Genomic DNA, 54,461 nt, shown 5'->3' with positions numbered 1-54,461 from the left:
GGCGGACGTGATCGAACAGGCGCGCCTGGCGCTGGGTGACAAGGTCGCGCAATTCGTTCCCGGTCATCCCATTGCCGGCTCGCATGCGACAGGCCCGCAGGCAGCAGACGCCGATCTGTACCGCGGCCGGAATGTCATCCTCACGCCTTTGCCCGAGAACGATCCGCAGGCCGTGGCCCATGTGGCCAGCCTGTGGCGGGCTTGTGGTGCGCGCACGCGGCTGATGACACCGGATCGCCATGACGGCGTGTTCGCGGCTGTCAGCCATTTGCCGCACTGGCTGGCCGCGGCCTACGTGCACTATCTTGAAACCGGCGAAGACGCCGATCTGCGTTTCGAACTCGCGGGTAGCGGCTTCCGGGATTTCACCCGCATCGCGGCCGGTTCGCCGGAAATGTGGCGGGACGTATTCATTTCGAACAAAACAGCCATGCAGGCCGAGCTGCGGGCGTTGCGCCGGACGCTGGATCGCCTTGAGGCGGCACTGGACCGGACGGATGGCGACGCCCTGCAGCAGTGGCTGGATGAGGCCGCGCAGGCGCGGCGGGCATGGCAGCCGGGGGGCAAGCGCAGTGACTGAACATTTTCTCGATTTGCCTGCGGTGACGCAGGCGCGCGGCAGCCTGGCGCTGCCGGGTTCCAAGAGCATTTCCAACCGGGCGCTGCTGCTGGCGGCCTTGTCACCTGGGCGTACCGAGTTGCGCGGCGTGCTGGCATCCGACGACACACGTGTCATGCTCGATGCCCTGGCAGGGCTGGGTGTCGGGGTGCAGGAGCGCGGGGCAGGTGAAGTGACTGTCGATGGCGTGGCCGAGTTCGCCACCCGCCAGGCTGAGTTCTTCCTGGGCAACGCGGGGACTGCATTCCGGTCGCTGACGGCGGCGTTGGCGCTGCATGGCGGTGATTACCGCCTGGATGGCGTGCCGCGCATGCGCGAGCGTCCCATCGGCGACCTGGTCGATGCCTTGCGCGTCCTGGGCGCCAGGGTTGATTACCTGGGGGCCGGGGGGTATCCGCCCCTGAAAATCGGTCAGGGTGTGGCGGGCCAGGGCGGCGATCGCGTCAGCGTGCAGGGCAATGTTTCCAGCCAGTTCCTGACGGCGTTGCTGCTGTCTGCGCCGTTGCATGTCCAGCGTACCGGCAAGGCATTGCGCATCGACGTCGCGGGCGAGCTGATTTCCAAGCCTTATATTGGCATCACGCTGGCGATGATGGCCGATTTCGGCGTCCAGGTGGAGCAGGACGGATGGTCCAGCTTCCTGGTGCCTGCGGCCAGCCGCTATGTGTCGCCTGGCCGTTATCTGGTCGAGGGCGATGCGTCCAGCGCATCCTATTTCCTGGCGCTGGGCGCCATCGGTGGCGGTCCGGTCCGGGTCGAGGGCGTGGGCGCGCGCAGCGTGCAGGGCGATATCGGGTTTGCCGATACGCTGGCGCAGATAGGCGCCACCATCCGGCGTGGCGATGACTGGATGGAAGCCGAGGGTGTCAATGTGGCGCGGGGCGAGCGCCTGCGTGCCTTCGACATGGATTTCAATCTGATCCCCGATGCCGCGATGACGACGGCTGTTCTGGCGCTGTTTGCGGACGGACCGTGTCGTTTGCGCAACATTGGCAGCTGGCGCGTCAAGGAAACCGATCGCATCCATGCGATGGAAACCGAATTGAGGAAACTGGGGGCAGAGGTGACGTCCGGGCCTGACTGGCTGCGTGTCGTACCGCCTGGGCCGGAGCAATGGAAGCCGGCCGCCATCGGTACCTGGGATGACCACCGCATGGCCATGTGCTTTTCGCTGGCTGCCTTCGGGCCGGTGCCGGTGCGCATTCTGGAACCAGGCTGCGTCAGCAAGACCTTCCCTGATTATTTCGATGTCTATGCCCGTCTGGTGGCATAGCTGGAGCTTGTTTCATGAAGAATTTCCCAAGCACGGACAGTACGCCGGCGCCTGTGATCACGATTGATGGCCCGACTGCGTCCGGCAAGGGCACGGTGGCGCAGGCAGTGGCCAGCGCGCTGGGCTGGCAGGTGCTCGATAGCGGCGCCCTGTATCGACTGACAGCGCTGGCGGCGAGCCAGGCCGGGATCGCCGATGAGGATCTGGATGGGCTGGCCCAGGCGGCACGCAGCCTGGACGTGCGTTTCGATGGCGGGGCGATCTGGCTGGCCGGACAGCGTGTCGAGGAAACCATACGCCAGGAGGCCGTGGGCAACCGGGCATCGCGTATCGCAGCGCTGCTGCCCGTGCGCGAGGCGCTGCTGGCCCGCCAGCGGGCATTCCGGCAGGTGCCGGGCCTGGTGGCAGACGGCCGGGATATGGGCACTATCGTGTTTCCCGATGCCCCTTTGAAGATATTTCTGGTCGCGGATGCCGAGGCACGCGCACGACGCAGGGCTAAGCAGTTGAGTGACAAAGGGATTTCTGCTAATCTAGAGGATATTTTGCGCGACATGCGCGAGCGCGATGCACGCGATACCCATCGCAGCGTGGCGCCGCTAGTGGCTGCGCAGGATGCAATAACCCTCGATTCGTCCAACTGGACGGCCGAGGAAACCACCCGGGCCATATTGCAGCTTTGGTCCGAAATCGTTGCCTAGGGGCCGCAAGGGTCGCCTGGGCTTTTCGTGAACTCCGCCTGGCCGGCTGATCCCCTGCCGGGCGTGTAACAAACGGCCCTCGGGCCGCTGTGGATTCTCAATGTCTGCCAATTCTTCCATTATTCAAGCCGGCGGTAGCTTCGCCGATCTGTTTGCCGAAAGCGTCCAGAACCAGGACATGCGTTCCGGCGAGGTCATCAGCGCTGAAGTCGTGCGCATCGACCACAATTTCGTCGTTGTCAACGCCGGTCTGAAGTCCGAAGCGCTGATCCCCCTGGAAGAGTTCCTGAACGATCAGGGCGAAGTCGAAGTCCAACCGGGCGACTTCGTTTCCGTCGCGATCGACTCCCTCGAAAACGGCTACGGCGACACCATCCTGTCGCGTGACCGCGCCAAGCGCCTGTCGGCCTGGCTGCAACTGGAGCAGGCGCTCGAAAACAATGAACTGGTCACCGGCACCATCACCGGCAAGGTGAAGGGCGGCCTGACGGTCATGACCAACGGCATCCGCGCCTTCCTGCCGGGTTCGCTGGTTGACCTGCGTCCCGTCAAGGACACGACGCCGTACGAAGGCAAGACCATGGAGTTCAAGGTCATCAAGCTCGACCGCAAGCGCAACAACGTCGTGTTGTCGCGTCGCGCCGTGCTGGAAGCCACCATGGGCGAAGACCGTCAGAAGCTGCTCGAAACCCTGCACGAAGGTGCTGTGGTCAAGGGCATCGTCAAGAACATCACCGACTACGGTGCGTTCGTTGACCTGGGCGGTATCGACGGCCTGCTGCACATCACCGACATGGCATGGCGCCGTGTCCGTCACCCCTCCGAAGTCCTGCAAGTGGGTCAGGAAGTCGAAGCCAAGGTGCTCAAGTTCGACCAGGAAAAGAGCCGCGTCTCCCTGGGCGTCAAGCAACTGGGCGAAGATCCCTGGATCGGCCTGGCCCGCCGCTACCCGCAAGGCACCCGCCTGTTCGGCAAGGTCACGAACCTGACCGACTACGGTGCGTTCGTGGAAGTGGAAGCCGGCATCGAAGGTCTGGTGCACGTTTCCGAAATGGACTGGACCAACAAGAACGTCGATCCGCGCAAGGTTGTCACCCTGGGCGAAGAAGTCGAAGTCATGGTCCTGGAAATCGACGAAGACCGTCGCCGTATCTCGCTGGGCATGAAGCAGTGCCGTGCCAACCCGTGGGAAGAGTTCTCCTCGAACTTCAAGCGTGGTGACAAGGTCCGCGGCGCCATCAAGTCGATCACCGACTTCGGCGTGTTCGTCGGCCTGCAAGGCGGCATCGACGGCCTGGTGCACCTGTCCGACCTGTCCTGGACGGAATCGGGCGAAGAAGCCGTGCGCAACTACAAGAAGGGCGACGAAGTCGACGCCGTGGTTCTGGGCATCGACGTCGAGAAGGAACGCATCTCGCTGGGTATCAAGCAGCTGGAAGGCGATCCGTTCAACAACTACGTTGCCACCTATGAAAAGGGTGCCGTGGTTCAAGGTACCGTCAAGTCGGTTGAAGCCAAGGGCGCAGTCGTGACCCTGTCGGTGGATGTCGAAGGCTACCTGCGCGCTTCCGAAATCTCGCAAGGCCGTGTCGAAGATGCAACCACCGCCCTGAAGGCCGGTGACAACATCGACGCCATGATCATCAACATCGACCGCAAGACGCGTTCGATCCAGCTGTCGATCAAGGCTCGCGACAACGCTGAAACCGCTGAAACCATCCAGCGCATGTCCGAAGCCAGCGCTTCGTCGGGTACGACGAACCTGGGCGCGCTGCTGAAGGCCAAGCTGGATCTCCAGCGCGACAACGGTTAAGAAGCGGTGACGAAGTCGGAATTGATCGCCATCCTGGCGGCACGCTATCCTCAGCTTGCCGCCAGGGATGCAGATTATGCGGTCAAGACCGTCCTTGATGCCATGACCCAGGCCTTGTCCTCGGGTCAGCGCATCGAGATACGGGGCTTCGGGAGCTTTTCCCTGTCCCTGCGTGCGGCCCGTGTGGGCCGCAACCCCAAGTCCGGCGAACCCGTGATGGTTCCTGGCAAGAAGGTTCCGCATTTCAAGGCGGGCAAGGAACTTCGGGAAAAAGTCGATGAATCCGAGCCCGGCGAGAGTGCTGCGCAAGCAGTTGGAGAAGTCCCCTTCGAATAAGGTGGCCTGGCCACCGAACTGAGATGACGGCGTTTCTGGCCATGCGCCGGAGTGAACTGATGTCATCGGTCAAAAAGCCGGTTCCTGCTACAGCGGGAACCGGCTTTTCCGTTTCACTGCCTGTGACAGGCAGTATCGTTCGGTGATGGCTGATCTGTCCGGGAAGAGAAAAATTGGTCAAATTGCACATGTTCTATGTCGGCGGCAATGCCGGCCGGTCCAACATCGAGGTTCATGATATCCAGTTTGCTGCCGTGGATCGGCCCGAAGCAGCCTGGCCGCTGTTGCGCCAGGCCTGGTTTGGCGACCCCGACAAAATCCATGTCGATGGATACAGCGTGATCGAATGGGCGGATGGACATGATGTCCGCTTGCTGCCTGCGCCGCCCGCTGCAGCACAGGTACGCCTGTTCTTCGTGAATGTGGGTGGCTATCGCGCCGACACCCTGGCAGAGCAGCATGAATATGGCTTGTTCGTTGCCCCTGACGCTGCGACGGCAAAACGCCGGGCGCTGGAGCGCCTGCTGCCAGGTATTGGCCACCAGCACCGCGACAACCTCAAGGACGTGGATGATTGCCTGATGCTGAACGAGCTGGGGGGCTGGCATATCCATCTGAACGTGAACCCCGATGGCAGGGAGGCGGAGCCGGCCTGGCAGGGCTACCAGCCGATAGGTGTACCGGCACGGACGGCTGGATGAAGCGGGTGCCGGATTGCCCTGGCCCGCTGCTTAGTGCGCCAGGCTTTTGGAAAAGACATTGATGACCAGCACTCCGGCAATGATCAAGGCCAGGCCGAGTATTGCCGGCCAGTCCAGTGATTGCCGGAAGAACAGCCAGCTCACCAGCGAGATGAGGACGATACCCAGCCCGGACCAGATCGCATAGGCAATGCCGGTAGGCATGGTGCGCAGGCTGAGGGACAGGCAGTAGAAGGCAATGCCGTAGCCCAGGATGGTGATCAGGCTGGGCCAGGGGCGGGTAAAGCTGTTCGAGAGTTTCAACGTGGATGTCGCGATGACTTCCGCGACGATGGCGATCAGCAGATAACAGTAGCTGGCGGCGGTGGGTGACATGCTGCGGGTGTTCCAGGTGAAGGGCCGCCAGATGGCAGCCGGCGCTCGTGCGCGGTAGTTGAAATCGTAGCGCAGCGTAGGGGCATCATGGCTTTTTTAATGTTTGCACGATACCGTGCAGGGGAGTCCGGCCCGGGTGTGACAGCGTGAAAACAGCGTTTACGCCTGGCCGGAAGACTCCGTATCATGACGCAAAGGCGCCGGCCGGCAGGCTGGCGCTTGTCGTTTCAATCAGGAAAGAATAGATGGCTGAGCCAATAAACAGGCAAAAACGGGCAGTTTCTTCAGGCGGCATTATTGTCATTCTGGCCATGCTGACGGCATTCGCGCCGTTGGCGACGGATATGTATCTGCCTGCCTTCCACTTGCTGGAAAAGTATTTCAATGTACCGGAAGGCGGCGTGGAAGGCTCGCTGTCGGTGTTTTTCCTGGGGCTGGCCTGCGGCCAGGCCGTCTATGGCCCGATGATAGACCGCTATGGCCGCTTGCGGCCTTTGATGGTGGGCGTCAGCCTGTATGTCGTGGCTACGGTATTGTGCCTGGTGGTGACGGATATCCGCCTGTTCATGCTGCTGCGCTTCCTGCAGGCCGCCGGGGGTGCCGCCGGCATGGTCATCGGCAGGGCCATCATCCGCGACTTGTACGATGACCGGGAAAGCGCGCGCGCCCTGTCACTCATGATGGCGATCGTCACGCTGGCGCCGATTCTCGGCCCGATTGTCGGCGGTTTTGTCGTTACCCACATGGGTTGGCGCGCCGTTTTCGTGATCATGCTGCTGTTCGGCCTGAGCTGCTGGGTGCTGGCATGGCGCTATCTGCCCGAAACGCTGCCGCCGGAAGCGCGCAGGCGTACCAGCCTGGGCGGTGTGTTTCGCACCTGGGGCACTTTGTTGGGCACGCGTGCCTTTGTGGTGCCCGCTATCCTGGGCGGCATGGCGCAGGCCTGCATGTTTGCGTTCATTACCGGTTCGCCGTTCGTATTCATGCAGTTGCATCATGCCGATGAACAGACTTACGGCTTGCTGTTTGCCGCTATCGCCTGCGCGCTGATTGTCGGCGCTTCCATCAATCGGCGGCTGTTGCGGCGTTTTCCGCCGGCCCGCCTGCTGGCTTGGGCATTGCGCGTCAACGCGGCTGCCGGTATTTGTACGGTGCTGTCGGTCAGTCTGCATAGCCTGCCTTTGCTGTTCGTGCCGCTGTGGTTGACGATCAGCACGCTGGGTTTTATCGGTGCGAATGCGGCAGCCGTTGCATTGAGCGCCAGCATGCAACATGTGGGCAGCGGTTCGGCCTTGATAGGCGTGCTGCAGTTCAGCCTGGCTTTCGTGGTCAGCAGTGTGGTGGCGGCGACACAGAATGGCACGGCCTACCCGATGACGTTCGCCATGGCGATCTGCGGCACGACAGCGGCCGTGCTGTGGAAGTGTTTCTACCGCGCCAAGGCGTGAGGCCCGCCCGGGCCTGAGCGGCTTTCCTGACTGTGGTCGGCCTCCTGCGGGAGGCCGTTTTTTTCCTGTCAGCGGTTCGTGAATCAAGATGGTGGTTTCAATTTCGTTATCAATACCTGCCGGAGATATTGTTATTTCCACTGGTTATGATTGATGGGAGTCTTTGTTCCATTATCGCGCGTCGGTATATCGACATAATTCGAAAGTCGTTTTGTCGATAAATATCGGCTGCTATTGTTAATCCCGGTTTCATTCCATTTTTAATTAAGGTGGGGTGAATTTAATTCTAATGGTTATGAGTTACCGGGTGTATGGCAGATTTATTGGAGCTTTACCGGACCATGGTCCGGATACGCGCCTTCGAGGATGCGGCGGAAATCGCCAGCCAGGGCGGGGTGCAGGCATGGGGTTTGTCAGAATCCAGCAAGCCGGCGCTGGTACGCGGGCCGCTGCATCTGTCTACGGGGCAGGAAGCCGTAGCGGCCGGGGTTTGCGCCCATCTGGGGCCGCAGGATCTATTGACTTCCACGCACCGGGGGCACGGCCATACGCTGGCCAAGGGCGCGGACAGCAAGCGCATGATGGCAGAGTTGTTCGGCCGGGCGACTGGCTATAACAAGGGTAAAGGCGGTTCCATGCATATCGCGGATTTTTCCGTGGGCATGCTGGGTGCCAATGGGGTGGTGGCAGCGGGATTGCCGATTGCCGTCGGTGCAGCCCAGGCATTGAAATTGCGTGGTGTTGATGCCATTGCCGTTTCTTTCTTTGGCGACGGCGCGATCAATCGCGGCCCATTCCTGGAATCCCTGAATTGGGCGGTGGTTTATCAATTGCCGGTGCTTTTCGTTTGCGAAGATAACCGCATTTCGGCAACGACCGCCAGCGCGCCGATGACGGGTGGTGAAGGTGCCAGCGCCAGAGCGAACTCGCTGGGTGTGCCGGCGCTCAAGGTCGATGGCAATGATGTCGAAGCCGTTGCTGATGCGGCGGCCGGCCTGATTGCCGACATACGTGCAGGGCAGGGCCCCAGGTTGCTGCATGCGCTGACGGACAGACACAAGGGGCACGTATCGGTAGACCCCGGTACTTATCGCGATCCCGCCGAGGTGGCGGCCGCGCTGGCGCGGGACCCGCTGCTGCGGGCACGCCAGCGCCTGGTGCAGCTGGGCCTGCAGCAGGAGGCCGCGCAGATCGAGGCGCAAGCACAGGCGGAAATAGACGCGGCGCTGGCCGCCGCGCAGGCGGACCCGTTCCCGGAAGTGGCGGACGCCTATACGGATATCACGACCACCGGTGAAGGAGCCTGGCGATGAGCACGCTGAACCTGAGCTATGCGCAAGCAGCGGCGCTGGCGCTGACCGAGGCCATGGAGGCCGATCCGTCCGTCGTGGCGCTGGGCGAGGATCTGGGGCGCGGCGGCGTCTTCGGGCAGTATCGCGATCTCGAGAACCAGCCGCTGGTGCAGCGCTTCGGCGAGCAGCGCATCGTGGATACGCCGATTTCCGAGGCCGCCATTGTCGGGGCGTCGGTGGGCATGGCCCTGGCCGGGCTCAAACCGGTAGTGGAGTTGCGGGTGGTGGATTTCGCGCTTTGTGCCATCGACGAAATCGTCAATCAGGCAGCCAAGAATCGCTTCATGTTTGGTGGGCAGGGACGCGTTGGCATGGTGGCGCGCTTGCCCATAGGCTTGTGGAGCGCCTCGGCGGCGCAGCATTCGCAATCCCTGGAAGCCTGGTTTGCGCATATTCCCGGGCTGACCGTCGTGACGCCGGCGACGCCGGCAGACAACTATGGCCTGCTGCATGCTGCGCTCGCATCCGGTGATCCGGTGATTTACATGGAGCACAAGGAACTCTGGGGTTCCAAGGGCACGGTGCATACCGGCGAGCCCGTGCCCTTGGGCAAGGCCCGGGTTGCCCGCGCTGGCAGCGATGTCACGGTGGTGTCGTGGTCGCGCCAGGTGCATGCCTGCACCGATGCGGCGGAACAACTGGCCGCTGAAGGCATCAGCGTGGAAGTGCTGGATTTGCGCACGATCTGGCCCTGGGACCGCGAGGCCGTGCTGGCGTCGGCGGCGCGTACCGGCCATGTGCTGGTGGCGCACGAGGCGGTGCAGGTGGCCGGGTTCGGCGCCGAGGTGGCGGCGACTGTCGCCGAACATACGGGCGCAAGGGTGCGGCGCCTGGGCGCGCCGCGCATTCCGGTGGGCTATGCCCAGATACTTGAAAACGAATCGCGTATCGACGCCGGCAAGGTCCGCGCGGCGATCGTTGCCTTGCTCAATCATTCTCCCTTGGAGATCGCATCATGAAGTCGTTGTTCAGCCTTGCGGCCATACCTGCCGTGGTCCTGCCTTTGCTCGCCGGCGTGGCCGGAAGCGCCGAGGCAGCGGATTACAAACAGGAATATCGCCTGTCCACCAATGTCAACGAAGCATTCCCACTGGGGCGCGGCGCGCAGGAATGGGCGCGCCTGGTCACCGAACGCACGGATGGCCGCATCAATGTGAAGTGGTATCCCGGCTCTTCATTGGTCGGCGGGGAAACCACGCGTGAATTTACGGCGTTGCGCCAAGGCGGCATTGATTTCAACGTGTCGTCGGTGATCAATTGGTCGCCCCACGTCAAGGAACTGAACCTGTTCCTGCTGCCGTTCCTGGTTCCGGATGACAAGGCCTTCGATGCGTTGACCAGCGGTGAAGTGGCAGACGAGCTGTTTGAAATCGTGAAAAAGCGGGGGGTGGTGCCCTTGGCCTGGGGTGAAAACGGCGCGCGGGAAATCAGCAATTCCAAGCACGAGATCCGCACTCCGGATGACCTCAAGGGGTTGAAGTTCCGCGTGGTCGGTTCGCCTATTTTCAACGACATCTATACGGCCCTGGGCGCCAATCCGACGCAAATGACCTTTGCTGACGCCCAGCCGGCGCTGCAAAGCGGCGTGGTCGATGGCCAGGAAAATCCGATTTCCCTGTTTGTTGGCGCCAAGATGCATACCCTGGGGCAGAAGTATCTGACCAAGTGGAATTACGTCAACGATCCGCTGGTATTTGCGGTGTCGGCCAAAGCCTGGGAAAGCTGGTCGCCGGAAGACCAGGAAATCGTACGCCAGGCGGCGCAGGAAGCGGCGCGCAATGAAATTGCCGCGACTCGCAAGGGCGTGAGCCCGGGAGACGACGCCTTGATCCAGCAGGCAATCGGGCAAGGCGTACAGGTGACGATTCTCAGTGATGCCGAGAAGGCGGCATTTGCCGAGGCGACACGTCCGGTGGTCGAAAAATGGTCCCGGACCATCGGCGAGGATCTGGTTCGCAAGGCGCAACAAGAGGTCGCGGCGACACGCTGATACGCCGTACCGGCCGCCGCCACCGCAAGCATGGATTGCGCCTGGCGGCGGGCCGGTTTTTGCCGCATGGGTTAGCTGCGTCGCCGGGTTCGCCGGGGCGCGGTGTAGAGGCCGTGGCCCGGCGCTTGCGTCCTGGCAGGATGCCGGGCGCCGCACGATGTGCGCAGAGGCGGGCACGGCGGAATTTTCTGGAATTGGATTTATGTCTGTTGAGCCATCCAAGGATGAGCCATCGTCGGGCGTCCCGGTGCGCGGCTTCCATGTAGAGGAAGCACTGGCCGCGGGCATCATGGCGGTGCTTTGCGTCATTACGTTGCTGAATGTCGCTACGCGCTATCTGACGAATGTTTCCTTTGCATTCACCGAGGAAATCTCGGTTTTCCTGGTCGTGCTGATGACTTTCATCGGTACCGCGACGGCGTTTTCGCGCGGCCTGCACCTGGCAATGCTGGCGCTGGTCGAGCGCCTGCCCTGGCGTGTGCAGTATTGGCAGCGGGTCTATGCGCTGGCCTGCGGCATCCTGATGTTCGGCATCCTGGCGTGGTACGGCGCCCTGGCCTGGCTGGATGACTACGACAGCGGGCTGGTGTCGCCGGGGTTGGGCGTGCCGCAGTGGTGGTATACCGCCGTGGTGCCGGTATTTTCCTGCCTGATTGTCCTGCGCCAGCTTCAGGCCCTGGCCATTGCATTGAGGCGCAAGCAGCCATGAGCTATGACATGCTGGGGGTGATGCTGTTCGCCCTGTTTCTGCTGTTCCTGGCCACCGGAGTGCCGCTGGCGGTGGCGCTGGGTCTGTCCGGTACGGCGGTCGTCGCTTTTGCGGATCTGGGCATGCTGTCCGTGCCGATGAACGTCTACAACAGTATTTCCAAGTATCCGCTGCTGGCGATTCCGATGTTCATCCTGGCCGGGGTGCTGTTCGAACGCGCCGGTATTGCAGCTTCCATGGTGCGTTTTGCGGCATCCATCGTGGGGCCCAGGCGCGGCGGCCTGGCTGCCACCGCGATCATTGTAGCGATGATCCTGGGCGGGATATCCGGTTCGGGCCCGGCGGCGTCTTCCGCCGTCGGTGCGGTGATGATTCCGCAGATGGTACGCGCTGCCTATCCGCGCGGTTTTGCCGCAGCCGTCGTCGGGGCCGGGGCATCCACGGATATCCTCATTCCGCCCTCCATCGCGCTGGTGATCTACAGCATGCTGGTGCCCGAGGCCAGTGTGCCGGCCCTGTTTGCCGCAGGCATGGTGCCGGGCGTGCTGGCCGGCCTGTGCCTCATCGGCGGTTCGGTGTGGCTGGCGCGCCACCATGAAATCGGCACGGAACGCGAAGATGTCAGGCCACCATTCTGGGCCAGCCTGCGCGAGGCCATCTGGGCACTGATGGCGCCGGTGGTGATTCTGGGCAGTATGCGCACCGGGCTGGTGACCCCGACCGAGGCCGCGGTGCTGGCGGTGTTCTATGGCCTGGTCGTGGGTGTGCTGGTCTACCGCACGCTGACGCCACGGGTGCTTTACCGCGTACTGGTGGAGGCCTGCGAATTGTCGGCCATCATCCTCATCATCCTGGCGCTGGCATCGGTCTTTTCGCTGGCCAGCAATGCCCTGGGCACCTTCGATCACATGGCTCGCGCCCTGGTTGCGTCGGTCAGTTCCGAAGTCGGCCTGTTGCTGATGATCAACCTGGTGCTGCTGATTGCCGGCATGTTCATCGACGGGATCTCGATTTTCTTCATTTTCCTGCCGCTGTTCATCCCCATCATGAATTACTTTCAGTGGGATCCGGTGTGGTTCGGCATTCTCATCACGATCAATATCGCGATCGGGCAGTTCACCCCGCCGGTAGGTCTGAACCTGGTCGTCACGGCGCGCATCGCCAGGACATCACTGGAGTCCACCACCTATTGGGCCGTGATGCTGAGCCTGTTCATGGTGCTGTTGCTGCTGCTGTGCACCTTCGTGCCGCAGGTCGTGCTGTGGCTGCCCCGCGCACTCGGTTATTGAGGATGCCGCTGCGTCTGGCAGGCGTGCCTGCCAGACGTCCCGGGTCAGCCGGGCAGGGGGTCAGGGAGCCTTGCTGGCCGCCATATATTCCATGACAGTACCCATGTCCTTGTCGCCGCGGCCGGAGAGGTTGACCAGCACCGCCTGGTCCGGGCGCATGTCGCGCGCCAGCTTGAGTGCATAGGCGACAGCGTGGCTGGATTCCAGCGCGGGGATGATGCCTTCCGCACGGCACAGGTAATGGAAGGCGTGCAGGGCCTCCTCGTCGGTAATGCCGACATATTCCACGCGGCCGATATCATGCAGCAGGGCGTGTTCTGGCCCGACGCCAGGGTAGTCCAGGCCGGCGCTGATGCTATGGGTTTCCATGACCTGTCCATCCTCGTTCTGGATGATGTAGGTGCGGTTGCCGTGCAGCACGCCGGGCCGGCCCCGTTGCAGCGAGGCGGCATGCTTGCCGCTGTCCAGCCCCAGGCCGGCGGCTTCCACACCAATGAGACGTACGCTTTCCTCGCTGATATAGGGATGGAAAATGCCGATGGCATTGCTGCCGCCGCCGACGCAGGCGACCACGGCATCGGGCTGGCGCCGTCCCAGGCCGAGGCTGCCCAGCATATCGGGCATCTGCACCCGGCATTCTTTGCCGATCACGCTCTGGAAGTCGCGCACCATCATGGGGTAGGGATGCATGCCTGCCACCGTGCCGATCAGATAAAAGGTGCGGTCCACGTTGGCGACCCAGTCACGGATGGCCTCGTTCATGGCGTCCTTGAGCGTCCGGCTGCCTGAATCGACGCTGGTGACGGTGGCACCCAGCAATTGCATGCGCTGCACATTGGGCATTTGCCGGCGGATGTCTTCACTGCCCATGTAAACCACGCATTCCAGGCCATAGCGGGCGCAGATGGTGGCGGTGGCGACACCATGCTGCCCGGCGCCGGTCTCGGCGATGATGCGCGGCTTGCCCATGCGGCGTGCCAGCAGCGCCTGGCCGATGACGTTGTTGATCTTGTGCGCGCCGGTATGGTTGAGGTCCTCGCGCTTGAGGAAAATCTGTGCGCCGCCGGTTTCGTCGCTCAGGCGCTTGGCGTGATAGACCGGTGAAGGGCGGCCGACGTAATGGGCCAGCTCATTGCGGAATTCGGCAATGAAAGCCGGGTCGCGCCGGTAGTGCCGATAGGCTTCGCCCAGTTCCGTGACGGCCTGTGCCAGGGTTTCGCTGATGAAACTGCCGCCATAGGGGCCGAAATGGCCGCTGGCGTCGGGTTGCTGGTAGTTGGCGTAATCCGTCGTGGCGGTGCTTGCCGGGGCGGTCTGGGCTTGGGGAGCAGCCGTTGCGGTTGCTTGCAGGGGACGATTGAAACTCATGGTCAGACTCCATTGCTCCGCCCACGCCGGCGCCGTACGAGGCGCCGAAAACAGGGGACGGATATTTCCAGGGATCATTCCGCCCGGCCCGTTCGCGTGGCAGCACGGCACGGCAGAGCCGGATAGGACCGGCCACGGCAGGCGTGCATGGACGTCAGGGAGCGGAATGAAACAACAAATGCCGACTGGCTGATCTCAGGCGTGCGGGATCAGCAGCGTGGAAACGATGGGGCTGTGCCATCGTTCACGCTTGCAGATATGCACCCACCACGCGAGGCGCGGCGAGAGCTGGCGTTTGTTGGAAGAAGTGACCAAGTCTGGTTCCTGTCGGAAATGATGATTCTTCGCAGCACGGCAGACGCCGTTATTGAAGAGTCCTGGTCTTATTCTAACGCCCGAAGCCAGTGGCGCAAGCCCCCTGCCAGTACGGGACCATTTTTTTATCGGATGTGGCATAGATGCCGAGTGTTCGCATAATTGCCAATTTTTTCGTGTCTATGCTGGTCTGTTGCCGCCTTGACGGCACAGTCTGTCCAGGAATTTGCACCTGGATAAAAAAATTAGGGCCGGAAATGTGACGGGGCATGGAGATTTTCCGCTGCAGCGTGTTACGATAATTTTCGATCCCTCGAATTTGTCCGCTGACCGCATCGGCGTGCTGGGCTATCAATCAGACTGATTTCCTTTCATGCCGTATTGCGGCTGCGCGATTCCCCGATTGCGCATGAGACGCCTCGTCTGGCGTCCTTGGCCGGGCTCCAGTCTGTTTTTTCTCCCACTCTCCGGCGATGCACGGCATGCTTGAAGCATGTGCTGCAACTCCAGCCGCGAGAGATCGAAGACCCCGGTTCCGGGGGCGTTTGCAAGTTTTTGGTTAGTCCATAGCCAGCCAGGCCAGGCGGGACGGGTCTCGTCCGTATGGAGCAGTTGCTGTTGTCAGCCTCCCAAAAGGAAGCGCGGACAAGCAGTAGGCGCTTTGACGGCAGTGCCCAGGAGGCGCTGCGTCTCCCGCATGGCTGACCACGCGCCTGCGCGCAGGCCCCGGCCATGAAGCCGTTCGGGTCGGAACCGGAAGTGGGAGCGGCGGGATGCAAGACCGCCAGTCCCTTGTTTATCTGCAATGATTAAAGACGAGATGGAAACACGCCTTGAACATGATCTGCTCGGCGACCTGGAATTGCCAGCAGATATTTACTACGGTATCCAGACCTACCGTGCCGTGCACAATTTCAACCTGTCCGGTACGAAGTTGTCCGACTATCCTTCCTTTGTCCGGGCGCTGGCGATGGTCAAACATGCCTGCGCGGATGCCAACCATGCGCTGGGCCAGATGGCCGACGACAGGCACGAGGCCATTGTGCACGCCTGCCAGCGCATCGTGAACGGTGAGTTCAGCGACCAATTCCCGGTCGACATGATTCAGGGCGGCGCAGGTACGTCGACCAATATGAACATGAATGAAGTCGTGGCCAATGTCGGCCTTGAGTTCATGGGGCGCAAGAAAGGCGAGTACGCCAATCTGCACCCGAACAACGACGTCAACATGTCGCAGTCCACCAATGACGTCTACCCGACGGCGATCCGCCTGGGCCTCTTGCTGGAGCAGCAGGAAGTGGTGGCCAGCCTGGACCGCCTGATCGACTCGCTGGAGAGCAAGGCGGGTGAACTGGCTGACGTTCTCAAGATGGGCCGTACCCAGTTGCAGGATGCCGTGCCCATGACCATGGGCCAGGAATTCCATGCTTTCGCCAGCACCCTGGCCGACGACGCGGATTACCTGCGTCTGGATGCCAAGCGCTTGCTGTATGACGTGAACCTGGGCGGCACTGCCATTGGCACCGGCATCAACACGCATCCGGATTACGCCGGCCTGGCCGTGGCCCGCCTGGCGGCTGTCAGCGGCGAAGCGATGAAGCCGGCGCGCGACCTGATTGCAGCCACCTACGACATGGGTGCGTTCGTGATGTTGTCGTCGGCGCTCAAGCGCCTGGCGATGCGCCTGTCCAAGATGTGCAACGATTTGCGCCTGCTGGGCAGCGGTCCGCGCACCGGCCTGCAGGAACTGAACCTGCCGCCGCGCCAGCCGGGCAGCTCCATCATGCCGGGCAAGGTCAACCCCGTGATTCCGGAGGCCGTCAACCAGGTGGCTTTCGCGGTGATGGGCAACGACGTGGCGATTACCATGGCGGCTGAAGCTGGCCAGTTGCAGCTGAACGTCATGGAACCGCTGGTGGCATTCAAGCTGTTCGAGTCGCAACGCCTGCTGGCGCGTTCCATGGATATGCTGCGCGAACTGTGCATCGTCGGCATCACTGCCAACGCCGAGCACAGCCGCAAGCTGATGGAAAACTCGATCGGCCTCGTGACAGCGCTGAACCCGTTCATCGGTTACGAAAACTCCACGCGTATTGCTGCGCTGGCCCTGGAAACGGGCCGTGGCGTGCTGGAATTGGTGCGCGAAGAAAAGCTGCTTGATGACGACGTGCTGGAAGAAGTGCTCAAGCCGGAAAATATGATGCGTCCGCGCGTCGCGGCACATAGCTGATCCATACGTCCGTGGCCTTGACCGGCCCGGGCCGGAACCGGGTGGGAGCCGTTGACAGGCTCCCACCCGGTTTTTTCTTTGATGGCAAGCGGCAGGGGGCGGGCTGACTGGTACTGCAGGCTGTCAGGCTGTGTCCGCCAGGAAGGCGAGGGCTTGTGCGTGCCGGGTCTGGGCTTTGGCGCCATTTCATCTCTGGATTTTCCACCGCTGTCTGTCTGTGCAATGGCGTTCTGTGAAATGGCTGCATCTATAATTTGAAATGTTATATCATTTTATATTTTCGGTGGGAGCCGAGTCCGGCGGGAGTTGCCAAGGCAAGCGCCCGCCTTAACGTTTCAAGGAAAGATGTCATGCCAGATAGACAGGATAGGCTGCCGGTCACGGTGCTGTCAGGGTTTCTCGGTGCAGGCAAGACCACATTGCTGAATCACATTCTGAACAACCGCGAGGGCCGCCGCGTGGCGGTGATCGTCAACGATATGTCGGAAGTGAATATTGATGCAGAGCTGGTGCGGGAGGGTGGGGCCGCCTTGTCGCGCACCGATGAAAAATTGGTGGAAATGAGCAATGGCTGCATCTGCTGTACCCTGCGCGAGGATTTGCTGCTGGAAGTGCAGCGCCTGGCGCGCGAAGGTCGCTTTGACCAGCTGGTGATTGAATCTACCGGTATTTCCGAACCTTTGCCCGTGGCGGAAACATTCACTTTCGAGGGAGAGGATGGCCGCAGCCTGGGAGAGATTGCGCGCCTGGACACGATGGTGACGGTGGTGGATGCCTGCAATTTCCTGCGAGATTATGAGTCCCGGGACAGCCTGCAAGCGCGCGGCGAATCGCTGGGAGAGGAAGACGAGCGCACCGTGGTGGATTTGCTGGTAGACCAGGTCGAGTTTTGCGATGTGATCGTCCTGAACAAAACGGATCTCGTCAGCACGGCCGAGCGCGAACGCCTGCTGGCCATACTGCGCAGTCTCAATCCGCGCGCCAGGATAGAGCTGGCCAGCTTCGGCCAGGTGCCGTTGTCCAGCGTGCTGGAAACCGGCTTGTTCGATTTCGAGCAGGCCGAGCAAGCCCCAGGCTGGCTGCGGGAACTGCGCGGTGAACACGTGCCGGAAACAGAGGAATATGGCATTGCCAGTTTCGTCTACCGCGCCCGGCGCCCGTTCCATCCGCAACGTTTTTTCGACTGGACGCGGCAACGCTGGGCGGGCGTGGTTCGTGCCAAGGGCTTTTTCTGGCTGGCCAGCCACCCTGCGCTGGCGGCCACCTGGTCCCAGGCCGGGGTGGTGGCGCGCCAACAGGTAGCAGGCTTGTGGTGGGCTGCCATGCCTGCCGAGCGCTGGCCCCAAGACCCCGAGGCCATTGCGCTGATCCGGCGGAAATGGGTCGATGGGGTAGGGGATGCGCGCCAGGAACTGGTATTGATCGGCGCGGACATGGACGAACCCGCATTACGCCAGGGGTTTGATCATTGCCTGTTGACCGATGCAGAAATGGCAGCGGGTCCGCGGGCCTGGAGGGACTGGAAAAATCCGTTTCCGGATTGGCCGGACTGAAGCGTGCTGCCCTGATCCGGGCAACAGTATTGGGGGCAGTCGTCTTCAGGCCGGCCGGATGTTTCCGGTCGGCAGCATTCAGGCCGCGGTGGTGGTCAGGATGGTGAGGATGCCGCTCAGCGTGGCCAGGCCGCAGGTCGCAGCGAGCCACGGGATGGCGCGCGATAGCACCGAGGCGCCCGCGGCGGCATCCCGTCCGCCGCGCAGCAGGAGATGGTGGCGACGGTAGGCCAGCAGCAAGGTGGCTGAGGCCAGCACCAGCACGACCGAACCCAGGGCCAGGATGAAATGGCTTTGCTGCAGCATGCCGGAACGCAGAATCAGCAACGCGTTGGCCATCAGCGCCAGGCAGGTGCGGTTCCAGGCCAGGACGGTGCGTTGCGGCTGCAAACCGGGGTCGTTGGGGTCCATGGCGCGTGCCAGCCTAGAGCAGTATCGCCAGCACGATTGCGATCCCTGCCAGGGCCGCCGCTAGCAACGGAATGGCGGGCGTATGCGGCAATCCCCGCGACAGGCGCATGGCAAGTTCATTCTGGCGCCAGCGCATGTAGGCCAACAGGCAGAGCAAGGCTGCCAGCAGGGCGAGGCACAGCGCCAGCACGCGCACGGTGCCCGGAGGGCCAAGCTGGCTGGCGAACTGGTCCAGGGCCACGCCGCCAGCCAGCACTGCCAGTGCTGTGCGTATCCAGGCGAGGAAGGTGCGTTCGTTGGCCAGCGTGAAACGGTAATCGGGGTCTTGGCCTTGCTGTTGCCAGCGGGGGCGCTTCAACACGGGCAGGTCTCCTGTCTGGGGGAGGAAATGGGTAGACGATGGCGAAAGGAAATGGGCGGCGGGAAAACAACAGCGCCTCCCATGGGGGAGGCGCCTGTTGCCTGGCGGCTGCCGGTGGTGCAGCGTGCTGTCCATCCGGCCTGCCGCCACCCCTTGAAAGGGGCGGGTGATTACTTCAGCGAAGCCTGGTAAATGGATTCGATGGAAGCATCCAGCGCCTGGTTGAATTCCGCATCGCTTTGCTGGGCGCTCAGGCCTTCGGTCAGGGCACGGCTGAAACTGGCGATGATGCCGGGGTTGCGGGCCAGAATGTCGTTGGCATCGGCACGCGAGTAACCGCCGGACAGGGCCACCACGCGAACCACGCGCGGGTGCTTGACCAGTTCGTCATAGAAGCCATCGACGCTGGGCAGCGTGAGCTTGAGCATGACGCGGTTGTCGCCGGTCAGGGCGTCCAGGCGCTTGAGGAAACCTTCCTTCAGGCGGGCTTCGATGGCAGCCTTTTCCGGGGCGTTGATCAGCACTTCCGGTTCCAGGATTGGGCACAGGCCGGCCTTGAGGATGCGCAGGCCGTATTCGAATTGCTGATCCAGGGCCTGGTCGATACCGGCGGCGTTGTTCTCTGCAACCACCGAGCGCATCTTCGTGCCGAAGATACCCTTGGCCACGGCGCGTTCCAGCAGGGCTTCCAGTTCGGGCATGGGCTTCATCAGCTGCACGCCGTCGGCTTGCGCAGCCAGGCCCTTGTCCACTTTCAGGAAGGGGACGACCTGTTTCTTTTCCCACAGATAGGCGGCGGAATCCTGGCCCTCGATCTGGCGGTCCATGGTGGCTTCGAACAGGATGGCGCCCAGAATGCGGCGGCCGTCGAACGCCGGGCTGGTCACGATGCGGGTGCGCATGGCGTGCACGAGGTCGAACATTTCCGCTTCGTTGCTGTAGGCGGATTCCTCGACGCCGTACAGGCGCAGCGCCTTCGGGGTGCTGCCGCCGCTCTGGTCGAGCGCCGCAATAAAACCGTTACCTTGCGAGACTTTTGCCAGTTGTTCCTGGTTCACGTTGAAATCCTTATGTAATAGTGATGAATCTGGTGGTGAATCGGCTGGCCCGGGGACAGCGGCAGGCCGGCACCGGGCAGAATGGATCCTGCGGCAGCCAGGCGCACGGCACAAGGCCAGGGTGGGGCTCTGGGCGCAATGCCGCGAGTTTATCGCACAACCCAGCTGGATATCGAGCCATACTGTGTCCAGATGCCGGTGGTGCGGAACAAATCGTAAATGGCATCCAGATGTCGGTGCGACGCCGGGACGGCAGGAAGTGAAGGCCAGCTGTCGCTCTGCTGCCGGCGTGCCAAAGGCGCAGCAGGCTAATACACGGGATTTTTTTCTTTTGCACTGGTGTTATCCCTAGTTTTAAGGGGTGGCATACAGATAGCTGTTAGAACGACAATTTGCTGTCTTCATCCCGGCCGCTCTGGCAAACTGGGGTTAGAAGGCGGGTATTACCGCCTATTGTTTCAATTCACCCCGGGCGACATGGATGTCCGCGGGTACCGTAGGAGAGAGATATGATCAAACGCAAAGCGTTGGCAGGGCTGGCAGCAGTCGTGGCAATGGCCGCGGGGGGCGCAGCGCAGGCGGCACCGGTGATTCTGAAGGTTGCTCACTTTTTGCCTCCGGTCTCTCCCGGGCATACCAAATTCATCGCCCCGTGGTGTGAAAAGATCGAAGCGGAATCCAATGGCGAACTGAAGTGCCAGATCTACCCGGCGATGCAGCTGGGCGGAACGCCGGCGCAGCTGTTCAACCAGGCGCGTGATGGCGTTGCCGACATTGTCTGGACCCTGCCGGGTTATACCGCCGGTCGCTTCCCGATTTCCGAAGTGTTTGAACTGCCTTTCCTGACGACCAAGCACGAACCGTCTTCGCGCGCCATCTGGGATTTCGTCCAGAAGAACGCCATAAACGAGTTCCGTGGCGTCAAGCCGCTGGCCATCTGGGTCAATGGCGCCAATCAGCTGCATCTGCGCGACAAGCAGGTGGAAAATCTTGAAGAGCTGCGTGGCCTGAAGATCCGTGCACCGTCTCGCCTGGGTAACAAGATCCTGGCTGCGCTGGGCGCGACCCCGGTCGGCATGCCCGTGCCGCAAATGGCCGAAAGCCTCTCCAAGGGCGTGATCGACGGCGCGCTGGTGCCCTGGGAAGTGCTGCCGGCCACCAAGGCGCATGAGCTGACCAAGTTCCATATGGAAACGGCTGGCGACACGGCCATGACCACCGCGACCATGGTGTTCGTCATGAACCAGCGCAAGTACGATAGCCTGACGCCGGAACAGAAGAAGGTCATCGACGCCAATAGCGGTGGCGATACTTCCGCCTGGGTTGCGTCCCAGTTCGAAGCTGCCGATGCTGCCGGCCGCGAAGCAGCGATTGCGCGCGGTAATGTTGTCTATTCGCTGAGCCCCGAGCAGACCGCGCTGTGGGAACAGACTACCCAGCCGGTCATCGCCGAGTGGATCAAGGAAGTTTCCTCCAAGGGTGTGGATGGCGCAGCGCTGGTGCAGGAAGCCCGGGACCTGGTCAAACAGTATTCCTCGGCCCAGTAAAGCAAGCAGTGATGGCACGTCCGGGACAGGCCTGGACTGCCATTCCTGAATGAAAAGGGCCGCATAACGGCCCTTTTCACGTTCTAGGCATCAACCCGTTGCCGTTTTCCGTTGAACTGTCTGTGAGGCGCCAGCGTCTTCATGCCCGGGCGGGCTGTGCTGGAACAAGTGTCCGGCTGCGTTGCGGCCGGTCTTGCCAGCCCTGCGTCCGGCCTGCCGAATCGCCAGTTCACGGGTGTTTTTTGTAACCTGGAGTATCCAAAATGTCCGAACCATTGCCGCGGCCTGATGCCGTGGCATCTAGCGCGTGGGGCAAGGCCCTGGAGCAGGCGTGCGCATTTCTCGCCGTGTTGGGCGGCCTGCTGTTCTTGTGTGAAGCGCTGATGTCTGTGGCCAGTGTGCTGGGCCGTATCTTCCTGTCCACTCCCATCTCCGGTGATTATGAGCTGGTCCAGCTCATGTCGGCGATGGGTATTGCCATGTGCCTGCCGTATTGCCAGATCAAGCGCGGCCACGTGTTCGTCGACTTCTTTACGCTGTGGGCGCCGGCCCCGGTGAAGCGTTACATGGATGCATTTGCCTCGCTAGTGCTGGCAGGCTGTGCTTTCCTGCTGGCATGGCGTTGCTGGGAAGGCATGGTGGAAATGCACGAATATGGCGAAACCACCATGGTGATTTCCATGCCGGTTTGGTGGGGCTATGTGCCGCTGATGCCGTCTTTCGTTCTGTTTGGTCTTGCCGCGCTGATGGCGGTGGTGCAGGACTTGCGTCCCCTGAACAATGAGCGCGAGGTGCAGGCATGAGCGGGACTACCATAGGGATCATCATCGGGATTCTGATGATGCTGTTCCTGGCGATGCGCATGCATATCGGGATTGCCATGTTCCTGGCTGGCGGCCTGGGCTATTGGTGGATTTCCGGTTGGGATCCCCTGATGGCGCATCTCAAGCACGCACCGTTTGGGCGTTTCTCGGTCTATGACCTGTCGGTCGTGCCGCTGTTCCTGCTGATGGGGCAGTTCGCCACGCAAGGGGGGCTGTCTCAGGCGCTGTTCCGTGCCGGTAGTGCATTCCTGGGGCACCGGCGCGGAGGCATGGCCATGGCTGGTATCGCATCTTGCGCGGGTTTCGGCGCGATTTGCGGCTCGTCGCTGGCAACGGCGGCCACGATGTCGCACGTCGTGCTGCCCGAGCTGCGCCGCTACCAGTACAAGCCCAGTCTCGCCAGCGCTTCCCTGGCCGTGGGTGGCACGTTGGGCATGTTGATCCCGCCTTCCGTGCCTATGGTGATCTACGCCATCCTGTCCGAGCAGAATATCGCCAAGGTGTTCATGGCGGCCTTCCTGCCCTCCGTGTTGGCTGTGCTGGGCTATATGCTGGTCGTAGGTCTGATCTGCTGGCGCGATCCCGATGCCAGCGGCCCTCCGCTGCCGCGCCAGAACTGGATGATGCGCCTGCGCACGCTGGGCGCGACCTGGCCGGTCATGGCGATCTTCATCGTCGTGCTGGGCGGTATCTATGGCGGCCTGTTCACGCCTACCGAAGCGGCCGCCATCGGCGCCGTGGCGGCGGGCCTGGCTGCCTGGATGGCTGGCGGCCTGAGCAATGGCGGCCTGTTGCGCTGCGTGCTGGGTACGGCACAAGGTACCGGCATGATGTTCCTGATCCTGCTGGGCGCGGATATGCTCAATGCCTTCCTGGCCGTGAGCCAGGTGCCGGTCGAGTTCGCTACCTGGGTGCAGGGCCTGGGCCTGGATCCCTTCACCGTGCTGGCAGCCATCATCATCATCTACATCCTGCTCGGATGCGTGATGGACAGCCTGTCGATGATCCTGCTGACCATTCCCATTTTCCTGCCCATCATTATGGGCCTGGAGTTCTGGGGCCTGACACCTGATGAAAAGGCCATCTGGTTCGGTGTGCTGGCCTTGGTGGTCATGGAAATCGGCCTGATCACACCCCCGGTGGGGATGAACGTGTTCATCATCCACAGCATGGCCAAGGACATTTCCCCGGGCACCATCTTCCGTGGCGTGGTGCCGTTCCTGGCTTCCGACCTGGTTCGTATCGTGTTGCTGGTGCTGTTCCCCGTGCTGTCGCTGGGCATGATTCGCTGGCTTGGCTAGGCGCGGCACGATCCGGGTTGCCGGTAGCTGGCATGATGCATGCCGCTGCCGGTCTCGCCGGAGCAGCAGGGGACAAAGTTCCCAAGCAGTGCTTTCCGGCCGGCTGCTCCCAAGTGATTGTCTTGGGGCGGCTGGGTGACGAAAAAAGGACCTCCCGGCAAAGGGAGGTCCTTTTTTTCTGGCTGCCCCAAGACAAATACGCCCCAACGGGGGCAGCAAGCCGAAGGCGCAGCGTAGGGGGCCTTTTTTACACGGAGCGGAGGCCGGTTTGCCTGCGGCGCCGCCTCAGGCACAGGCTTCAGTCGTTCAGTTCGTCTTCGTCATCATCGAGGTCGTCTTCCTCGTCCTGTTCCAGGGCGTCATAGCCCTTCCAGGTAATGCGCCAGGCATCGTCTTCCGGAATGCCGGTTTCGTCGACCTTGCGGGCCAGGCCGGCGTCTTCGAGCAGGTCCAGGTGTAGCAGCACGCGTTCCAGATCTTCGCTGCTGTCTTCTTCCTGGAGGAGTACGGTCAGGTCGTTGGCGGTAAGGGTGGCGGAATCCGCATCGCGGAAGGCGCCCAGGAGAGTGACGATCAAGTCGAAATCGCGTTGCATGGCTGGCCTCGTTGGCTGGTAGTGAATCAACACGATAGCAGAGTCGGCCTGTCAGTGACATGACCGTGCCGCACCATGCGAACACATATTTCAGCCTGTCGGGCGGCAGCACCGTACGGCCCAGCAGGGCGGCGCCGCGCCGGGCCGGTTACTGGGACGGGGCGCGCTGCCAGCGGGCCAGGCGTGTGATGGGCAAGCAGCGGCGACGGACGAGGCGGATAGCGGTTAAGCTGTCGCTTTTTGCCAGGCGCACGGAAATCAGTCATGACTGCCATGAGTAAACGGGACTATCGAATGTTGGAAGGCACGGTGGTGGCCAGTGTGGGCGACAGTGTCACGCTGTCGAGCGGAACGCAGTCCCATACCTTTACCGTGGCGCTGTCGGTGGCGGAACAGATGGAGCTGGGGCATGTGGTCAGGCTGCTCAGTGACGCCAGGCACGATATCGTGCGGATCTACGATGTCAGCGACGCGCGCATGCTGTATGAAAAAGGCGGCCAGACCACCCGCGCGGCCGCCGGGGCGCTGGCGATCCAGACTGGCGTGATGTGCGCCATTCCTTTCCTCGGGCAGGTCATCGCCCTGTTGCTGATCCTGCCCATGGTGATCGGCCGGGCACTGGGCTATGACGCTGCCAATGCCCGATACATCGTCCGCGTCGCGGCCTTTACGTTTGCGATCTATCTGTCACTGTCGCTGGCCGGGTTGGTCTGGAGCAGTTGGCTGCTGGCGCTCCTGGGGCCGTTCGTGGTCGTGATCCTGGGCATGCGGCTCATCCTGCTGCGCGAACATGAATTGATGCAGTCGCTCAATGAGCGAGTGAGTCGTCCGGCCAGTGTCTGAAGGCTGCCAGCCTGGCGCCTCCCCATCATTTCCGGTATTGCCAGTATTTACGGGAATTGCTTTTTTTAACAGCCGTTGACAGACGGATAGCCGGATATGCCGATATGATGGCTGGGATGTTTCCGTTTTCCCAACCAGATAGGAGTCCAGCCATGGGCCTGCTGAGTTTTATCAAAGACGTCGGTGAGAAGATTTTCGGTGGCAGCGAAGCCCAGGCGGCGACGCCGGACGCGCTGAAGAAAGAGCTGGATAAGCTGGGCCTGGGCGCTGAAGGCCTGGATGTTTCTGTCGATGGCGACAAGGTGACGGTCAAGGGCAAGGCAGCTTCCACCGAGGAAGCCGAGAAAATCGCGCTGGCGCTGGGCAATACCCTGGGTGTGGCCGCCGTGGACAATCAACTGCAAGTGGACGCGCCCGCCGTCGAGGCGGTGTTCTATACCGTGCAGAAGGGCGACACGCTCTGGAAGGTTGCCGAGACCCAGTACGGTAAGGGCAAAGGTGCGAAGTACACCGTCATTTTCGAGGCCAACAAGCCGATGTTGACCCACCCGGACAAGATTTATCCGGGCCAGGTGCTGCGCATTCCTGCACTGGAGGCCTGAGCCAGCGTCTGCCCTCATTGAGTGGCGGGGCCGGTGGATAGTGCTGCCGCGCATGGCCGGTCGGGGCGTGACAAGCGTCCTGGCCGGCCATGCTTTTTTGTATCTGCCGTTGGGCCGGCCATGTTGCCGCAGACAGTGAGGGCGGACAGCGTGCCCATGGAGGGCGCCCACCGTCTTGCGGACCCGTCGTGACGGACTTTGCCTGTCTTGGCATCTTTGCCGCCTTTTACGTGCCTGGGCGCTTTTTATTTCAGCCAGAGGCTAAAATGGAAGATTCCCGCCGCGCCCTGGCTCGGCAAATGTTTCTGACTTTTTCGCTACGGCGTTCCTGGATATGAAAAAAATCTCTGCTGTTCTCCTGGTGTCTGCTGCCGTCCTGGCCGCTTGCGGCAAGAAAGACGATCCCGCGCCTGTGGCGGCTGCGCCCGCCATTCCGGCCAAGATTGTCGTGGGCCTGGATGATAATTTCCCGCCCATGGGCTTTCGCGATGACAAGAATGAACTGGTTGGCTTCGATATCGACATGGCCCGCGAAGCTGCCAAGCGCCTGGGTGCTGACGTCGAGTTCAAGTCGATCGACTGGGGTTCCAAGGAAGCGGAGCTCAACGGCAAGCGCGTCGATGTGCTGTGGAACGGCCTGACGATCACCGACGAGCGCCGCAAGAACATCGGTTTCACCGAGCCGTACATGGAAAACCACCAGATCATTATCGTGACCAAGGATTCGCCAGTGCAATCCAAGGCTGATCTGGCTGGCCGCGTGGTGGGTGCGCAGGAAGGCAGCAGCGCCGTTGATGCCATCAAGAAGGAAACCGAAGTCGCCGCCAGCTTCAAGGACCTGAAGACCTTCGGCGATAACATCACCGCGCTGATGGACCTGGGTACGGGCCGTCTGGAAGCCGTGGTGGTCGACGAAGTGGTGGGCCGCTATTATGTCGGCAAGCGTCCGGATGAGTTCCGCGTGCTGGAAGACCACTTCGGCACCGAGGAATACGGCGTGGGCGTGCGCAAGGACGACACCGAATTGCTGAAGAAGCTCGATGAGTCGCTCAATGCCATGAAGAAGGACGGTTCCGCCGCCACGATCTCCAATAAGTGGTTCGGCGCCGACATCATCAAATAAAATACGGTCCTTCTCACCAAAGACCAAGGCCCTAGCCGGCCATCCGCCAGGGGCCGGCCCCGTGTCGCGCGGTGGCCGGCCTGTGCCGCTGGAAAACTTGCATGGATTATGTTTTTTCCCTGCTTGGGCCGATGGCGCAAGGCGCCCAGGTAACGCTCAAGCTATTCTTCATTACCCTGATACTGGCGGTGCCTTTGGGCCTGGCGCTCGCGCTGGCGCGCATTTCCAGGTTCCAGGTGCTCAACTGGCTGGTCAATGGCTTCATCTGGCTGATGCGCGGCACGCCGCTGATGCTGCAATTGCTGTTCATCTATTTCGCCCTGCCTTATGTCCCGGTGATCGGGGTGAGGCTGGATGATTTTCCTGCGGCGGTGGTGGCCTTCACCCTGAATTACGCTGCCTATTTTGCCGAGATCTTCCGGGCTGGCATCCAGTCCATAGACCGGGGGCAGTACGAAGGCGCAAAAGTGCTGGGCATGAATTATGTCCAGACCATGCGGCGCATCGTGCTGCCGCAGATGGTGCAGCGCATTCTGCCGCCCATGAGCAACGAGACCATTACGCTGATCAAGGACACGGCGCTGATCTACGTGCTTGCGTTGAACGAAGTGCTGCGCGTGGCGCGGGGATTCGTGCAGCGTGATTTCACCAGTACGCCTTTCATCGTCGCGGCAGTGTTCTACCTGACCATGACCCTGTTGCTGACCTGGATCTTCCAGCGCCTGGAGAAGCACTATGCCAAGTACGACAATTGAAGCCGCGGCGCGCCACATCATGATCGAAGCCTGTGGCGTGGGCAAGTCCTTCGGCGCGACCCGGGTATTGCGCGACGTTTCGCTGACCCTGGGCAAAGGCGAGGTGGTGGCAGTGATCGGCCCGTCAGGGTCGGGCAAAAGCACTTTCCTGCGCTGCCTCAATCATCTGGAAACCATAGACGAAGGCAGCATCAGCGTCGAAGGCGAGACGCTGGCGCAGGCGCAGGCCGATGGCCGCAGCCGTTATGCGCCAGACGCCGATGTGCGGCGCCTGTGCCGCAAGATGGGCATGGTGTTCCAGTCGTTCAACCTGTTCCCGCATATGACGGTGTTGCAGAACATCATCGAAGCGCCGGTGACGGTCAAGGGAATGAAGGCAGAAGAGGCGGTTCCCCGGGCTGAGGAACTGCTGCGCAAGGTGGGCCTGCTGAACAAGCGCGACAACTATCCTTCGCGCCTGTCTGGTGGGCAGAAGCAGCGTGTGGCCATTGCCCGGGCGCTGGCGATGGAACCGGAAATCATGTTGTTCGACGAGCCGACGTCCGCGCTGGACCCGGAGCTGACGGTTGAAGTGTTGCGCACCATGCGTCAGCTGGCTGAGGAGCATATGACCATGCTGGTCGTGACCCATGAAATGGGTTTCGCCAGGGAAGTGGCGCAACGCGTGGTGTTCATGGACCAGGGGCAGATTGTGGAGGAAGCGCCTTCCGCCGAATTCTTCGATGCGCCGCGCCATGAACGCGCTCGCGCCTTCCTTGGGCGCATGCTGTAGGCTATCCCGCCCATGCCTGGCGGCATGGCGCGTTGCAAGGGCCCCGGCGCATGCGTGCCTGGGTCCTTGTCATATTTTGGGGGATCTGCCGCGCCAGCGGGGCACAGGCATACAATCGGTCGGTTGCCTGCCGCCGTTCCTGGCGGCAGGGTGCTGAAGAAGGCCAGACATGCGTACCCTGTATCCGGAAATCGAACCTTTTGACCACGGCCGTCTGCGTGTGGACGACCGGCATGAGCTCTATTACGAGCAATGTGGCAACCCGGATGGGCTGCCGGTGGTGATCCTGCATGGCGGACCTGGCGGTGGCTGCAATGCCGACATGCGCCGTTTCCACAACCCCGAGCGCTACCGCATCGTGCTGTTCGATCAGCGGGGCTGCGGCCGTTCTACGCCGCATGCGGACCTGAGTAACAACACCACCTGGCATCTGGTCGAAGATATCGAGACGCTGCGGCGCCACCTGGGCATCGAGCGCTGGCAGGTATTTGGCGGCAGCTGGGGTTCAACGCTGGCGCTGGCCTATGCCGAGCGCCATCCGGAGCAGGTACTGCATCTGGTGCTGCGCGGCATTTTCCTGGTGCGTCGCTGGGAGCTTGAATGGTTTTACCAGGAAGGGGCCTGCCACCTGTTCCCCGATACCTGGGAAGGGTTCCGTGATGCGATTCCGGCCGATGAGCGCAGCGACATGATTGCAGCCTATCACCGCCGCCTCAATGGTTGCGATCTTGCCGCGCGGCTGGCTGCGGCGAAGGCATGGAGCGCCTGGGAAGGTTCGACCAGCCGCCTGGAAATGGACCCGCAGGCGATTGCCGGCCATGAGGAAGACATGTTCGCACTGGCGTTCGCCAGCATCGAAAACCATTATTTCTTCAATGCTGGCTTCTTCGAGGAAGATGGCCAGCTGCTGCGGGATGCGCACCGTTTGGCGGGCATTCCCGGCGTCATCGTGCATGGTCGTTACGACATGATCTGCCCCCTGGCCAATGCCTGGGACTTGCATCATGCCTGGCCCGGGTCGCGTCTGCACATTTCGCCGTTGGCGGGCCATGCGGCCTCGGAAGTGCAGAACGTGGATGCGCTGGTGCGCGCCACGGACGAATTCGCGGGCTGATGCCGGTGCGGGCAGAGTGGCGGCGCCAGGCCGTCACTCTGCTGGTCTGCGGCCTGGGGGCGAGGCGCAGCAGGCGGAAATGAGTTTATTTCTCAGCCGGGATTTACAGGCCGCGCCAGCCACTTACAATGGTTGCGCTGCCGGCGCGCCAGGGCGCCGGCGATATCACGCAACCGATCTCCAGGAGACGTTCATGACCGCATCGAAGGGAAACCCGGGCAAGCGCCCGCTGGGCCGCTCCGGCCTGGAAATTGCGCCGCTGGTGTTCGGCGGCAATGTGTTTGGCTGGACGGTGGACGAGAAACGCTCCTTCGAATTGCTGGACCGGTTCTTCGACGCTGGTTTCAATGCCGTCGATACGGCCGACGTCTATTCGGCCTGGGTGCCGGGCAACCAGGGCGGGGAATCGGAAACCATCATCGGCAATTGGTTCAAGGCTTCGCCGTCGCGGCGCAGCCAGGCCGTGCTGATTACCAAGGTCGGTTGGCCCGACGCCCCGGGCGGCGGCGGATTGAAGGCGGAGTACATCCTGAAGGCTGTGGAGGATTCGCTCAGGCGCCTGCAGACTGACTATATCGACCTGTACTTCAGCCACCATCCTGATGCGCAGACGCCCATCGAGGAAACATTGCGGGCCCACGAAAAACTGCTGCAGCAAGGCAAGGTGCGCGCCATCGGCGCTTCCAACTATGATGCCGCGCAGCTGCGCGAGGCCCTGACGGTTTCCGAGCGCGAAAACCTGCCGCGCTACGACGTCCTGCAACCCGAATACAACCTGTATGACAGGGCCGGTTTCGAGGGTGCGTTGCGGGCCCTGGCACGCGACGAAGGGCTGGGGGTGATCACTTATTTCAGCCTGGCGTCCGGCTTCCTGTCTGGTAAATATCGCAGCCTGGATGATCTGGGGCAGAGCGCACGGGGCAGTCGTGTAGAGAAATACCTGAACCCGCGTGGCCTGCGCATCCTGGATGCACTGGATAAAGTGGCAGGGCGGCACAATGCCCGGCCGGCGGAAGTGGCGTTGGCATGGCTGATAGGCAGCGATGGCGTGACGGCGCCCATTGCCAGCGCCACGCGCCTGGATCAGCTGGAAAGCCTGCTCAAGGCCACGACTCTGCGCCTGTCGGCGGAAGATTACGCCGTGCTGGACCAGGCCAGCGTCGCGTCATCCTGACACCCCAGCAAATGGGCGGCGAGCTGGCCGGCATGCCGCGATAGCGGTTCCCCGGCCCGCGTGCACAGTACCAGCGTGCGCTCGGCCCAGGCGTCTTCCAGTGTGAGGCGGCGGATGCCGGAATGGCGGGCGCAGCGCATGGCCGTGACTTTGGGTACCACGGCGATGCCGGCGCCGCTACCGACCATTCGACACACAGACTCGAAGCTGCGTGCACGTATGCGGTAGGCCGGCAGGCCGCCATGCTGGCGGCGGGCATGCTGGGCGATGTGCTGTTGCAGGGCACTGTCGTTGTCCAGGCCGACGAAATCTGCGCCGGCCACTTCATCGAAACCAATGCTGCGCCGGGCTGCCAGCGCATGCCCGGGCGGTACGATCAGCACCAGCGTGTCGTGGCGGAAGGGCAGTTGGCGCAAACCCGACAGGTCCGCGCTGTCTGCGGCAATGCCCAGTTCGCAGGCGCCGCGCCGCAAGGCATCGACGACTTCATGGCTGGCACGTTCCTCAATATCAATGGAAATGCCCGGATAACGGTGCAGGAAACTGCCCAGCAGGGTGGGCAGGTATTCGCTGAACGCCGCGCCGTTGCTGCTCATGCGCACCAGGCCCTTGAGCCCCTGGCCGTATTGCTGCAGTTCGCCGTGCATCAGTGCCATTTGCTGGGTCATGAGCCGCGCATGGTGCAGCAGGGTTTGTCCGGCGGGAGTGGGCGTCACGCCGCGCCGGTCGCGCCGCAGCAGTGCAACCCCAAGCGTGGCTTCCATGCCGCGCACGCGTTCGCTGGCTGATGCCAGCGTCAGGTGGGAACGTTCTGCGCCGGCGGTGATGGTCCCGCTCTCGCAGATGTGCTGGAACAGGCTCAGGTCCGTCAGGTCGAAGCGCATGGGAAATTCCGCAACTTGGCAGGCTCAGTGCCAGCCTTAGGTTTTCAGGTGTCCGGCGGACCGCCGGCGGTTCAGGCCATGCCACATGATAGCTGCCGAAATAGCGGAAATTATCGCTTATAGACACCATTCTTCGATGCCTGCCAGTGCCTGGGGCGCGTGTTGGGTTGCGGTAGCCGTGACTAAAATAGGCTAAGGATAGGCCTGAGGCTGGGTCAAGAATATCCCGATCACACCAGGGCCGGGCAGCGGCGCACAATACCGTGAATTTCCATAGTGGCCGACGTGGCCCGGGAGCATGGCAATGGTGTTGTCTGTACATGAAGTGTCAGTGGGTGTCCTGCTTGCAGTGGTGGCGGTCTTTTTGCTGGCAGGTGTCGTCAAGGGCGTGGTGGGCCTGGGATTGCCGACGATTTCCATGGCTTTGCTGGCCCTGTTGATTGCTCCGGCGCAAGCGGCCGCCTTGCTGGTCGTGCCGTCCTTGCTGACGAATCTCTGGCAGGCTGGCCCCTGGCGTGCGGTCAGGACGGAGGTAGGCAGGCTGGGCGGGCTGCTGGCCGGTTGTGTCGCCGGGACGCTGGCCGGCGCGGCCTGGCTGGGGGCGCCGGCAGGCGGTGCCGCCAGCGTGGTGCTGGGCCTGGCATTGCTGGCCTATGCCGCATGGGGGCTGGCTGGCCGCAGGTTTCTTGTGCCGCGCCGCCATGAGGCTTGGATGGGACCGCTGGCCGGCCTGCTGACCGGTTTGCTGACAGCCGCTTCAGGCGTGTTTGTCTTGCCGGCTGTACCCTATCTGCAAGGCTTGGGCCTCGCCAAGGATGAACTCATACGCGCCATGGGGCTGGCTTTTACCGCATCGACGCTGGCGTTGGCCGCCGGATTGTGGTTGAACGCCAGTTACGATGGCTGGACCTTGGCGGTTTCCTGCCTGATGCTGCTGCCCGCCGTGGCGGGCATGCAGCTGGGCGCGGCGCTACGCGCCCGATTGTCGCTTGAACACTTCCGTTTCTGTTTCTTCCTGTGCCTGGCCGGGCTGGGTCTGCACATGATCCTGCGTCAGTGGGGCTGACGCGACGCCGGCCCCTGCTATAGCAGACCGCGCAGTTCCCGGGCGGCATCAAGCATGGCCGGCAACATGTCCTGGCGAACCTGCAGGGTTGTACGGCCTTGCGTGGATGAAACGATATTCAGCGCGGCCAGGGCCATGCCCTTCATGTTGCGCAGCGGGATGGCCAGCGCATGCACGCCCAGTTCATGCTCTTCGCTGACCTGGCAGAAATCCTGTTTGCGCGCAGTTTCGAGGCTGCCACGCAGTTCCCTGATGTCGGTGATCGAGTTCGGGGTAAGACGCGGCAGTTCGCGCATGCTGCCGGGCGCGGGGCCCTCTAGCCAGTGCGCCAGTTCCTGGGGGGCCAGCAGGGCCAGCATCATGCGTCCGGTAGACGTCGCATGGGCAGGCAGGCGCGCCCCGAGATGCAAGCCGTAAGGCAGCATGGCGCGCTCGCCTCCCCCGTAATTGGCGCTGCGGGCCACAATGACGCTTTCATCGCCATCCAGCACGGCAACGGAGAACGATCCACCGGTCTGTGCCGCCAGCCGGTTGAGCGTGGCCTGCACCACGCGTGGCAGGCGTGCAGAGGATAAATAACTGCCGGAGAAGCGCAGTACCTTGGGGGACAGCCAGAAATAGTGTCCATCGCTCTCAAGGTAGCCCAAATGCGTGAGTGTCAGCAGGTGACGCCTGGCGGCGGCGCGTGTCAGTCCGGCGCGTTCGGCGGCCAGGGTGGCATTGAGGCGCTGGCGTTCGGTATCGAAGCTTTCCAGGACTGCCAGCCCCTTGGCAAGGCCGGCAATGAAATCCGCATGGGCGATGCCGCCGGCAGACAGTGCTGGCTGCGTGGTCGGATGGGTGTTCGAGTGGGGGCCAATCCCGGGCGGGGGGGAGTTCGGCATGGTGCGCGGTCCGTTCAGTTGGGCGACGAGACAGTTGGGTTCTATCAATAATTGCGCGATTATCGCACAGCCATTCTAATGATCGAGCAATAGCCAGGGCAGGCCATGGCGCAAAGAAAGCCGGTCTCTTAGTCTGTGAGCGTCGGTTCGGAATCAGATTCCGGCCAGGTAAAAATCACAAGGAGACTCCCCCATGCGTACCCAAGTCGTCATCGTTGGCGCCGGTCCTTCCGGTTTGCTGCTGGGCCAGTTGCTGTACAAGGCCGGCATCGACAACATCATCCTTGAACGCCAGACTGGCGAATATGTGCTGGGCCGCATCCGGGCCGGCGTGTTGGAGCAGGTGGCGGTCGATCTGCTGGATCGTGCTGGCGTGGGTTCTCGCATGCACGAGGAAGGCTTGCCCCACCACGGTATTGAGTTGTTGTTCAAGGGCGAGCGCCACCGTATCGACCTGACGGGGCTGTCCGGCGGCAAGTCGGTGCTGGTCTACGGTCAGACCGAAGTGACCCGCGACCTGATGGAAGTCCGGGCTGCCGAAGGCCTGACGACCATCTACGAGGCGTCCAATGTCAGCCTGCATGATTTCGACAGCGAACGCCCGCGTGTGCGCTATACCAAAAATGGCCAGGAGCACGAGATCGAATGCGATTTCATCGCTGGCTGTGATGGCTTCCATGGCGTGAGCCGCGCCAGCGTACCGGCGTCCGCCATCCACAATTACGAGAAAGTCTATCCGTTTGGCTGGTTGGGCCTGCTGTCCGACACGCCACCGGTCAGCGACGAACTGATTTATGCCAACACGCCACGGGGCTTCGCGCTGTGCAGCATGCGCAGCCTGACACGCAGCCGCTATTACCTGCAGGTGCCACTGACCGACAAGGTGGAATCGTGGAGCGACGAGGCCTTCTGGAACGAATTGCGCCTGCGCCTGGATGCCGAGGCCCGCGAACGCCTGGTGACCGGCCCGTCGCTGGAAAAGAGCATTGCCCCGCTGCGCAGCTTCGTGGCGGAACCCATGCGCTTTGGCCGGTTGTTCCTGGCTGGCGATGCCGCGCACATCGTGCCGCCCACGGGCGCCAAGGGCCTGAACCTGGCCGCGTCCGATGTAGGCTATCTGTCCGAATCCATCACCGAGTTCTATGACGAGAAGAGCCAGGCTGGTATCGACACTTACTCGCAGCGTTGCCTGAGCCGTATCTGGAAGGCCGAGCGCTTCTCCTGGTGGTTTACGTCGCTGATGCACCGTTTCCCTGCCGAAGGGGAGTTCGGTCAGAAGATTCAGGAAGCCGAGCTGGACTACTTGGTGAAATCCGTGGCGGCATCGACGTCGCTGGCGGAGAACTATGTCGGCCTGCCGATGAAATAAGGCCGGTTCCGCGATGCGCGGAAAAGCAGGTATCTGCCGTTTCCGGCCCTTGGGGCGGAAACGGTTTTTTTTGTTTCACGATGACTCCAGTACCGCAATTCGCTGGACTACGCCAAGGCTCGATACAACAGGTTTATCAATCACTTAGGCGAGTTCAACATATGCCGGTGCTTTCCGAAACTTGACCCGGCTTCCCCTCGTGTGGCTCCCATGCGGCTCTTGGAAACCGGGCTTTCCGAGGAGTCATCATGGCGAAAATCAAGCTCACCAAGTCCGCAGTCGATGCGGCGCAACCTCAGGCCAAGGCCGTCGAACTGCGGGACACCGTGGTGCCGGGTTTCCTGTGCAAGATCACCCCGGCGGGCCGCAAGGTGTTCATGCTCCAGTACCGCACGAACGCCGGCGAGCGCCGTAAGCCCGCCTTGGGTCAGTACGGGGAACTGACCGTCGATCAGGCGCGCACGATGGCGCAGGCGTGGCTAGCCGAGGTGCGCAAGGGCGGCGATCCCAGCGCGGTCAAGAACGCCGCCCGCAAGGCACCGACCGTGAAGGAGTTTTGCCACACGTTCATGGAGGACTACTCCAAGCAGCGCAACAAGGCCAGCACGCAGCGCGTCTATCAGGGCGTCATTGACCGCTGCATCATCCCGATCATGGGCCGGATGAAGGTGCAGGACGTGAAGCGCCCGGACGTGGCCGCGCTGATGAAGAAGCTGGCCTACAAGCAGGCCGAAGCCAACCGTACCTTCGGTGTACTGCGCAAGATGTTCAACCTGGCCGAAGTGTGGGGGCTGCGCCCTGACGGCACGAATCCTTGCCGCCATGTTCCGATGTATCCACCTGGCAAGGAAACCCGGCTGATCGTGGACGATGAGCTGGTGCGGATCTTCCGCCATCTGGAACATCTGGAAGCCGAGGGGCTGGAGAACTACGTCATTCCGCTGTCGATCCGCCTGCAATTCGAGTTCGCCGCCCGCCGCTCGGAAATCTGCCCGTTGGAATGGGACTGGGTTGATCTGGAAAAGCGTCGTGTCGTCTGGCCGGGCAGCAAGACCGGCGGGATTTCCAAGCCCATGAGCGAGGAAGCTTATCGGCTGTTTTCGACAGCGCCACGCTTGGAGGGCTGCGCCTACGTCTTGCCGTCGCCCAACGACCCGACCCGCCACCTGACCTTCGGCGAGCACTATTGCGGCTGGACGCGCGTACTCAAGGCCGCCGGCGTGCCGCATGTCGGCACGCACGGCATCCGCCATCGGGCCACGACCGACATTGCCAACTCGGGCGTGCCGACCAAGGTGGGCATGAAGCTGACGGGCCACAAGACCGTGGCGATGTTCATGCACTACGTCCACACCGAGGACAAGCCTGTGCGGGATGCGGCCGAACTGGTGGCGAGCCGGCGCCAGGCCATCACGGGCGTGCGGCAACCGGCTCAACTAGCGGAGGCCCTGGCATGAGCAAGCGTACGGCATCCATCACGTCATCCGCAGCGCCGTCGGCGCTGCTGGGCGACCTTCGAGCACTGATCGAGGCGTCGCGCCAGCGCGCCGCCTTGGCGGTCAATGCAGAGCTGACGCTGCTGTTCTGGCGTATCGGCCAGCGCATCCATACGGAAGTGCTGGCCGGCCAGCGGGCCGGGTACGGCGAGGAAATCATGCCGTCCCTGGCCGAGCAGCTTGTCCGCGATTACGGGCGCAGCTTCGCGGACAAGAACCTGCGCCGAATGGTGCAGTTCGCCGCTACGTACCCGGACGAACCAATTGTCGTGACGCTGTCACGACAATTGAGCTGGTCGCATTTCGTCGCGCTGCTGCCGCTAAAAGACCCGCTCCAGCGGGACTACTACGCACAGATGGCCGGTGCCGAACGCTGGAGTGTGCGGACGCTGCGCGAGCGCATCGACTCGATGCTGTACGAGCGCACGGCGCTGTCGAAGAAGCCGGACGAAACGATTGCGCAGGAGTTGGCGACCCTGCGCGATGCGCAGCGCATGACACCGGCGCTGGTCATGCGCGACCCGTACATCCTCGACTTCCTGGGGCTGCGGGACACCTGGCAGGAAGGCGACTTGGAAGCGGCGATCATCCGTGAAATGGAATCCTTCCTGCTGGAACTGGGTGCGGGCTTTTCCTTCCTGGCCCGGCAGAAGCGCATCCAGATCGACGATGAGGATTTCCACCTTGACCTGCTGTTCTACAACCGCAAGCTGCGTCGGCTGGTGGCGGTGGAGTTGAAAATCGGCGAGTTCAAGGCGGCATACAAGGGGCAAATGGAACTTTACCTGCGCTGGCTCGACAAGCACGAACGCGAGCCGGAGGAAGCCTCGCCGCTGGGAATCATCCTCTGCACGGGCAAGAAGTCCGAGCAGATCGAATTGCTGGAGTTGGACAAGTCAGGCATCCACGTTGCCGAGTATCTAACCACCTTGCCGCCGCGTGCGGTGCTGGGCGAACGGTTGCAGCAGGCGACCGAGCGGGCACGGCTCCAGATCGAGCAGCGCGATAGTGCAGGAAAGACCTGATATGGCGTTTAGATCGCCGCTTGGCTGACACGCAGGCTCAATGCCTCGGCGCTTTCCTTGCGTTCGCTGTACCGATCGGCCAAGTACGGTGCCACGCCGCGCGTCAGCAGCGTGAACTTCATCAGTTCTTCCATCACGTCCACCACGCGATCGTAGTAGGCCGAGGGCTTCATGCGCCCGGCCTCGTCGAACTCCTGATACGCCTTGGCGACCGACGACTGGTTGGGGATGGTCAGCATCCGCATCCAGCGGCCGAGCACGCGCATCTGGTTGACCGCGTTGAAGGACTGCGAGCCGCCCGAGACCTGCATCACTGCCAGCGTTTTCCCCTGGGTCGGTCGCACTGCACCCATCGACAGCGGAATCCAGTCGATCTGGGTCTTCATCAGGCCGGTCATCGCGCCGTGGCGTTCCGGGGAACTCCACACCATGCCTTCGGCCCATTGCACCAGCTCGTGCAGTTCCTTGACCTTGTGGTGATCGGCGGGCGCATCGTCCACCAGCGGCAGGCCCGAGGGGTTGAACATCCGCGTCTCGCCGCCCAGCGCCCGCAGGATGCGGGCGGCTTCCTCGGCGGCCAGCCGGCTAAACGAGCGTTCGCGCAGCGAGCCGTAGAGCAGCAGGAAGCGCGGCGCGTGCGTGGCCCGCTCGGGTGCCAGCAGCCGTTCCGTGTCCGGCTGCTGGAACAGCGCCGAGTCGATGTTCGGCAGGTCGAGGCGGGATTCAGACACGGCTACCTTCCTCGTCCACCACGGGTTCGCCGTCTTCCTTGTTGAACGCACCGCGCTGCGGCTGTGGCAGAAGCTCGAGCACGGTTTCCGAGGGCCGGCACAGGCGCGTGCCCAGCGGTGTGACCACGATCGGCCGGTTGATGAGAATGGGGTGCTGGAGCATGAAGTCGATCAATTGCTCGTCATTCCACTTCGGATCGTCCAGACCGAGTTCGGCATAGGGCGTGCCTTTCTCGCGCAGCACCGCGCGCACCGGCCCGCCCATCGCCGCGATCAGCGCCTTGAGCGTGTCGCGGTCGGGCGGCGTTTTCAGGTACTCGATGATGATCGGCTCCTCGCCGCTGTTGCGGATCAGGCCCAACACGTTGCGCGAGGTGCCGCAGGCCGGGTTGTGGTAGATCGTGATGGTGCTCATGGGATGCCCTTGAAGATTACGGAATGGTCGCGCGGCGTTCGTACCAGCCACGCGAGCGGTTGACCATGCGCACTACCAGCAGCATCACCGGCACTTCGATCAACACGCCGACCACGGTGGCCAGCGCCGCGCCCGAGTGGAAGCCGAACAGGCTGATGGCGGCGGCCACGGCCAGCTCGAAGAAGTTGCTCGCGCCGATCAGCGCCGACGGCCCGGCGATGTTGTGCTTTTCGCCTACCTTGCGGTTGAGCCAGTAGGCCAGGCCGGAATTGAAGAACACCTGGATCAGAATGGGCACGGCCAGCATGGCGATGACCAGCGGCTGGCGGATGATGGCTTCTCCCTGGAAGGCGAACAGCAACACCAGTGTCAGCAGCAGTGCGGCGATGGACAGCGGGCCGATGCGCTCCAAAGCCCGGTCGAACGCGGCCTGGCCCCGGCGCAGCAGCGCGCGGCGCCAAAGTTGCGCGAGGATGACCGGGATGACGATATAAAGCGCCACCGAGGTCAGCAAAGTGTCCCACGGCACAGTGATAGACGACAGGCCCAGCAGCAGGCCGACGATGGGCGCGAAGGCGAACACCATGATGGTGTCGTTGAGCGCCACCTGCGACAGCGTGAACACCGGATCGCCGCCGGTCAGACGGCTCCAGACGAACACCATTGCGGTGCAGGGCGCCGCGGCCAGCAGGATCAACCCGGCGACATAACTGTCGAGCTGGTCGGCCGGCAACCAGTCGGCAAAGACCTGGCGAATGAAGATCCATGCCAGCAGCGCCATCGAGAACGGCTTGACCGCCCAGTTGACGAATAGCGTCACGCCGATGCCGCGCCAGTGCTGCTTGACCTGGCCGAGTGCGCCGAAGTCCACCTTGTTGAGCAGCATCGGAATCACCATGACCCAGATCAGCAGGCCCACGGGCAGGTTGACCTGGGCCACTTCCATGCGGCCGATGGTCTGGAACACACCAGGCGCGAACTGGCCCAGCGCGATGCCGGCGACGATGCACAGCAGCACCCACACTGTCAGGTAACGCTCGAAGCCGCTCATGGCGGAAGTGGCCGGCACACTGCCGACGGTATCGGTTGCGGTCATCGGGGCTGGCCTCACTGGTGGCCGATATCGCGCAACTCGCGCTGCAAGGACAGGGCATCGAGGCGCTGGAGCGGCAGGGACAGGAATAGTTCGATGCGTCGGCGCAGCGTGATCGCCGCATCGAGGAACGCCTTGCGCTGTTGCTCCTCGGTGCCTTCGACCGCGGCCGGATCGGGCACGCCCCAATGCGCCGATACCGGCTTGCCCGGCCAGAATGGGCAAGCCTCGCCAGCGGCGTTGTCGCAGACGGTGAAGATGAAGTCGAACACCGGCGCACCGGGGGCTACGAACTCGTCCCAGCTCTTGCTGCGATAGCCGGTCGTCGGCAGACGCAGGCGCTCCAGCGTGGCGAGCGCCAGCGGATGCACTTCGCCCTTTGGCTGGCTGCCGGCCGAATAGGCGTGGAAGCGGCCCTGACCCAATTCGTTGAGCAGCCCTTCGGCGAGGATCGAGCGGGCTGAATTGCCCGTGCAGATGAACAGTGCGTTGTAGGTTGTGTCGGTCATGGCGTCAGCACTCGCATTGGGTGGATTCGGAGACTTCGCAGACGCCGCCCTGGCAGCAGTGCTCGGTCAGGTAGCCGATCAGGCCGTTCATATGGACGTATTCGGCGCGATAGATCAGGTTGCGACCCTGCTGCTCGATGGTGACGAGGCCGGCGTGAGCCAGTTCCTTCAGGTGGAACGACAAGGTGTTGCGGGCCACGTCGAACTGGTCGGCCAGCACGCTGGGCGTGAGTCCTTCCGGGCCGGCGACGATCAGGGCGCGGAACACGCGTAGGCGTTGGGTGTGCGCCAAGGCGCTCAGGGCGGAAACGGCTTGATCTTCGTTCATTATTCGATAATACAACAAACATTGAATTAATGAAAGGAGGATAGCCGACCGAGCTTCATGGCGCCCCAGCGTACCGCCGTCGGACTCGCGGGCTGCGCCCCGTGCTTCGTATCGAATCACTGCCATTCGGCGCTGATCCCTGACGCCTCCGGCCTGGCTCGTTGATCCGGGCCTGCGCGTGCTGCGCACTTGCCAACAGCGGGTGTGTGGCTGGTGGGGAGTGTGGGCGGCTTGCCGTTCCCTTCACCGTATCACGGCGGTCGCAGCCGTAAAGGACTGCGCGTGCTCGCACGCTTGCGGCCCATGGCCGTCTTCGATCCTGTGACTGCTTGCGCTGCGCCGTGCTGGCCACGGTTCCGGGCAATTCCGCCCGAGCAACCGGAGCACGATCATGTCGCAACTGTCCTTTTCCTCGTTCGATGACGCTTTGCTGGTGCGTGACGCCCAAGGGCGCTATCTGCCGGCGTCGGTAGATCAGATTCTTGAAGCAGCACGCCAGGCCATTGAGTTGAAGATGCAGCGCGGTGCTGAGTTCACTTCTCCGGCGCTGGTCAAGGAGTACCTGCGCAACATGCTGGCGGGCTTCGAGCATGAAGTCTTCGCGGTGATGTTCTTGGATACGCGCCATAGGCTAATCGAGTATGCCGAGATGTTCCGGGGCACCATCGACAGTGCATCGGTGTACCCGCGCGAGGTGGTCAAGGCTGCGCTTCGGCTCAATGCGGGTGCGGTCGTCCTGTCGCATAACCATCCGAGCGGGAATCCTGAGCCGTCGCAGGCAGACAAGGTATTGACCCAGCGGCTCAAGGAGGCGCTGGCGCTGGTGGACGTTCGCGTGCTGGATCACATCATCGTCGCAGGCGCCGCTGTCACTTCATTCGCAGAGCGCGGCTTGCTATGACTTCGGGGGCTTCGGCCCCTTTTTGCTGCGTCCAAGCGTTGTTGCTTGGATTTATCCGGGATCTGGAAGCCCCATTTTCAAACGGTAGTGGTCAGGATGACCTGCGGCTTTGAAGACAGCTTCCAGCTTGCCGAGATAGTAGGAAATATCGAACTGTCCCCAGTCAATGTGGGCAATGTTGGTTTCGTCCCGGTGTGATCCCCGGTTCAAAAACCGCTCCAAGGGACGGAAGGCCCCGTCTTCCAGGGACAACTGTTTCAGGATTTCCTCAAACTGCTTCGTATTACCCGTGAACGCGAAAAAGTTTTCCAGTATGCACCTCATGGTATTCGGTACCACCTGGATGCGGGCCGATCCTTCTTTGGCATCCTCATGACATGCCAGAGCGCGTCGTAGTCGTTAGCAAAGTCTCGGGCATCCATCGGTACCACTCGACTGTGCTCGCTCTTAACCACACGTATTAACTGACATTTTTCGCCAGCCTTTGCCAGTCTGCTGCCCGCTATCTGATACACCAGCTCGTGCAGAAAGAAGAGATTGTGAGTGAGAACGATGACCTGCCGAACTTTCTGTCCACCTGGCGGCCTGATTAGTTCATGGCAAATCATAGACGCGATGTCGTAGACGAAATTGTGCGACAAGCTGGATATTGGATCATCAATGACTACAATCGTTTTTCCGATATCCACCGAAGCCCCTTGCTCCTTAGAACCTTTCAGAAGCTCGATGAAATAGAGAAAGGAGATCAGGGTTTTCTCTCCTTCGCTCAGCGACTGGGCGCTGCTCTCGCCGTGTGCCGGACGCTCCAAGCAATACAAACTGCCTTCGCCGGGTTTGCGGGCTATCGAGAAGGAATCAATACCTAGCCCTTTCAGTCGATCGTTGATTGACGCCACCGATGCATCCACGCCTTCCTGCTTTTTGCGGAGTTCGGTAAGGGCACCAACATGGTGGGTTTCTCTGGCTCCTGCTTCCTGGTCCGCAGTTTTTGCGGCAGCTAATTGCAGGCCGAGTGGAGCAATGCGGGCGTCATATGCCCGATAGACGTCAACGCGGTCCCGCCACATATTCTTCCAGAATTCGTCTCGGATTGCCTTGTGTTCGGCCACTTTGTTCTGGATTCGCTTATTGAAGGCTCCAATGCGAGTGTTGAGTGCCGATAGCGCCTCCTGCAATGGCAGCATATCCACCAAGGCAATTTCAACTGGTTCTGCAGGTGTCGCCTGTTTCAGCCGCATGGTAGCCAAGTTCGCCTTTAAAAGAGCATGCGTAGCATCCCACTTTGCCTGCAAGTCAGTCTCTTGGGAGAGGGGTTCTGCTAGCGCGCCGTTAACAGATTCTTCCAAGGTCTGAATCGAGGATTCATAAGCGAGGACGTGGGTTTCGATGAGGTCAATCTTCTGTTGACGGTCTCCGTCCAGTAGTTTGGCCAAGTCTCCCAGAAAGCCGTGAGGCAGCTCCTGCTGGCAGAATGGGCAGTGATCGTCATGCACGAACGCGCGGCCCTTGCTTACCCAGTCACCGTTTCCTAGCCTCTCTACAAGGGAGGCAAGGCGGCTTTCGCCTGATACTTCCACTCGTTCCCGCCAGATGCTGTCTTTCTCAATGACCAGGAACGCGTCCACTGAAAAGTGGTGGGTACCTTTCAATGTTTCATCCCCGGAAATATCACCTAAGCGCTTGGCTAGGTTATCCAGATCGTCCAAGACTTCGTCGTCCGGGACTTCATATTTGCGGAGGTCATCGAAAAACTTCTGTGCGCCACGTCCGTATCCCGTGAGGAAATTGTCGAACACGCCTTTATCATGAGCCTTGTAAGTAGCCCACACGGACTCCTTGGCATCGGTTAGCGCCGTCGCGAGTTCTCCGTTGATGCGGGAGATATCTCGCTGTGCGGCCTCGCGTGCTATCCGAACATCATGAAGCAAGCGCTCGTGCTCTTCTATCTGCCTCTGTGTTTGGGTGTCCAACTCGCCCATCGTGAAGATGCCGGGCATGCCCTCGGCTTCACCGATCACAGATTGCACAAAATGGTGGTTGTAGACCAGATAGCGGAATGGCCCGCCCTGTGTAGTCTCTACTCGACATGCATGGAAATCGGCATCTCCCAGGCTGTGACCGTGGATCACTTCCCCAATCGCTGTTTTTCCGGCGCCATTGAGCCCGTAGAAGAACACTGGCTTTTGTGTCGCCGTCTCAAGCGTGATAGTGACAGGAGTTGTTGGATGAAAGCTCTTGTAGCCTTGGATGACGATGTCTTTGATCATGACTGTCCCCCCTCCCATAGGGATACTTGCGGCGGTAACCCTAATGCCCAATCAGACGCTAGGCCGAGCGCGCTCCGTCCGCCTTGATAGCTCGACTACCATCTGCTCTTAGCCAACAAATAGCCAGTCGAGCTAGATTTTGAGTCTCTGTATTCCTTTCTTGGAAACATTTTCTTGCAAAACAAATAATAAACGAAGATTCCTCTTGCGTCTCCGCTTCGCGGACCGCGCTGCTCCAGGTTCGCTATCCACTCATCCCTGACGGGACTGGCATTCGCCAGCCTTTCACATCCCTGACGCCTACGGCCCGGCTTCCAGATCCGGGCCTGCGCGCTCGCCGCTTGCGTGCAGGCCGGCACAAAGGGGCGGCCGTTGCCATGTCCAGCCGTCTCTCCTGAGTCCATCACCTTGCTCGCGACTGTAGCCCGTGGCCGCGTGCCGTCAAGGCGCGCCAGGCCGTGTCCTCGGCTGCGCCTGCGGGCCGCGCCCCCCTGACGCTTTCCTCCTTGACGGCCCCCGTCCGTGGGCTCCTGACCGTCGCGGGCGATGAACTCAGGAAAGACGGTGGCAACAGGGCCAACCGGGTTCTTCGTGCCAACCGCACCGAACAGCCACAAAGGCTGGGCTCCGAATCTTGGAATCCGGTGTGCGGTGTGAACAGCAAACCCTTTTCGTCAGGAGAAAGACCATGCTTGCATCCCGTTTCGCTTCCCATTCCCCGGTACTGCGCAGCGATTCCCCGCTGTCCGATGACCAGATTCACCGCGTGGCCCCATCCATCTTCGCGGAAGCGCCGCATGAGAGCCGTTCCGAGCGGTACGCCTATATCCCCACCGCCGCCGTGCTGACCGAACTGCGCAAGGAAGGGTTTCAGCCCTTCATGGTGGCGCAGACCCGCACCCGCTTTGCCGACCGGCGCGACTTCACCAAGCACATGATTCGCCTGCGCCACGCCAGCCAGATCAATGGCGCGGAAGCCAACGAAATTGTGCTGTTGAACTCGCACGACGGCACCAGCAGCTATCAGATGCTGGCCGGAATGTTCCGCTTCGTGTGCAGCAATGGCCTTGTCTGCGGCGACACCGTGGCCGATGTGCGCATTCCCCACAAAGGCGATGTGGCCGGTTCCGTGATCGAAGGCGCTTACGAAGTCTTGAGCGGCTTTGAGCGCGTGAAGGAGAACCGCGAAGCCATGCGGGCCGTGACGCTCGACGAGGGCGAAGCCGAAGTATTCGCCCGCGCCGCCCTGGCCTTGAAATACGACGACCCGGACAAGCCCGCGCCGGTGTCCGAGTCGCAAATCCTGATGCCGCGCCGGTTCGATGACCGCCGCCCGGACTTGTGGAGCGTGTTCAACCGCGCCCAGGAGAACCTGACCAAAGGCGGCTTGTCCGGGCGCAGCGCCAACGGACGCCGCCAGCGCACTCGCCCGGTGCAGGGGATTGATTCCGATGTGCGCCTCAATCGCGCCCTGTGGCTGCTGGCCGATGGCCTGCGCCAGTTGAAAGCCTGAACCCCTCACGCGGCAGGGGCAGGCAGCGACCCTTGCCGCGTCATTCGCTGCTGCATTCCATCACTGCAAGGAGTTTTCACCATGAACGCCATCAACCACACCGAAACCCAAGCCATCCACGCCGCCGCCACGCCTGCCATCCCGCTGGAAGCCGCCGACCCCACCAAGAACCTGATTCTGGTGCCGCTGTCGCGGCTGGTGTCGCGCCCCAAGGGCCGCAACGTGCGCAAGACCCCGCGCATGTCCATTCCCGAACTCGCCGCCAGCATTCAGCGTGTCGGCCTGCTGCAAAACCTGATCGTCACCGTGACCGCCGATGGCGAACACTACGAAGTCGTCGCCGGTGGCCGTCGCCTTGCCGCCTTGAAGCTGCTGGCGAAGAAGCGCCGCATCAGCAAGGAATGGGGGGTGCCTTGCCTGCGGGTCGCCGATGGCACGGCCCGCACGGCCAGCCTGACCGAGAACGTGCAGCGCGAAGCCATGCACCCGGCAGACCAGTTCGAAGCCTTCGCCGCGCTGGTGATGGAGGGTCGCAGCATCGAGGACATTGCAGCGGATTTCAGCGTCACGCCGCTGGTGGTGCAACGCCGTTTGAAACTCGCCAATGTCTCGCCGCGCCTGCTGGCCGACTACCGGGCCGAAGCCGTCAGCCTTGACCAGTTGATGGCGCTTGCCATCACCGACGACCATGCCGCGCAGGAAGCCGCGTTCTACGATGCGCCGACATGGCAACGCCATCCGTCGTACTTGCGCGAACGCCTGACCGAGCGGGAAATGGATGCCCATCACCATCCGCTGGTGCGCTTTGTTGGGCTGGACGCCTACGAAGCCGCTGGCGGTGGCATCCGCCGCGACTTGTTCGCGGAAGGCGATACCGGCGTGTATCTGACCGATGCGGCGCTGCTGGAAGGGCTGGCGCAGGACAAGCTGGCCAGCCTTGCCACCGAGGTGAAGGCCGAAGGTTGGGCATGGGTGGATGCCACGCCTTCTGTCACCCATGCCGACCTGCACACCTTCCAGCGTGCCCCGAGGGAGCGCCGCGAACCGAACAAGCGTGAAGCCTCCCGCATCGAGACCCTGCAAGCCAAGCTGCACGCACTGGCCGAAGCCGTGGATGCCGCGCTGGACGCCGACGACGAGGACAAGGCCGATGCCTTGCAGGAGGAAGGCGAACGCCTGGGCGAGCAGTTGCAGGCGCTGGAAGATGGCTTGCAGGACTACAGCGCGAACGTGAAGGCTGCCGCCGGTGCCATCGTCACTATCGACCGCAACGGCGCAGCCGTGGTGCATCGCGGCCTGATGCGGGAAGCCGAAGCCCGCGCCCTGCGCACGCTGGAACGCTTGCGGCAGGGTTTTGGTGGCGAGGATGCCGCCAACGAGGATGAAGGCGAGGACGCACCAAAGACTGCCGCCATGTCCGACCGGCTGGCGCAGCGCCTGAGCGCCCACCGCACCGCCGCGCTGCAAATCGAAGTCGCCCGGCATCCGAGTGTCGCGCTGGCTGCTGTGGTGCATGGCATGGTGCAGACCGTCTTGCAAGGCAGCCGCTACGGCCTGAACCGTGACAGCCTGCCGCTGGGCGTGCGCCTGACCGTACAAGACCGGCTGGAAAGCCTTGCCCCGGACTGGCCAGAATCGCCCGCCGCCGTAGCGCTGCGCGAACGGCAACAGGTGGCAGGCGTTGCCTTGTCGCAGGACAGCGCCGAACTGTTCGCCGCGCTGCTGACAAAGCCGCAGGATGAACTGGTGCGGCTGCTGGCGGTGTGCGTGGCGGCCACGGTGGACGCGGTGACGCCACGCGCCACGGTGCAGCAACCGGGCGCGACACTGGCGCAGGCGGTGGGGCTGGACATGGCCGCATGGTGGCAGCCGACTGCCGAAGGCTACTTCAAGCACATTTCCAAGGCCGCGATTCTGGACGCCGTGGGCGAGTACGCGCCCGAGCATGTCACCCGGCTAGCGAAGTTGAAGAAGGCCGACATTGCCAGCGAAGCCGAACGGCTGGCCGATGGCACGGGATGGATGCCCGCCATCTTCCGTACTGAAAGCCAGCAACAGGACGCGCAGGCCGTGGCAGAGTGTGAAGACGCCGAAGCACCGGAAGCTGCCGCTATGGCGGATGAACAGCAGCAGGCCCAGGCGCTGGCCGCGTGATCTTTACACACAAGCAAGCGCCTTGGTTTCGGCCAGGGCGTTTTGCTGCCCAATCAGCACCGGCCCCAAGCCGTACCGCCTTGGGGCCGGTGGTCAAAAATTCGGGCGCGGCAGTGGCCACGCCCGGTTGCAAGGCCCAGCGATAACGTGGCAGGTCAGCGACCTGCCAGAGTGTCCAGCACAAAGTCGGCGCGCTGCGCCACGCCGACCTTGGGCAACAGCGATACCGCATAGCCCAGCGCCGGATAAGCGTGCGAAAGCCGCTCGAATTCGATCAGGGCGGCATCCATGTCGTGGCGGCGCTCCGCGTCCTGCGCATAGATATCGGGCCAGGGCGGCGCGAGGAAAACGTGCGGGTGGTAGCGGTACTGCTGACCGAGGGTGTCCAGCACAGGTTCGCCGGTCAATGCCTGGAGTGCTGCCGCCGCGTCGATCAGGCCACGGTCGAAGAACACCCATTGCGAGCCGTCGCGTGATGCATGGGCATGGTCATCCAGCGCCATGTCGATCGCCCGGCGCAGAAAGGCCGTCATGTCGAGCCACGGCAGGGCCTGGCCGCCTGTGCGGGTTTGTTCCTGCACGATGCGCCGTCCGGGTTCTTCGATAACGGCATAGCCGCGCTGCTGGAGTTCGGCCAGCAGGGTTGATTTGCCGCCGCTCGAGCATCCGGAAATGATGACGAAGGGGTTCATGGTGTCGGTGTCCGATTAATAAGTGGGTTTAGCTGTGCTGGCCAGCGGTGGGGAACGTCGGGCGTGTCGGCGCATCGCGCTACCGCTTGCGGAATAAGCGCCCCGCCGCAATGGGCGGGGCTGGTGGGCTACGCCTCGGCTTGCTGCGGCAGGTTGTGTAAAAGCGTGCCGTGCCCGACGCTGGCGGTTCGTTGCCTGTTCGTCACGAAGGACGGTTCACCGACACACCGCTCGACCTCGCCATGCGGATTCCACGACACACCTCAAGCATGTGCCGCAAGTGGCGGCAGGGGCGCTCTGGCCTTGTCGTCGGGACATTGACCTGGCCCGCGTCAGGGCGCAAGCCGGTGAAGCCATCACGCGGGGATGCCGAGTCGGCCATGTCTCCATTCGGGAGCGGTCGGCCTGTACGTCCTTGTCTTGTCGTGAATCCTGGCGGTGGCGCGGCTGCGCCTTGGGCTTCATGGCCACAACCTTGCAGCGCCAACAATTTCCCCTGCGCTGCGCGCATTCCTCGCGGGCCAAATTGTAGGCGCTTCCAGGTTCTCCACGGTGTTGCGACCGCTGCGCGGTGCGGCCAGCCCATCCCCCGCCGGACGGATCACAACAAGGACGCACTGGCGCGACCTTGATTCACCCGAAAGGAGAAATCGCAATGGCTAACATCGGCACCTTCACCGCAGACAAAGACGGCTACACCGGCACGCTCCGTACCCTGACGCTCAATGTCAAGGTCAAGCTGGTTCCCAACGACAAGGGCAACACCGAGAGCGCTCCCGACTTCCGCCTGCAAGCGGCGGGCCACGACTTCGGCGCGGGGTGGAAGAAAACCAGCGAGGCCGGGCGGGATTACCTGTCGGTGGCCATCGACGATCCTTCGTTCCCGGCGACGGTCTATGCCCGTCTGATCGAAGGCGAGAACGGCACGCACGACCTGATCTGGTCGCGCAGCAAGCCCAAGGCGGCCTGACGGCCGCCCGCAGCGCCCCGCCCGTTGCGGCGGGGCATTTCCTCCCAGCCGCTATGTCTCGGCGGCTTGAACCCGGCTTTCCGTCTCGGCCATCAGCACCGCGGTACTGCATTCCAGTGCACCGGCGATCTTGAAGATGATCGCCAGGCTCGGCGCATGCTCCCCACGCTCGATCTTGCCCATGTGCGAGCGCTCAATCCCGGCCAGGTTGGCCAGCGTCTCCTGAGCGATGCCGCGCTCCGTTCGCAGCGCACGCACCGCCGCGCCGAAGGCTTGGGCCAGTTCGGCATCGAAGGTGGTGGAGCCGGCCGGTCGGCCGCGCTGGACGGTTCGCTTCTGCATAGACAGAAGCGTCGATTCGCAGCACAATTAAAACCACGTTATATTTAACTCATTCATCCAATTTCGCCTGTATTTGTGCCTCTACGGAAATCCGTATCGGCGGGTTTCCTCCAAACCGGAGAGCCTGAATCGAGTCTTTCCTGACTTCCGCACATACGCCTTCGTGCCTTTACACTTTTGTGCATGCGTGGTCATGCGCTTCTGTGCTTTCGTTGGAAGGCCGGAAAGCGTCTCGGCGGTTCTGCGCATCCGTGGGAGTGCAGCCATGAAACAGCTCATCACCACCGACGACCGCACGCGCTTGCTGGCCAACGGCCAGGCCCGCGCTGGCGGACAGGACACCGATCCGCTGCCCGTGGTGCGGCTGTTCACGCCGGATGCGCACGCCATCTGGCTGCTGGTGTCGCTCGATCCTGCGGATGGCGATACGGCCTATGGCCTGATCGACCTTGGCATCGGGATGCCGGCGCTGGGCACGGTCAAGCTGTCCGATCTGGCGTTCATCGTCGGGCCGCGCAAGCAGCCTGTGATGCGCGATCATTACTTTCAGGCGACGCGACCGCTGTCGGAGTACGTCCGGCTGGCGCAGGAAAACGGTTCGATACCGGACTGATCGAAGCCTGTGCGGCCTGCCGCGACAGGCTTGCGCAGTCCGTCCGGCCGGAGCGTATTGTGACTATTTCCGTCTCACTCAAGACCCGCCCGGTCTGAATCCGCACTCTTGCACCGAAGCGGTGCGACCCTGCTGCAAACAGTCATGGTCTTTAGCCCGGGCTGCGGCACGGTATCGACTGCTGACCGTCAATTCCAGGCGGCGCAGCCGTCGCATTCAGACGATTTTCGCAATGCACCGGAGCCAATCGGACTTGACATCCGCAGTTTCAGCTTAACCCGATAACGATGACGTTTTGATGTTGAAACGGTAGCTCCCGCACGTCGAAAACCCTGGCGACGTTCCTGCTGACTGACAGGAGGTTGCGTCATGGCTGGCCCGAGTGCCGAACATCGAGAACACTGGTATCCCACCGCCGCGTATCTCTACACGCTGCACCTTGATGGCCCGGCCTTGGCCTGGGAATACCTGCGCCGCAATCCCGACTACCGCCGCGACTGGCTGCGCCGTGGTTGTCGGCCGGATGCGGCGCACCGCTGGGGCCTGCGCCTGCTGGAAGATCCCGCCCTGGACGCACGCGACGCGCATCCCGCCTGGTTTCCCGATCACGATGCCGTGGTGCAGCTTTATCCCGATGCCGATCCGCCGCCCGAAGCCTATGCCTTCGAATTCTGGCGCGTCCCCGGTCGCAAGCACCTGATCCATGACGGCAAGCGCCTGGTGCTGGTGTCGCGCTGGCCCGGCTGCTGCCTGCGGCTCGCGCTGGCGCCGGGCCTGGAAGACGGCATGGCCTATCTCTACGCCACCCGCGCCTGCGCCATGCCCTGCGCGCGTTATCAGGCCCTGGTGGCCGAACTGGACAAGCTGACGGTGCTGCCGGACTCCGTGCCTGCGGCAGCGGCCCGTTCCCGGCCCACGCTCGCAGCGGTGCAGGAACTGCACACCTTGCAGGCGCTCGACGCGACCCTGGCGGGCGCGTCCTTGCGCGAGGTGGCCGAAGGGTTGTTCGGCGTGGATGCCGTGGCCACCGACTGGCACGCCGACAGCGCCTTGCGTGCCCGCGTGCGGCGGCTGGTGCGTCGTGGCGAGGCGTTGATGCGCGGCGGCTATCGCAGTCTGGCGCAGCTTGGGCCAGTTGTATCGTAGTGAGGGGGGACGTTTTGCCTCCCCTGCAATTCGTCCCTTAGCAGGAAGCCTGAATTTCTCGAAAGTGCCTCCATCCGGCTGCGTGGTGTGGCCGGGCTTGATGGAGGTAAATCCCATGCGACCCGCTCCCTTGCGGCCCTCTGTAACCGCTCCTTCCGCTGTTGTCGCTGCGCCCGCACAGCCCCAACGCTATCTGACCAACGACGAAGCCGCCGACTACCTGCGGCTGTCGCCCCGCACGCTGGAAAAACAGCGCGTGATCGGCGGCGGCCCGAAGTTCCGCAAGTTCGGCCGGCGCGTCATGTACGCGGTGGCCGATCTCGACGCCTGGGCGGATGCGCGCAGTTTCGATGCCACCTCCGACCCGGAATACGCCGAGCGCCATGCGGGTGACTACCGTGACCGCCGCTGATCGCAGGTTCAGGGGTGGCCGCCGTCATGTCCAGTCCCGCGCTGCCGCCCCGGCAGCGTCCGCTGCAGGAGCGCGAACAGCTCGATCTGTTCCGCGCCTTGCCGGGCGACATGGCGCCGCGCGACAGCCAGGACTTGATGGCCTATCCGTTCTTCTCGCTGGCGAAATCCAAGCGGGTCAAGCCCATCGACTTCCGGGCGGGCAACGTGACGATTCGCGTGGAGGGAACGGCCGAGCACGGCATCGCCACGATTTGGGATGCAGACGTGCTGATCTGGGCGGCTTCGCAGATCGTGGAAGCGAAGGACGCGGGCCTGCGGCCGTCGCGGCTGATGCACGCCACGCCCTACGAGATCCTGCGCTTCATCGGGCGCGGCACCGGCTCACGCGACTACCAGCGCCTCAAGGCCGCGCTCGACCGGCTGCAATCGACCACGGTGGCGACCTCCATCCGCGAGACCACGGGAAGGCGGCTGCATCGCTTCTCATGGATCAACGAGTGGAAGGAACTGGCCGACGCCAGCGGCACGCCATTGGGCATCGAACTGATCCTGCCGGACTGGTTCTACGCGGGCGTGCTCGACGCGGCCTTGGTACTGACCATCGACCCGGCGTATTTCCGGCTCACAGGCGGCATCGAACGCTGGTTGTACCGCCTAGTGCGCAAGCACGGCGGCAGGCAGGAATACGGCTGGCAGTTCGATTTTCGCTACCTGCACCAGAAATCCGGCAGCACCGCCAAGCCCTACGACTTCGCCTGCGACCTACGCGCCCTGGTCGCGCGGCAGTCGCTGCCCGGTTACGTCCTGGGCATCGAGCGAATGCCGGACGACGGGACGGAGTTATTGACCTTCCGGCCCGTGCCGTCTACGGCACGGGGATAACTGGTGGACAAGCTGTGAATAGTGTCGTGCTATCAGGCGTGCGGGGTATCGTGCTATCAGGCGTGGCCCTATCGTGCTATCAGGCGTGCCAATCGGCCGCAAACCCGCGCCAGCATTGGGTTTGCGCGCCCTCTAACATACCTAACTTAAATTCTCTAACTTTTAGTAGAGAAGCGCCGTTTCGGTGGACAACTGCCGAAAGGCAAAAAGCGCCGCCCATCCGAAGGCAAGAACAGCCCCAACACCAACCCCGTTCGGCAAGGCAAAACCACGCTGGCTTTCCAGATCGGAGGGCCGCGCCATGATCGTCGCCTTGCTCAACCAGAAAGGCGGCGTGGGCAAGACCACGCTCGCCACGCACATTGCCGGGGAGCTGGCGCTGCGCGGGCAGTCGGTCATCCTGCTGGATGCCGACCCGCAAGGTTCATCGCTGGACTGGACGCAACGCAGAAGCCAGCAAGGCTTGCCCCGGCTGTTCAGCGCCGTGGGGCTGGCAAGGGAAACCCTGCACCAGGAAGCCCCAGAACTCGCCAGGCGGGCCGATCATGTCGTCATTGATGGCCCACCCAGGATTGCCGCCTTGGCGCGCTCTGCGCTGCTGGCGGCCGAGCGGGTGCTGATTCCGGTGCAGCCCAGCCCCTATGACCTGTGGGCCAGTGCCGAGATGGTGGCGCTGATCCGTGAGGCGCAGGTGTTTCGGCCTACGCTGCGCGCGGCCTTCGTCATCAACCGGCGTATCAGTACCACGGTGATCGGTCGGGAGGCGCGGCAGTCGCTGGCCGAACAACCGCTGCCGGCGCTGCGCGCCGAGGTTCGGCAAAGGATCGTCTTCGCCGACAGCGTGGCCGCTGGCCGGCTTGCACGCGAGACGGCGCCGGATAGCGCCGCCGCACGCGAAATCACGGCCCTGGTGGACGAACTGCTGCGGTGGCTGACATGACAGCGAAGCCACCACCACGGAACAGCAAACGCACGGCCAAGCGCGTCGGTATCGGTGCGCGCCCACCGGCGAATCCGCACGCCGAGGCGTGGATTCGCCAGGGCGACGTCGATGCGCTCAACAAGGGCGACCTCTATACGGCTCGCCTGACGCTTGACGTGACGGCTGCGATGCGCGCGCGCATCAAGATCGCCGCCTTCGGCCAGGGCGTGACCGTGGCCGAACTGCTGCGCGGCCTGCTGGAACGGGAGTTTCCCGAGAACCGTACGGAGAACACGCCATGACCGCATCCGTTTTGCCTGCCGCGAACGCGGCACCGGCTACGCCGTTGCCTGCGCTTTCGGCACTCGCCGGGCAGGCCGGCAACGTGCCGCTGACGTGCGTTTCGCTGGCCTATTTCGAACATCGCTTCAAGCTCTATCTGCGCTTCGGCGAACACGCGCGAACACTGCGCCTGGACGACTGGCGACGCTGCGCGGTGTTCCTGCCGGGCGCGATGCTCTGCCGTATCCGCTGGCAGGCCAACGACTACGGCACGATCCGCTGGCAGCTCATGGTGATGCAGGCATGCACGCCACTGGACGCCATGCAGCGCATTCCCGGCGTGCAGCCGGGTGCGCTCCTGCTGCTGCATGCCGAAGGCGATGCCTACGTGCGCGCCGTGCTGGAGCGCATCGACGCCATCGAGGCGCTGGGCATCGCCGCCATCGACGTGTCGCCCGCGTACTGGCGCACGCTGGGTAACCGTCTGGCGGCGCGCCTTGCGCTGCCCGAATACACCACCGAGCGGCACGCCGCCTGGCTGACCGGGAGGGCGCTGCCATGACTGTCCATTCCATCGCCGCGCGCACTTCCGAAGCCGCGCCGCATCCTCGCTCGCGCCTGCGCGCTCGCATCGCGCTGGCGGGCTTCGCCGCCGTCGGCCTTGCTGCGCTGGCCTGGGCAGCATTCGTGCAGCCGCTGCCGCGTCTGATCTACAACCCATCCGACAGCGTGCCGGTCGGTTGGTATCGCGTCGAACCGCTCGATCATCGGCACGACTTGCTGCCACATCCGTTGCCTGTAGGCAGCATCGTCCTGATCCGATTGCCTGCCGGCGCTGCCGCGCTCGCTGCGCAGCGCGGCTACCTGCCGGAACACATTCCGCTGCTCAAACGTGTGGGGGCGGTCGCGCCGCAACACGTCTGCATTGTCGCTGGGCAGGTTCGCATCGACGGCGTGCCGGTGGCCGCCGCACTGTCTACCGATCGGCTGGGCCGGCCGCTGTCATTCTGG

56 protein-coding genes and 1 pseudogene (2 of these 57 running past the window's edge) are annotated in these 54,461 nt (G+C 62.7%); 40 read left to right on the top strand and 17 right to left on the bottom strand.

The features are described 5' to 3' along the window. The 6 genes from ACEW7X_RS12275 to ACEW7X_RS12250 form a co-directional block, all read left to right on the top strand. A protein-coding gene (locus tag ACEW7X_RS12275; RefSeq protein ID WP_420177270.1) for a prephenate dehydrogenase crosses the window boundary here: on the top strand, positions 1–580 show its 3' portion. 332 nt of this gene lie to the left of the window's left edge; the window shows 580 of its 912 coding nt (coding positions 333–912); its start codon lies beyond the left edge, outside the window; its stop codon occupies positions 578–580. Then, on the top strand, positions 525–1,892 hold the full coding sequence (aroA, locus tag ACEW7X_RS12270; protein WP_420177269.1) for a 3-phosphoshikimate 1-carboxyvinyltransferase: 1,368 nt from the start codon (positions 525–527) through the stop codon (positions 1,890–1,892). Before ACEW7X_RS12275 ends, aroA begins: the two co-directional genes overlap by 56 nt. Positions 1,893–1,906: 14 nt before the next feature. Continuing rightward, on the top strand, positions 1,907–2,593 hold the full coding sequence (cmk, locus tag ACEW7X_RS12265) for a (d)CMP kinase (protein ID WP_068366263.1): 687 nt from the start codon (positions 1,907–1,909) through the stop codon (positions 2,591–2,593). Between the two features lie 100 nt (positions 2,594–2,693). Then, positions 2,694–4,406, top strand: a complete 1,713-nt coding sequence (gene rpsA, locus ACEW7X_RS12260; RefSeq protein ID WP_068366260.1) for a 30S ribosomal protein S1 — start codon at positions 2,694–2,696, stop codon at positions 4,404–4,406. 6 nt (positions 4,407–4,412) lie between these two features. Beyond that, positions 4,413–4,742 carry an integration host factor subunit beta gene (locus tag ACEW7X_RS12255; protein WP_068366257.1) on the top strand — a complete coding sequence of 110 codons (330 nt, stop codon included), beginning with the start codon at positions 4,413–4,415 and terminating at the stop codon, positions 4,740–4,742. 173 nt (positions 4,743–4,915) lie between these two features. Next, positions 4,916–5,443, top strand: coding sequence for a DUF1543 domain-containing protein (locus ACEW7X_RS12250; protein WP_207224894.1), 528 nt, complete (start codon positions 4,916–4,918; stop codon positions 5,441–5,443). Between the two features lie 30 nt (positions 5,444–5,473). Here the strand turns inward: ACEW7X_RS12250 and ACEW7X_RS12245 are convergent, their stop codons facing one another. Beyond that, positions 5,474–5,818 carry a DMT family transporter gene (locus ACEW7X_RS12245; protein WP_068366253.1) on the bottom strand — a complete coding sequence of 115 codons (345 nt, stop codon included), beginning with the start codon at positions 5,816–5,818 and terminating at the stop codon, positions 5,474–5,476. 245 nt (positions 5,819–6,063) lie between these two features. Between ACEW7X_RS12245 and ACEW7X_RS12240 the strand changes: the two genes are divergently transcribed. From ACEW7X_RS12240 to ACEW7X_RS12215, 6 genes are all read left to right on the top strand, one after another. After that, a complete protein-coding gene (locus ACEW7X_RS12240) occupies positions 6,064–7,266 on the top strand; it encodes a multidrug effflux MFS transporter (protein WP_420177268.1) in 1,203 nt (400 codons plus the stop codon). A 311-nt stretch (positions 7,267–7,577) separates the two neighbouring features. After that, the gene (locus ACEW7X_RS12235) at positions 7,578–8,579 is read left to right on the top strand and encodes a thiamine pyrophosphate-dependent dehydrogenase E1 component subunit alpha (RefSeq protein ID WP_240733246.1); all 1,002 of its coding nucleotides are present in this window, start codon (positions 7,578–7,580) and stop codon (positions 8,577–8,579) included. Further along, complete coding sequence (locus ACEW7X_RS12230) at positions 8,576–9,577, top strand: alpha-ketoacid dehydrogenase subunit beta (RefSeq protein ID WP_420177267.1); 1,002 nt, start codon at positions 8,576–8,578, stop codon at positions 9,575–9,577. Before ACEW7X_RS12235 ends, ACEW7X_RS12230 begins: the two co-directional genes overlap by 4 nt. Beyond that, on the top strand, positions 9,574–10,608 hold the full coding sequence (locus ACEW7X_RS12225; protein ID WP_068366241.1) for a DctP family TRAP transporter solute-binding subunit: 1,035 nt from the start codon (positions 9,574–9,576) through the stop codon (positions 10,606–10,608). Before ACEW7X_RS12230 ends, ACEW7X_RS12225 begins: the two co-directional genes overlap by 4 nt. A gap of 202 nt (positions 10,609–10,810) precedes the next feature. Beyond that, positions 10,811–11,317: a TRAP transporter small permease gene (locus ACEW7X_RS12220; protein WP_278864226.1), complete on the top strand. Its 507-nt coding sequence runs from the start codon at positions 10,811–10,813 to the stop codon at positions 11,315–11,317. 8 nt (positions 11,318–11,325) lie between these two features. Continuing rightward, positions 11,326–12,606, top strand: a complete 1,281-nt coding sequence (locus ACEW7X_RS12215) for a TRAP transporter large permease (RefSeq protein ID WP_068367631.1) — start codon at positions 11,326–11,328, stop codon at positions 12,604–12,606. Positions 12,607–12,666: 60 nt separating this feature from the next. On the opposite strand, the gene trpB is transcribed toward ACEW7X_RS12215, so the two are convergent. Beyond that, a complete protein-coding gene (gene trpB / locus ACEW7X_RS12210; protein ID WP_083969314.1) occupies positions 12,667–13,974 on the bottom strand; it encodes a tryptophan synthase subunit beta in 1,308 nt (435 codons plus the stop codon). A gap of 1,135 nt (positions 13,975–15,109) precedes the next feature. Here trpB and ACEW7X_RS12205 point away from each other — a divergent pair. After that, positions 15,110–16,519 (top strand): aspartate ammonia-lyase, encoded by a 1,410-nt coding sequence (locus tag ACEW7X_RS12205; protein WP_068366230.1) that lies wholly within the window; start codon positions 15,110–15,112, stop codon positions 16,517–16,519. 350 nt (positions 16,520–16,869) lie between these two features. After that, positions 16,870–18,072 (top strand): zinc metallochaperone GTPase ZigA, encoded by a 1,203-nt coding sequence (gene zigA, locus ACEW7X_RS12200; RefSeq protein ID WP_420177266.1) that lies wholly within the window; start codon positions 16,870–16,872, stop codon positions 18,070–18,072. 78 nt (positions 18,073–18,150) lie between these two features. Here zigA and ACEW7X_RS12195 read toward each other — a convergent pair whose 3' ends face one another. The 3 genes from ACEW7X_RS12195 to ACEW7X_RS12185 all read right to left on the bottom strand — a co-directional run bounded on the left by ACEW7X_RS12195 (position 18,151) and on the right by ACEW7X_RS12185 (position 19,902). Beyond that, entirely contained in the window at positions 18,151–18,483 is a 333-nt protein-coding gene (locus ACEW7X_RS12195; RefSeq protein ID WP_068366225.1) for a DUF202 domain-containing protein, read from the bottom strand. Positions 18,484–18,496: 13 nt separating this feature from the next. Beyond that, positions 18,497–18,844: a YidH family protein gene (locus ACEW7X_RS12190; protein WP_308219093.1), complete on the bottom strand. Its 348-nt coding sequence runs from the start codon at positions 18,842–18,844 to the stop codon at positions 18,497–18,499. 170 nt (positions 18,845–19,014) lie between these two features. Beyond that, positions 19,015–19,902, bottom strand: coding sequence for a fructose bisphosphate aldolase (locus ACEW7X_RS12185; protein ID WP_068366223.1), 888 nt, complete (start codon positions 19,900–19,902; stop codon positions 19,015–19,017). Between the two features lie 509 nt (positions 19,903–20,411). On the opposite strand from ACEW7X_RS12185, the gene ACEW7X_RS12180 reads away from it, so the two are divergent. From ACEW7X_RS12180 to ACEW7X_RS12170, 3 genes are all read left to right on the top strand, one after another. Then, positions 20,412–21,449, top strand: a complete 1,038-nt coding sequence (locus ACEW7X_RS12180; RefSeq protein ID WP_134838721.1) for a TRAP transporter substrate-binding protein — start codon at positions 20,412–20,414, stop codon at positions 21,447–21,449. A 263-nt stretch (positions 21,450–21,712) separates the two neighbouring features. Further along, positions 21,713–22,252, top strand: coding sequence for a TRAP transporter small permease (locus tag ACEW7X_RS12175; RefSeq protein WP_068366216.1), 540 nt, complete (start codon positions 21,713–21,715; stop codon positions 22,250–22,252). Continuing rightward, positions 22,249–23,574, top strand: coding sequence for a TRAP transporter large permease (locus ACEW7X_RS12170; RefSeq protein ID WP_068366214.1), 1,326 nt, complete (start codon positions 22,249–22,251; stop codon positions 23,572–23,574). Before ACEW7X_RS12175 ends, ACEW7X_RS12170 begins: the two co-directional genes overlap by 4 nt. Before the next feature lie 298 nt (positions 23,575–23,872). Here the strand turns inward: ACEW7X_RS12170 and ACEW7X_RS12165 are convergent, their stop codons facing one another. Next, positions 23,873–24,169, bottom strand: a complete 297-nt coding sequence (locus tag ACEW7X_RS12165) for a hypothetical protein (RefSeq protein WP_068366211.1) — start codon at positions 24,167–24,169, stop codon at positions 23,873–23,875. Positions 24,170–24,433: 264 nt separating this feature from the next. On the opposite strand from ACEW7X_RS12165, the gene ACEW7X_RS12160 reads away from it, so the two are divergent. The 7 genes from ACEW7X_RS12160 to ACEW7X_RS12130 all read left to right on the top strand — a co-directional run bounded on the left by ACEW7X_RS12160 (position 24,434) and on the right by ACEW7X_RS12130 (position 30,552). Beyond that, positions 24,434–25,012 (top strand): hypothetical protein, encoded by a 579-nt coding sequence (locus ACEW7X_RS12160; protein WP_127774792.1) that lies wholly within the window; start codon positions 24,434–24,436, stop codon positions 25,010–25,012. A gap of 152 nt (positions 25,013–25,164) precedes the next feature. Beyond that, positions 25,165–25,614 (top strand): peptidoglycan-binding protein LysM, encoded by a 450-nt coding sequence (gene lysM, locus ACEW7X_RS12155; protein ID WP_068366205.1) that lies wholly within the window; start codon positions 25,165–25,167, stop codon positions 25,612–25,614. 334 nt (positions 25,615–25,948) lie between these two features. Continuing rightward, positions 25,949–26,737, top strand: coding sequence for an amino acid ABC transporter substrate-binding protein (locus ACEW7X_RS12150; protein WP_068366202.1), 789 nt, complete (start codon positions 25,949–25,951; stop codon positions 26,735–26,737). Between the two features lie 101 nt (positions 26,738–26,838). Further along, a complete protein-coding gene (locus ACEW7X_RS12145; protein ID WP_130486699.1) occupies positions 26,839–27,492 on the top strand; it encodes an amino acid ABC transporter permease in 654 nt (217 codons plus the stop codon). 19 nt (positions 27,493–27,511) lie between these two features. After that, a complete protein-coding gene (locus ACEW7X_RS12140) occupies positions 27,512–28,264 on the top strand; it encodes an amino acid ABC transporter ATP-binding protein (RefSeq protein ID WP_130486787.1) in 753 nt (250 codons plus the stop codon). Between the two features lie 169 nt (positions 28,265–28,433). After that, positions 28,434–29,378, top strand: a complete 945-nt coding sequence (gene pip, locus ACEW7X_RS12135; protein WP_420177265.1) for a prolyl aminopeptidase — start codon at positions 28,434–28,436, stop codon at positions 29,376–29,378. A 193-nt stretch (positions 29,379–29,571) separates the two neighbouring features. Then, complete coding sequence (locus tag ACEW7X_RS12130; RefSeq protein WP_134838718.1) at positions 29,572–30,552, top strand: aldo/keto reductase; 981 nt, start codon at positions 29,572–29,574, stop codon at positions 30,550–30,552. Here the strand turns inward: ACEW7X_RS12130 and ACEW7X_RS12125 are convergent. Further along, complete coding sequence (locus ACEW7X_RS12125) at positions 30,513–31,436, bottom strand: LysR substrate-binding domain-containing protein (protein ID WP_420177264.1); 924 nt, start codon at positions 31,434–31,436, stop codon at positions 30,513–30,515. The two genes, ACEW7X_RS12130 and ACEW7X_RS12125, sit on opposite strands and share 40 nt — an antisense overlap. Positions 31,437–31,740: 304 nt before the next feature. Here ACEW7X_RS12125 and ACEW7X_RS12120 point away from each other — a divergent pair, with 304 nt between their 5' ends. After that, positions 31,741–32,502 carry a TSUP family transporter gene (locus ACEW7X_RS12120; RefSeq protein WP_420177263.1) on the top strand — a complete coding sequence of 254 codons (762 nt, stop codon included), beginning with the start codon at positions 31,741–31,743 and terminating at the stop codon, positions 32,500–32,502. Positions 32,503–32,519: 17 nt separating this feature from the next. Here the strand turns inward: ACEW7X_RS12120 and ACEW7X_RS12115 are convergent, their stop codons facing one another. Beyond that, positions 32,520–33,320 (bottom strand): IclR family transcriptional regulator domain-containing protein, encoded by an 801-nt coding sequence (locus ACEW7X_RS12115; RefSeq protein WP_257740472.1) that lies wholly within the window; start codon positions 33,318–33,320, stop codon positions 32,520–32,522. Positions 33,321–33,579: 259 nt separating this feature from the next. Between ACEW7X_RS12115 and pobA the strand changes: the two genes are divergently transcribed. The 3 genes from pobA (at position 33,580) to ACEW7X_RS12100 (ending at position 37,276) form a co-directional block, all read left to right on the top strand. After that, the gene (pobA, locus tag ACEW7X_RS12110; RefSeq protein ID WP_257740365.1) at positions 33,580–34,755 is read left to right on the top strand and encodes a 4-hydroxybenzoate 3-monooxygenase; all 1,176 of its coding nucleotides are present in this window, start codon (positions 33,580–33,582) and stop codon (positions 34,753–34,755) included. Between the two features lie 248 nt (positions 34,756–35,003). Beyond that, entirely contained in the window at positions 35,004–36,212 is a 1,209-nt protein-coding gene (locus ACEW7X_RS12105; RefSeq protein ID WP_420177262.1) for a tyrosine-type recombinase/integrase, read from the top strand. Next, on the top strand, positions 36,209–37,276 hold the full coding sequence (locus tag ACEW7X_RS12100; RefSeq protein ID WP_420177261.1) for a PDDEXK nuclease domain-containing protein: 1,068 nt from the start codon (positions 36,209–36,211) through the stop codon (positions 37,274–37,276). Before ACEW7X_RS12105 ends, ACEW7X_RS12100 begins: the two co-directional genes overlap by 4 nt. Positions 37,277–37,284: 8 nt before the next feature. Here the strand turns inward: ACEW7X_RS12100 and arsH are convergent, their stop codons facing one another. The 5 genes from arsH to ACEW7X_RS12075 are packed head-to-tail and all read right to left on the bottom strand — an operon-like array spanning position 37,285 to position 40,370. Further along, the gene (arsH, locus tag ACEW7X_RS12095) at positions 37,285–38,007 is read right to left on the bottom strand and encodes an arsenical resistance protein ArsH (RefSeq protein ID WP_420177260.1); all 723 of its coding nucleotides are present in this window, start codon (positions 38,005–38,007) and stop codon (positions 37,285–37,287) included. Next, positions 38,000–38,422, bottom strand: coding sequence for an arsenate reductase (glutaredoxin) (gene arsC / locus ACEW7X_RS12090; RefSeq protein WP_420177259.1), 423 nt, complete (start codon positions 38,420–38,422; stop codon positions 38,000–38,002). Before arsC ends, arsH begins: the two co-directional genes overlap by 8 nt. A 16-nt stretch (positions 38,423–38,438) precedes the next feature. After that, a complete protein-coding gene (gene arsB, locus ACEW7X_RS12085) occupies positions 38,439–39,518 on the bottom strand; it encodes an ACR3 family arsenite efflux transporter (RefSeq protein ID WP_420177258.1) in 1,080 nt (359 codons plus the stop codon). 11 nt (positions 39,519–39,529) lie between these two features. Beyond that, the gene (locus tag ACEW7X_RS12080) at positions 39,530–40,024 is read right to left on the bottom strand and encodes an arsenate reductase ArsC (RefSeq protein ID WP_420177257.1); all 495 of its coding nucleotides are present in this window, start codon (positions 40,022–40,024) and stop codon (positions 39,530–39,532) included. 4 nt (positions 40,025–40,028) lie between these two features. Continuing rightward, positions 40,029–40,370 (bottom strand): ArsR/SmtB family transcription factor, encoded by a 342-nt coding sequence (locus tag ACEW7X_RS12075; RefSeq protein WP_420177256.1) that lies wholly within the window; start codon positions 40,368–40,370, stop codon positions 40,029–40,031. A gap of 373 nt (positions 40,371–40,743) precedes the next feature. Here ACEW7X_RS12075 and radC point away from each other — a divergent pair, with 373 nt between their 5' ends. Continuing rightward, complete coding sequence (gene radC, locus ACEW7X_RS12070; protein ID WP_420177255.1) at positions 40,744–41,253, top strand: RadC family protein; 510 nt, start codon at positions 40,744–40,746, stop codon at positions 41,251–41,253. Positions 41,254–41,304: 51 nt separating this feature from the next. Here radC and ACEW7X_RS12065 read toward each other — a convergent pair. Then, positions 41,305–43,520: pseudogene (locus tag ACEW7X_RS12065) on the bottom strand (AAA family ATPase). Between the two features lie 688 nt (positions 43,521–44,208). Between ACEW7X_RS12065 and ACEW7X_RS12060 the strand changes: the two are divergent. Continuing rightward, a complete protein-coding gene (locus ACEW7X_RS12060; protein WP_420177254.1) occupies positions 44,209–45,033 on the top strand; it encodes a DUF932 domain-containing protein in 825 nt (274 codons plus the stop codon). Between the two features lie 81 nt (positions 45,034–45,114). Then, a complete protein-coding gene (locus tag ACEW7X_RS12055; protein ID WP_420177253.1) occupies positions 45,115–47,187 on the top strand; it encodes a ParB/RepB/Spo0J family partition protein in 2,073 nt (690 codons plus the stop codon). Between the two features lie 155 nt (positions 47,188–47,342). Here ACEW7X_RS12055 and ACEW7X_RS12050 read toward each other — a convergent pair whose 3' ends face one another. Then, complete coding sequence (locus ACEW7X_RS12050; RefSeq protein ID WP_420177252.1) at positions 47,343–47,879, bottom strand: AAA family ATPase; 537 nt, start codon at positions 47,877–47,879, stop codon at positions 47,343–47,345. Between the two features lie 655 nt (positions 47,880–48,534). On the opposite strand from ACEW7X_RS12050, the gene ACEW7X_RS12045 reads away from it, so the two are divergent. Further along, positions 48,535–48,849 carry a DUF736 domain-containing protein gene (locus ACEW7X_RS12045; RefSeq protein ID WP_420177251.1) on the top strand — a complete coding sequence of 105 codons (315 nt, stop codon included), beginning with the start codon at positions 48,535–48,537 and terminating at the stop codon, positions 48,847–48,849. Between the two features lie 51 nt (positions 48,850–48,900). On the opposite strand, the gene ACEW7X_RS12040 is transcribed toward ACEW7X_RS12045, so the two are convergent. Continuing rightward, positions 48,901–49,191 (bottom strand): helix-turn-helix domain-containing protein, encoded by a 291-nt coding sequence (locus ACEW7X_RS12040; RefSeq protein WP_420177250.1) that lies wholly within the window; start codon positions 49,189–49,191, stop codon positions 48,901–48,903. A 265-nt stretch (positions 49,192–49,456) separates the two neighbouring features. On the opposite strand from ACEW7X_RS12040, the gene ACEW7X_RS12035 reads away from it, so the two are divergent. From ACEW7X_RS12035 to ACEW7X_RS12020, 4 genes are all read left to right on the top strand, one after another. Continuing rightward, on the top strand, positions 49,457–49,804 hold the full coding sequence (locus ACEW7X_RS12035; protein ID WP_420177249.1) for a DUF2958 domain-containing protein: 348 nt from the start codon (positions 49,457–49,459) through the stop codon (positions 49,802–49,804). 369 nt (positions 49,805–50,173) lie between these two features. Beyond that, positions 50,174–50,950, top strand: a complete 777-nt coding sequence (locus ACEW7X_RS12030; protein ID WP_420177248.1) for a DUF2285 domain-containing protein — start codon at positions 50,174–50,176, stop codon at positions 50,948–50,950. A gap of 115 nt (positions 50,951–51,065) precedes the next feature. After that, the gene (locus ACEW7X_RS12025; protein ID WP_415816516.1) at positions 51,066–51,362 is read left to right on the top strand and encodes a helix-turn-helix transcriptional regulator; all 297 of its coding nucleotides are present in this window, start codon (positions 51,066–51,068) and stop codon (positions 51,360–51,362) included. A gap of 26 nt (positions 51,363–51,388) precedes the next feature. Continuing rightward, entirely contained in the window at positions 51,389–52,246 is an 858-nt protein-coding gene (locus ACEW7X_RS12020) for a replication initiator protein A (RefSeq protein ID WP_420177247.1), read from the top strand. 162 nt (positions 52,247–52,408) lie between these two features. Here the strand turns inward: ACEW7X_RS12020 and ACEW7X_RS12015 are convergent, their stop codons facing one another. Then, positions 52,409–52,549 carry a hypothetical protein gene (locus ACEW7X_RS12015; protein WP_420177246.1) on the bottom strand — a complete coding sequence of 47 codons (141 nt, stop codon included), beginning with the start codon at positions 52,547–52,549 and terminating at the stop codon, positions 52,409–52,411. Here ACEW7X_RS12015 and parA point away from each other — a divergent pair. The 4 genes in view from parA to ACEW7X_RS11995 are tightly spaced (each overlapping or abutting the next) and all read left to right on the top strand, a layout consistent with a single transcriptional unit that may run on beyond the window. Continuing rightward, a complete protein-coding gene (parA, locus tag ACEW7X_RS12010) occupies positions 52,548–53,186 on the top strand; it encodes a ParA family partition ATPase (protein ID WP_420177245.1) in 639 nt (212 codons plus the stop codon). The two genes, ACEW7X_RS12015 and parA, sit on opposite strands and share 2 nt — an antisense overlap. Then, positions 53,183–53,470: a chromosome partitioning protein ParB gene (locus ACEW7X_RS12005; RefSeq protein ID WP_420177244.1), complete on the top strand. Its 288-nt coding sequence runs from the start codon at positions 53,183–53,185 to the stop codon at positions 53,468–53,470. Before parA ends, ACEW7X_RS12005 begins: the two co-directional genes overlap by 4 nt. Then, a complete protein-coding gene (locus ACEW7X_RS12000; RefSeq protein ID WP_420177243.1) occupies positions 53,467–54,012 on the top strand; it encodes a DUF2840 domain-containing protein in 546 nt (181 codons plus the stop codon). Before ACEW7X_RS12005 ends, ACEW7X_RS12000 begins: the two co-directional genes overlap by 4 nt. Next, positions 54,009–54,461, top strand: the 5' portion of a protein-coding gene (locus ACEW7X_RS11995) for a S26 family signal peptidase (RefSeq protein WP_420177242.1). The gene runs 147 nt beyond the window's last position; the window shows 453 of its 600 coding nt (coding positions 1–453); its start codon is at positions 54,009–54,011; its stop codon lies off the right edge, out of view. Before ACEW7X_RS12000 ends, ACEW7X_RS11995 begins: the two co-directional genes overlap by 4 nt.

Origin of the sequence: Kerstersia gyiorum (assembly GCF_048595715.1) — a bacterium.
Lineage (GTDB): Bacteria > Pseudomonadota > Gammaproteobacteria > Burkholderiales > Burkholderiaceae_B > Kerstersia > Kerstersia gyiorum.
The sequence above is the reverse complement of the archived record's forward strand: the minus strand, read 5'-3'. Positions and strand labels throughout refer to the sequence as shown.

What these genes read in the sequence shown, in the direction of transcription:
- aroA (WP_420177269.1), top strand. Translation starts at nt 525, where the DNA reads ATGAGGCCGCGCAGGCGCGGCGGGCATGGCAGCCGGGGGGCAAGCGCA.
- cmk (WP_068366263.1), top strand. Translation starts at nt 1,907, where the DNA reads ATGAAGAATTTCCCAAGCACGGACAGTACGCCGGCGCCTGTGATCACG.
- rpsA (WP_068366260.1), top strand. Translation starts at nt 2,694, where the DNA reads ATGTCTGCCAATTCTTCCATTATTCAAGCCGGCGGTAGCTTCGCCGAT.
- ACEW7X_RS12245 (WP_068366253.1), bottom strand. Translation starts at nt 5,818, where the DNA reads ATGTCACCCACCGCCGCCAGCTACTGTTATCTGCTGATCGCCATCGTC.
- ACEW7X_RS12240 (WP_420177268.1), top strand. Translation starts at nt 6,064, where the DNA reads ATGGCTGAGCCAATAAACAGGCAAAAACGGGCAGTTTCTTCAGGCGGC.
- ACEW7X_RS12235 (WP_240733246.1), top strand. Translation starts at nt 7,578, where the DNA reads ATGGCAGATTTATTGGAGCTTTACCGGACCATGGTCCGGATACGCGCC.
- ACEW7X_RS12230 (WP_420177267.1), top strand. Translation starts at nt 8,576, where the DNA reads ATGAGCACGCTGAACCTGAGCTATGCGCAAGCAGCGGCGCTGGCGCTG.
- ACEW7X_RS12225 (WP_068366241.1), top strand. Translation starts at nt 9,574, where the DNA reads ATGAAGTCGTTGTTCAGCCTTGCGGCCATACCTGCCGTGGTCCTGCCT.
- ACEW7X_RS12220 (WP_278864226.1), top strand. Translation starts at nt 10,811, where the DNA reads ATGTCTGTTGAGCCATCCAAGGATGAGCCATCGTCGGGCGTCCCGGTG.
- ACEW7X_RS12215 (WP_068367631.1), top strand. Translation starts at nt 11,326, where the DNA reads ATGCTGGGGGTGATGCTGTTCGCCCTGTTTCTGCTGTTCCTGGCCACC.
- trpB (WP_083969314.1), bottom strand. Translation starts at nt 13,974, where the DNA reads ATGAGTTTCAATCGTCCCCTGCAAGCAACCGCAACGGCTGCTCCCCAA.
- ACEW7X_RS12205 (WP_068366230.1), top strand. Translation starts at nt 15,110, where the DNA reads ATGGAAACACGCCTTGAACATGATCTGCTCGGCGACCTGGAATTGCCA.
- zigA (WP_420177266.1), top strand. Translation starts at nt 16,870, where the DNA reads ATGCCAGATAGACAGGATAGGCTGCCGGTCACGGTGCTGTCAGGGTTT.
- ACEW7X_RS12195 (WP_068366225.1), bottom strand. Translation starts at nt 18,483, where the DNA reads ATGGACCCCAACGACCCCGGTTTGCAGCCGCAACGCACCGTCCTGGCC.
- ACEW7X_RS12180 (WP_134838721.1), top strand. Translation starts at nt 20,412, where the DNA reads ATGATCAAACGCAAAGCGTTGGCAGGGCTGGCAGCAGTCGTGGCAATG.
- ACEW7X_RS12175 (WP_068366216.1), top strand. Translation starts at nt 21,713, where the DNA reads ATGTCCGAACCATTGCCGCGGCCTGATGCCGTGGCATCTAGCGCGTGG.
- ACEW7X_RS12170 (WP_068366214.1), top strand. Translation starts at nt 22,249, where the DNA reads ATGAGCGGGACTACCATAGGGATCATCATCGGGATTCTGATGATGCTG.
- ACEW7X_RS12165 (WP_068366211.1), bottom strand. Translation starts at nt 24,169, where the DNA reads ATGCAACGCGATTTCGACTTGATCGTCACTCTCCTGGGCGCCTTCCGC.
- ACEW7X_RS12160 (WP_127774792.1), top strand. Translation starts at nt 24,434, where the DNA reads ATGACTGCCATGAGTAAACGGGACTATCGAATGTTGGAAGGCACGGTG.
- lysM (WP_068366205.1), top strand. Translation starts at nt 25,165, where the DNA reads ATGGGCCTGCTGAGTTTTATCAAAGACGTCGGTGAGAAGATTTTCGGT.
- ACEW7X_RS12150 (WP_068366202.1), top strand. Translation starts at nt 25,949, where the DNA reads ATGAAAAAAATCTCTGCTGTTCTCCTGGTGTCTGCTGCCGTCCTGGCC.
- ACEW7X_RS12145 (WP_130486699.1), top strand. Translation starts at nt 26,839, where the DNA reads ATGGATTATGTTTTTTCCCTGCTTGGGCCGATGGCGCAAGGCGCCCAG.
- ACEW7X_RS12140 (WP_130486787.1), top strand. Translation starts at nt 27,512, where the DNA reads ATGATCGAAGCCTGTGGCGTGGGCAAGTCCTTCGGCGCGACCCGGGTA.
- pip (WP_420177265.1), top strand. Translation starts at nt 28,434, where the DNA reads ATGCGTACCCTGTATCCGGAAATCGAACCTTTTGACCACGGCCGTCTG.
- ACEW7X_RS12130 (WP_134838718.1), top strand. Translation starts at nt 29,572, where the DNA reads ATGACCGCATCGAAGGGAAACCCGGGCAAGCGCCCGCTGGGCCGCTCC.
- ACEW7X_RS12125 (WP_420177264.1), bottom strand. Translation starts at nt 31,436, where the DNA reads ATGCGCTTCGACCTGACGGACCTGAGCCTGTTCCAGCACATCTGCGAG.
- ACEW7X_RS12120 (WP_420177263.1), top strand. Translation starts at nt 31,741, where the DNA reads ATGGTGTTGTCTGTACATGAAGTGTCAGTGGGTGTCCTGCTTGCAGTG.
- pobA (WP_257740365.1), top strand. Translation starts at nt 33,580, where the DNA reads ATGCGTACCCAAGTCGTCATCGTTGGCGCCGGTCCTTCCGGTTTGCTG.
- ACEW7X_RS12105 (WP_420177262.1), top strand. Translation starts at nt 35,004, where the DNA reads ATGGCGAAAATCAAGCTCACCAAGTCCGCAGTCGATGCGGCGCAACCT.
- ACEW7X_RS12100 (WP_420177261.1), top strand. Translation starts at nt 36,209, where the DNA reads ATGAGCAAGCGTACGGCATCCATCACGTCATCCGCAGCGCCGTCGGCG.
- arsC (WP_420177259.1), bottom strand. Translation starts at nt 38,422, where the DNA reads ATGAGCACCATCACGATCTACCACAACCCGGCCTGCGGCACCTCGCGC.
- arsB (WP_420177258.1), bottom strand. Translation starts at nt 39,518, where the DNA reads ATGACCGCAACCGATACCGTCGGCAGTGTGCCGGCCACTTCCGCCATG.
- ACEW7X_RS12080 (WP_420177257.1), bottom strand. Translation starts at nt 40,024, where the DNA reads ATGACCGACACAACCTACAACGCACTGTTCATCTGCACGGGCAATTCA.
- radC (WP_420177255.1), top strand. Translation starts at nt 40,744, where the DNA reads ATGTCGCAACTGTCCTTTTCCTCGTTCGATGACGCTTTGCTGGTGCGT.
- ACEW7X_RS12060 (WP_420177254.1), top strand. Translation starts at nt 44,209, where the DNA reads ATGCTTGCATCCCGTTTCGCTTCCCATTCCCCGGTACTGCGCAGCGAT.
- ACEW7X_RS12055 (WP_420177253.1), top strand. Translation starts at nt 45,115, where the DNA reads ATGAACGCCATCAACCACACCGAAACCCAAGCCATCCACGCCGCCGCC.
- ACEW7X_RS12050 (WP_420177252.1), bottom strand. Translation starts at nt 47,879, where the DNA reads ATGAACCCCTTCGTCATCATTTCCGGATGCTCGAGCGGCGGCAAATCA.
- ACEW7X_RS12045 (WP_420177251.1), top strand. Translation starts at nt 48,535, where the DNA reads ATGGCTAACATCGGCACCTTCACCGCAGACAAAGACGGCTACACCGGC.
- ACEW7X_RS12040 (WP_420177250.1), bottom strand. Translation starts at nt 49,191, where the DNA reads ATGCAGAAGCGAACCGTCCAGCGCGGCCGACCGGCCGGCTCCACCACC.
- ACEW7X_RS12035 (WP_420177249.1), top strand. Translation starts at nt 49,457, where the DNA reads ATGAAACAGCTCATCACCACCGACGACCGCACGCGCTTGCTGGCCAAC.
- ACEW7X_RS12030 (WP_420177248.1), top strand. Translation starts at nt 50,174, where the DNA reads ATGGCTGGCCCGAGTGCCGAACATCGAGAACACTGGTATCCCACCGCC.
- ACEW7X_RS12025 (WP_415816516.1), top strand. Translation starts at nt 51,066, where the DNA reads ATGCGACCCGCTCCCTTGCGGCCCTCTGTAACCGCTCCTTCCGCTGTT.
- ACEW7X_RS12020 (WP_420177247.1), top strand. Translation starts at nt 51,389, where the DNA reads ATGTCCAGTCCCGCGCTGCCGCCCCGGCAGCGTCCGCTGCAGGAGCGC.
- parA (WP_420177245.1), top strand. Translation starts at nt 52,548, where the DNA reads ATGATCGTCGCCTTGCTCAACCAGAAAGGCGGCGTGGGCAAGACCACG.
- ACEW7X_RS12015 (WP_420177246.1), bottom strand. Translation starts at nt 52,549, where the DNA reads ATGGCGCGGCCCTCCGATCTGGAAAGCCAGCGTGGTTTTGCCTTGCCG.
- ACEW7X_RS12005 (WP_420177244.1), top strand. Translation starts at nt 53,183, where the DNA reads ATGACAGCGAAGCCACCACCACGGAACAGCAAACGCACGGCCAAGCGC.
- ACEW7X_RS12000 (WP_420177243.1), top strand. Translation starts at nt 53,467, where the DNA reads ATGACCGCATCCGTTTTGCCTGCCGCGAACGCGGCACCGGCTACGCCG.